Raw genomic sequence first — 57,671 nt, forward strand, 5'->3', positions numbered from 1 at the left:
GGGTTGGCTACGGGTTGATGGCCGAGCAGACTGAAACTTACTTGGATGTGCGTTCCAAAATCGGATTTCAGTTCCTGGGAATGTGCTTGATGGCGTGCGCGTTGATTTGTGTTGTGGTGAAGGTGGGCGACCGAGCGTCAGACAACTTTTCGCGATGGGCCTACGAGTATCGAATGAGCCGCCTGGGATATGAAAAAGTCTATGACGCTCCGACATTGGGTACGAACGGCCAGGTGCTCGCGCGAGGTTATCGGTGGAAGAAGTCGGAGTGAAGGTGTTCCGCGTTGCCGATTCGCTGGAATGCGTCGGCCACGAGTCGTTTACCCGGAAGGTGTTGAAGGATGATCAATCCGTATGCCGTTGCATCGACTGCGAGTGAGCACCATGGCGACGCGAATGAGAGTCGCGTTCACTGGCGTCGGCCTGTAACGCATGTGCATGCCGTTGCGATCGGAGTGGGCGTCGCAATGATTTGTCCGGTGTACCTGTCGTTTTCTTGGTACGCCAGCTTGGGATTTGTGTGGGCCGCGAACAATGCGTATTTGATGTGGGCGTTTGTGGTTCCTGGACTGGTGGCGATCGGGATGGGATGGCTCGCGGCCAGCGTGATTCCAGCGATGCGGTACCGAGCGATCTTGAATTACCCGATGTTGTTGCCGTTTGTCGTGTTGACGGCGTTGTTCTCCACGATGTTCACGTTGCTCGGGTTCGGGTATTTGAATCAGACAATTCAGTTGGGCCCGTACCGGTTGACGATGTTGAGCGTTTTTCACTCGGTGATTGTGGGCACCGCGGTGTTTTTGCATTTGTTCCTCCGACCGGTTCGCCGAGATTCGTTGGGCGAAATGCGTCGGGAACCGTCGGCTTGAGTGCGATTAGAGTGGACGCGGGCGGATGACGGCAGGGTCGGCGGGATTGTCGCGGACCACTCCGTGGTCCTGCGTTTGAGCCGTAGGTCCGGTTCCACCGGACGCTGGTTGGGGTGGTGCGGAAGGTTCGATCTCGTTGCGTTTGTTTGGCTGACGATGCTCACGAGACCTGTCGCATTGGAACCGCGGCTAACGCCGGTCGGCTACTTGGTTGCTCGAGCGATTGGGCGGTTTGGATGTTGGTGAGCCGTAGGTCCGGTTCCACCGGACGCTGGTTGGGGTGGGGTGGAAGGTTTGATCTCGTCGCGTTTGTTCGGCTGACGATGCTCACGAGACCTGTCGCGTGGGAACCGCGGCTAACGCCGATCGGCTGTTTGTTTGCTCGGCGGGGTTGAGTTTGCGGGAACGGTATGTTGGTGAGGGTGTCACCGGGCGGCTTACGCCGCGTCCGCTAAGATTGTTGTGAGCCGTAGGTCCGGTTCCACCGGACGCCGGTTGGGGTGGGGTGGAAGGTTCGATCTCGTCGCGTTTGTCCGGCCAGCGACGCTCACAAAATCTGTCGCATGGAAACCGCGGCTAACGCCGGTCGGCTGTTAGGCTGCTCGAGCGATTGGGCCGTTTGGAGGTTGGTGAGCCGTAGGTCCGGTTCCACCGGACGCTGGTTGGAGTGGCGTGGAAGATTCGATCTCGTCGCGTTTGTTTGTTCCGCGGGCGACGCACACGAAGTCTGTCGCATGGAAACCGCGGCTAACGCCGATCGGCTGCCGGGTTGCTCGAGGGGTTGGGTTTCCGCAGGGGGAATTTGCTGGGTGGTTTTTGGCTCGTTCGTGAGGCTTTCGGCGGCGCACGAAAAAACGCAGCGTTTGTGGTGCAAATGCTGCGTTGAGGATCTCTTTGAGGATCGGATGCGAATCAGTTCAGTTCGCGGATTTGGATGTCACGCCAGCGGACTTCGTAGGGGCCGGTGCCGGCTTTAATGCCGTGGACCTGCAGGCCCAGGAAGCCTTCCGTGGAAGATTCGGGATCTTCGATGTCGGTGATTTTCTGGTCTCCGATCCAAACTTGGAATCGGTTGCCATGGGCGCGAACCAGGTAACGGTTGTATTGGCTGTTCTTGTAGGCGTCTTTCACCGGTTGTTCTTTGGTGATCCATCCGCGACCGGTGGCTTCCGAGTACAAGTAGCCAGCTTCCCCGGGAGCTGATTCAATTTCGACTTGCGGTCCAAAGACTCGTCCGCCTTTTTCGCGAGATTGCGAGCGGATTTGGACGCCACTGTTGAGGCCGTTGTCCACGTTGACTTCGAACGTCAATTCGAAGTTGCCGTAATTCTTGTCGCTGCAGAGAAACGAGTTTGGGCTGCCTTCGGAGGTCTTGCCGACAATCGAACCTTCTTCGACGCGGTATTGAGCCGTGCCATTCTTGCGATTCCATCCGTCCAAGCTCTTGCCGTCGAAAAGCGATACCCAGCCTTCCGCTTTCAGATTAGGAGCGGCGTCGAAGTTGACTCCGGCGGTTGCTTGATCAGCGGAATCGCCTTCCGCTTGTGCCGCCTCAGCGGGTTCGCCTTGTGCCGCGTCGTCGTCGCCCATCTTCTCGCTGGACACCGAGTCCAAGGAAACCTTGCCGGTGGCGGCCCATTCGGTTCCGCGACGCAGCGTGGTTTGGAACGCCAGGCCTTTCATTGCTGCGACGTCGTGACCAAGCGTGGTGTGGAAGACTCGTCCGTTGCCATAGTGAACTGTCATCAAGATCGGTTCGTGTTCACCCGTTCCGCCGGTCGCCGGGTTGCTGTATGCCGTTGCCAAAACATGCATGTTTTCGGCCGGGCCGCGAAGTTTTCCGTACAACTCGTCGGCGACTTGCATGAAAGAGTTGGGCAGACCCGCGGTGATGGGGTGCGAGTCATCACGCACGACCATCATGAAGGGCACGCGTTTGCCGTGTTGGCCACCGCCACCTTTGGACATGTCGCGAGTGAACTTCTTTTGATCTTCTTTCCAACGAACGTAGGGGCCGTCTTTTTCGTTGCGGCCGCCCCATCCGCCCAAGCCGATCATGCGGTTGTAGGCGGTCCATTTTGGGAAGGAGTTGTCCGCGGCGTGAACGCTGACGAATCCACCGCCACCGGAGACGTACGCTTCAAAGGATTCTTCGGTGCTGCGTGACCAGGATTCTCCGTTGTAGTTGCTGACCACCACGTCATAGTCGGTGAATTTTGGGGCGAAGTCTGACTTATCTTCGCCTTTCCCGGGGGCGGTCAAAACGGTGACTTTGGCAAAGCCGCCAGATTCCAAAGTGGCTTGGATCAGCGGGGTGGTCTCTTGCCATTTGTGGTTGTTCTGGCCGTCCACCAGCAGCACATTCAGTGGCTCAGCGGCGACGGAAAGGTTGGCAAATAGCAAGCTAGATGCGGCTGCGATCGCGAGTGCGGCGATGGGAGGGCAAAGTCGAAATTTCATCGGTATGAAGTGTGAAGGAGAAGGTGGGGTGGGGGATTCTCAGCCGCATAGTTTAACAGATCGTTTCGCGGATCGGTCGGGTAGGCTTGATGGGATCTGTGACGCAAAATGGAGGCTGCGTTTTCCCGATCGAAAGCCGCGATGCGTTTGAGCGTCGCTGGATTTCCGTCCGCTCCATCGATTTCGAAGGGCTCGAATTGTCCAGATTTTCCGGTCCCCCCGCCGCCCGTGCTCCCTATCCCGCCACCCGTTTGCGACGAGTGCGTTCGACGGATTGGGCGCGGCGTTTGGTTCGCGAAACGACGTTGTCGGTCGACGATTTGATTTGGCCGTTGTTTGTGATGGATGGCAGTGGGGAGCAGCCGGTTGGTTCGCTGCCGGGGGTGAATCGACTGGGAGAAAAAGAGATTGTTGCGGCGGCCAAACGAGCCGTTGAGTTGGGCATTCCCGCGATTGCGTTGTTTCCCGCGACCGATCCGAAGCTGAAAACCGACGACGCCAAAGAAGCGATCAACCCGGACAATTTGGTTTGTCGAGTGACACGAGCGATCAAGGACGAGGTCGGCGACTCGCTCGGCATCATCCTGGACGTGGCCTTGGATCCGTATAGCAGCCACGGACAAGACGGCTTGGTGCGGGATGGGCAGGTGATCAACGACGAAACGGTCGAGGTGTTGTGTCAGCAGTCAGTGGTGCAGGCCGCGGCAGGGTGCGACATCATCGCGCCGAGCGACATGATGGACGGACGCATCGGAGCCATCCGGTCGGCGCTGGACGCGGCTGGTCACCACGGTGTGCAGATCATGTCTTACGCGGCGAAATACGCCAGCGCGTTCTACGGTCCCTTTCGGGATGCGGTGGGCTCCGCGGCGAACCTGGGGGCGGCGGACAAGAAGACTTATCAGCAATCGCCATCGCAATCCGACGAAGCCATTGCGGAAGTCGCGATGGACATCGCGGAAGGTGCCGACAGCGTGATGGTCAAACCCGGCATGCCGTATCTGGACATTGTCGCTCGCGTCAAAGAAACCTTTGGCGTGCCGACGTTCGCTTATCAAGTCAGCGGCGAGTACGCGATGTTGCGCGGTGCGGCGGATGCTGGATGGCTGGACGGCGAAGCGGTGATGCTAGAAAGTTTGCTGGCATTTAAACGAGCCGGTGCCGATGGCGTGTTGACCTACTTCGCCGCGGACGCCGCGGAATGGTTACGTCGCGGTTGATGTGGTGGCGTTGAGGTTTTTATTTGAGTTTGCTTGATCACCGGCGGAATGCCCGTGCCGCTTTTGAAGTTCATTTTAAATAGACATCACCATGGCTGATTCCATTTCGTTTGCGTGGCACTGGGAAGATACCTTGATCGCCGGGCAAAAACGCCCGCTCGCTGTCGCGTCGGATCCCGATGCGATGCTGATTGAAGCTTGCGAGCGTCAGGATGCTGGCGAGGAAGGCGTGATCGATCCGTTTTGGGCGACCACGTGGCGTGCGGCATCCGGATTGGATCGTTTTTTGGATCGAGTGCCAATTCACAATCAAGACGTTTTGGAAGTTGGTTGCGGGACGGGGCACGCTGGCATTGCAGCGCTGCTGCGTGGTGCTCGCGTGACGTTGACCGATGGTGTGGAAGATCCCTTGCAATTGGTGCGTCTGAGTTTGTCGCGGTTGGGATTGCACGCGGATGTGCGGGTGTTCCGATTGGGGGAAGATTCGCTCGCGCCGAAGAAGTTCCCGTTCATTTTGGGAAGCGATGTGACTTACTTGCGGACGTTGTGGCCGGAGTTGTTGCAGTCGGCATCGGAGCATTTGACCGACGATGGTCAGTTGATTTTGAGTGACCCGCAACGATTGATCGCGACCGAGTTTTCTCGGTGGGTTGCCGACAAGCCGTGGAACTACACCGAGCACACGGTGGAGATGGAAGACGATCCCGAGCACCCGATCCGCATCATGGTTTTGACGCAGAGATAGTTTTCGTTCCCGTAGGTCCGGTTCCACCGGGCGATTGTGTTTCGGGATCGAATTTTGCTGGGTTTGGGCCGTTTGAAGTGGGGCGATGGCTACGCGAGAACGGGCCAACCGCGGCTAACGCCGTTCGGCTATTTGGTTGCTCGAGGTGTTTTGGTCGTTTGCCAGGGCGGTGGGGTTGGGTTTGCTTGATTGGCGTTGACGCGTAGGTCCGGTTCCACCGGACGTTTGTGCACGGCGTGTGGGCAGGAATCGATTTTTGGTGTGCGTGAGTTTTCTGGTGAGAATGAGTGGCCTCTCAGAGCATCGTGGCAACCGCGGCTAACGCCGTTCGGCTACTTGGTTGCTCGAGGTGTTCTGGCCGTCTTTGTGGTGGGAATGCAACGAAACTATGTTGTTGTGTGTTGCTTGACACCGGGCACTTGCGCCACTTCCGCTAACAATGTCGCGGATCACTCCGTGGTCCGCTGGGGGACTGGTTTCGGCAGGACAACCGCGGCTAATGCCGATCGGCCATTTGATTGCTCGAGGTGTTTTGTTCGTTTGCCAGGGTGGTGTGTGTTGGGTTTGCTTGATTGGCGTTGACGCGTAGGTCCGGTTCCACCGGGCGATTGCGCACGGCGTGTAAGTCGCACGGTCTGATTATTGGTGTGCGTGAGTTTTCTATTGAGAATGAGTGGCCTCTCAGAAGAACCTGGCAACCGCGGCTAACGCCGTTCGGCTACTTGGTTTCTCGAAGTGTTTTGTCCGTCTTTGTGATGGGTATGCGACGAAACTATGTTGTTGTGTGTTGCGTGACACCGGGCGGCTTGCGCCGCTTCCGCTAAGAATGTCGCAGATCACTCCGTGGTCCGCTGGGGCTGGTTTCTGCAGGGCAACCGCGGCTAACGCCGTTCGGCTATTTGGTTGCTCAAGGTGTTTTGTCCGTTTGCCAAGCCGGTTTGTTGGGTTTGCTTGAATGGCATTGACGCGTAAGTCCGGTTCCACCGGACGATTGTGCACGGCGTGTGAGTTGCACGGTCTGATTATTGGTGTGCGTGAGTTCTTTTGGTGAGAATGAGTTGCTTCTCAGAGCATCGTGGCAACCGCGGCTAACGCCGGTCGGCTACTTGGTTTCTCGAGGTGTTTTGTCTGTCATTGTGGTGGGTATGCAACGAAACTATGTTGTTGTGTGTTGCTTGAGACTGGGCGGGTTGCGCCGCTTCCGCTAAGAATGTCGCGGATCACTCCGTGGTCCGCTGGGGCCGGTTCTGGCAGGGCAACCGCGGCTAACGCCGATCGGCTATTTGGTTGATGGAGGCGTTTGGTTCACTGGCGATCGCCGCCCGGTCGGCGGTTGGGGGTGATTCGTGGGGAATGGGCTGCCGCGTCGCTCAGGTAGCCTGCCAAAAAACGTTGGGATTTTGCTTGACGCTCTTTTGTGATCGCTGTACCGTGTAACCAGTACACCAGTTAGCCAGTTTGGGACATCGGTGCGAACATGTTTTTTACAGTGGATCCTTCCAATGGCGTGGCGATCTATTCGCAGATCGTTCGTCAGGTGAAGTTTGCGGTGGCGGAGCGGACTCTGCGGCCGGGCCAATTGTTGCCAAGCGTGCGGCAGCTCAGTCAGCAGCTCGCGGTCAATCCAAACACGGTGGCTCGCGCGTTCCAAGAGCTGCAATCGGAAGGCGTGATCGAGACGCTTCGCGGTCGCGGCGTGGTGGTTTGCAAAGGCGCGGTGGAGCGATGTCGCAAACAGCGGCAATCGATGCTGGCCGATCGACTGTCGGCTGTCTTGACCGAGGCTCTGCAAGCGGGCTTGTCGGCGGAGGAGGTTCGAAAGCTCGTCGATGAGCAACTTCAGAGCCTCGAAGGAACCATCGAAGCGATCGCGGAATTGCAGTGATCAATCGCCGGTGTCGCACGCACCGGCGTCGGCCTCTTGGACGTGCACCTCACTCATCTTTTTGAAGCAGGACCGTGACATGAATTCAGTCATCTCGACGAACCAACTCACCATGCGATTCCGTGGTTGCGACGCATTGATGGGAGTGGATTTGAAGATTCAACCTGGGACGGTGTTCGCATTGCTGGGCGAAAACGGAGCCGGCAAAACCACGTTGATTCGAATCCTGACCGGATTTCAGAAACCGACCTCGGGATCCGCCAACGTATGCGGATTTGATCCGCTGAAACAGCCGTTGGAGGTTCGCCGGCGTGTTGGCTATGTGTCCGACAACCCGGCATTGTACGACTGGATGACCGTGGGCCAGATCGGATGGTTCACGGCGTCGTTTTATCCGGACGGTTTTTATGACAGTTATCGCGAACAGATCGCTCGGTACGAGATCCCCGAGGATCGAAAAATTCGCGTGTTAAGCAAGGGGCAGCGGGCGAAGATCGCGTTGTCGCTTGCTCTGGCTCATGACCCGGAATTGTTGATCTTGGACGAGCCAACGTCCGGATTGGATCCGATGGTGCGACGTGAATTTCTGGAGAGCATGATCGGTCGGGCCGCGTCGGGACGGACCGTGTTTCTTTCGAGTCACCAAATCAACGAAGTGGAACGAGTCGCCGACACGATCGGGATTTTGCACGATGGCAAATTGCAAACGTGCGAACCACTGAACGACTTGAAAGGTTCCATGACGGAGCTCACTGTTTCGCTGGATGACTCGTTGGTCGAAGTGCCAACGTTGCCCGAGCCCGCTCAGACGTTGCTGGAAGAAAACCAAGGTCGACAACGCCGCGTCCTGGTTCGGCACTTCGATGCATCGATGATTCCGCACATCGAATCGGCGGAAGGCGTGATTGGTGTTCGTGAACGAGCGATGACGCTGGAGGAGATCTTCATTGCCCACACGCGGAAAGGCTTTTTTCGACCGGCGGATCCGCCAGAGCAATCGCGTGCGTCTCGACCGGCGAGTGAACCCGATGGCGGTGGATCGCAGTCCGACTCGGAGGTGGTCACCACGGGAGAGCGATCATGAACGAGACACGTGTATGGCAAGGCCTGTTTTGGAAGGAGACAAAGCAGATTGTTCCGCTGATCGGGATGTTGTTCGCGGTGTCTGCTTTCCTGATTCTTGTGTGGGCGTCAACGTCTCGGCAGCTCAATATCACGTTGCGGGCGGCGGGGGACATTGTTCCGCTGATCATGCCAGCGTTGTTCGCCGCGGGAGCCGGTGCGATTCTGGTCAGTCATGAAAAGGAGACACGCTCGTTACGTTGGCTGGCTTCGCTGCCGATTCCGACACGACCAATCGTTGCCACCAAATTGGTCGTCGCCTTTGGTGGATTGATCGCAATGTGGATCGGATGCGGCGTGTTGAGCTTGGTCGCTGGATTGGACAGCGGTGGCGTCGGTGAATTGTCAGAGTGGAGACAGATCCATCCGGCGTTTTGGTTTCTGCATTCGGTGTATGTGTTGTTGTGCGGCTTTTACACCTCGTGGCGAAACAAGAATGCGTTTCCGGCGTTGGTGTGGATCATACCGCTGGCACTGCTGCCGTTTTTGTTTGCTGAAATTTGGTTCGCATTGCCGCATTCATCGTCCATTCAGTACACGAATGTGACACAGAAAACTTGGGTGATGAGTCTCGTCACTCTCTTTGCGATTCCCATCGCGGGGTGGTTCGCCTATCGAGCGGGGCTGAACGATTTGCAAGCCGATGAGCCGGAGAAGCTGCTTGGTCGTGAATCGATGTCGTCGCCGGATGCATGGCGACCTCCGGAGGTTTCGGCACCAACGGTCATGCCGTTTCGCGATTCGCTTGCATCGCTGGTGTGGCAGAACGTTCACGGTTCTCCATGGATGTCGATTGGCTTGAGCGTGCCACTACTGGCTGGTGCGGTGGCCTGGTTGATTTTGACGAACCATGTTGGAAGCCCATCGAATTGGGAGTTGGTTTGCATCCAGATCGCCATTGGTTTGGCGATGCTGGCGGTGTCTTGGTTGGGCGTCGCTGTGTTCGCCGGGGACGGTTCGGCAGCAAGGTTGAAGTTCCTTGCTGATCGAGGCGTCTCGCCGTGGCGGGCTTGGGTCGGGCGTCACTGGTTCGCGGTCAGTTTGCTGTCCGCAACTGCCTTGCTGATCGTGGGAGTTCAGTCAATTCTAGGAACGCCGGTGGGCCCCGACGCTTATGAGCAGCCATTGGTGTTCGAGGTGTCCCTGTTCACGTTGTTGTTGGTGTTTGCCGTGGTGTACGGCGTGTCGCAATGGACCAGCCAAGTCGTTCCGATGCTGGCGGCGTCTGCGTTCTTGGCACCGGTGCTTTCGTTGGTTGCCTTGGCATTGCTGGTCAATGCGGGCGTGGGCAACGGTGTTCGCTTGGGTTGGCTGCTTTTGGTCGTGGCTCTTCCTTTCATTGGCACATGGTGGACCATGCGTGACTTCATGGACGGAAGGCGTGGTAGGAACTACTGGTCGGTCGTGGTCGTCTCAGCGTTGTTGTTCTCGATCATGCCGAGTGTTCCCGTTTGGATTGCAAAGTCGCGATTTCCGGCGATGTCAGAAGAGCGAGTTGCGGAACTGTTGCCGGAGGCAAGGCGATTTAGCCAAGGAAATGCTCTTCAGTTCACCTCGATGCGGATGGGCAATCTCGATCTTCGGGAGGATTACTCAAGCGTGTATGGCGACATTGATGGTGAAACCGCGGTGAAGCGTTTCCAACAACGGGACTACATGTCGCCGGAAACGTGGATGGTGATTGGGGATCAAGACGACACCCCGCTGCGGGCTGACACATGGATCATTCAAAGCAGCCTAGAGATGACCTCCCTCGCCAAGTTGCAATGGAAGCGGGACCCTAGCGAGCAGGCAAAGGAAGAGCTGGCCGCGTTTGTTGATCGCCTGACCACTGTCGCCAAACGATTACGACTGAGCGTGCGCTGGTACGACCAAGAGATGGCGGACTATGTGGAGGAGTGGCTGGTCGAAAATCTGTCGGATGAGGCCCTGCAGCCATTGCAATCAGAGCCATTTTTCCGAGGAGCAGTGGAACAAGTGGGGGCGTTCGACGACAGGCAAAAGGCCCGACGAAGAGCTCTCCTGGCGAGTTGGTACATCGATCGAGAGTTACCCGGATCTCGACATCGGTATGGCGTGAGCGCGAATGATGATTGGTTCGACCAAGTTCCGCTGGAATGGCGAGCGAGCATCGTTCAACAAGGTTTCGGCGCAGTGGTGGATCAGTGCTTGTGGATTCTTGAGAAGGGAAAGGAGGGGGGCGATTTGGAATCGGAGTTTCGTTCGCTTCATGAATTGTTGGGGCGTCCAGGCGGCGACTTTGAAACCGGGCCCTACGGCGACAACGTTCCGTCGGCGAAGAACGTGGGGCACTCTCGCCGACATTATGGCTTTCCCGCCGTCAGCTGGTTTGAACCGTGGGAGAACGAAGGTCGGGAGATATGGCAACGAGAGGCGTCGCAGCCACAGATTGAAGAAACGAAGCCGGCTGAAACAAATGCGTCCGTTGAGGAGCCTAATGTAACCGTTGAGGAGATAGAGCAATGAGTCATCAAACATCGGACTTCCGGTATCGTCTTTGGATGTGGTTGCCACCGTTGTTGGCGGTGCTGGCGATCGCGTGGGGTATCGGGCGAGAGTATTGGGCCGAAAGTGAATACCGGTCCGCGGTCAATGAACTGGCGGATCAAGGCTTGCCCGTCACGACCACGCAGATTCGTGACCGCTACACCGTTGCGGAGTTCGACGAACGCTCGGCGGAGTGGACTGAATTGTTCGATGCGGTCGTCGCGTTGCGAGAAGTGTCTCGCGATTCCGTGGAAGGAATTGACGAACTTGTCCCTCCCGGGCAGCCATGGCCCGCAGAACCGTTCGCCGCGCTGATGAGCGAAAAAGCCGCCCCGTTGATGGCAAAGTTTCGGGAATTGTTGGAAGGTGATGTTCCGATTCCATTGGAGATGCACTTCTATTCCCATTGGCACTGGCATTCGTCCAGCAACTATGCGGCGATCCCGGAACTTTTGGAGGATGAGTTTCAGTTTGCCTATCACTCCGGCGAGTCCGAACTGGCTTTTTCGTTGCTCGAGCAGTGGCGGATGTTCCTCAAGACGTTGAACGCGTCGAATCGTTTTCAGGTGTGGGCCCAGTCGAGTTTGATGGACGCTTGGTTTCGCACGGTACGGACGTCGGTCACCCATGAATTTTGGAACGAAGAGCAACTCCAAAGGCTCGTGTCGCTATCCAATGGTTTTCAGGCCATCGATTCCGCTGAGTGGAACGATTCTCGGTTGGCGAGCTTTGTGGCGTGGGACCCGTTGCAGGACAGTGGCGTTTGGGTGCGATACTCGGAGCCTAACCTGAGATCGACGCAGCCCTTCGGCGCATCCGCGGTTCATGCACTGGCAGCGTTGCAGTGGATGCAGCGGCGCGATGATGTTGAAGGCATTCGTGATAGACGCCGCGATCGCAAGGAGTGGCAAGCCAAGGAGCAGGCGCTCACTGATGAATCGCGAAGTTTGGTTTCCGTACCTTCAGCGACTCTCAATCGCAACGTGCGCGACAGTTGGGGCGTTGCCACCGCGTACGGACAACGGCAAGAAGATTCGTTCCGTGATCGTTTGGCGTGGACATTGACCGCTATCAATTTGCGTAAATACCAGGTTGAGGATGGGCAGTTCCCGCGTTCGTTGGATGCGTTGCGAACGGTCGGGGCAAATGACGATGATTGGACGCTCACTACAGGAGAGCGTCTTGGCTATCGTGTGGGCGACGGATCAAAAGACGGTGATCAGGCGGTCGCGGTTTTGTGGACCGATGACGGGACGAATCAAGGTGAGGAGGAGCCCGGCGTTGGTCGCATTCCCTACAGCGAGCGGAAGTGGGGCGCGGGACGCGCGAAGAGATTTGAGATCTGGTTTGATTGAATGGTTTCGGATGGTGAATGAACGAGGGTATCGCGATGCGTTCGATCCATGGTGCGACTGCGGTTCAGTGGCACCGGGCGGCTCGCGCCGCGTCCGCTAAGGGTGTCGCGGACCACTCCGTGGTCCGCTGGGGTTGGGTTTCGGCAAGGTTTGAGCGGCCGCGGTGGTTTGAATTGCTCGTGATGGAGTGTGGCAACCGCGGCTCATGCCGGTCGGCTACTTGGTTGCTCGGGGTGTTGGGGCATTTGCGGAAAAAGCATGTGCGCCAGCGTTGGTGGACACCGGGCGGCTCGCGCCGCGACCGCTAAGAGTGTCGCGGACCACTCCGTGGTCCGCTGGGGGGGGATTTCGGCGAGGTTTGAGCGGCCGCGGTGGTTTGAATTGCTCGTGATGAGGTGGCAACCGCGGCCAATGCCGTTCGGCTACTTGGTTGCTTGGGGTGTTGGCCGCGTTTGCTAGGGCGGTGTTTTTTGGGGTGTCCAATTGGAGTTGTCGCGTAGGTCCGGTTCCACCGGACGTTTGTGCTAACGAGCTTCGGGTGGAACCTGCGACGAACGGCGTGGCTGGCTGAGAGGCTTCCTTCAGGAGGAAGCGGTTTCTTGAAAAGGCTCGTGACCCCAGCCAGCGAGTTTGGCGTTTTTGAAACTCTCGAATTGGCCAGCTTCGATGGCGTCTCGTGTTTGTTGCATCAATCGACCGTAGTACATCAGGTTGTGATGGGACAACAAAATTGGGCCGAGCATTTCGCCGGCAACAAACAAATGACGCAGGTAACCTCGACTGTGTCTGCACGCCAAGCACGGGCAGTCTTCCATCAGCGGTCGCGTATCGAGTTTGTGGACCGCGTTGCGTAGTTTGATGGCGCCTTCATCGGTGAACGCGAGTGCGTTGCGACCGTTCCGGGTTGGCATCACGCAATCGAACAGGTCGATCCCGCGAGCGATGTTTTCGAGCAGGTCACGCGGTGTTCCGACGCCCATCAGGTAGCGAGGTTTATCGGCGGGCAAGTGCGGCGTGGTGAAACCAGTCGTGGTGTACATGTCCTCGGGCGGTTCGCCAACGGACAGTCCGCCAACCGCGTAACCTTCAAAGGGCATCGCCGCCAATTCGGTCGCACACTGCTGGCGAAGTGTTCTGTCCAGACCACCTTGGACGATGGCGAAAAGCGCTTGGTCCTCGCGGTCAGCGGCTTCGCGGCAGCGGGCTGCCCAGCGGATGGATCGAGCCAGTGCGTCTTCGACTTGCGTCATCGGCGCGGGCAAAGCGATCACGTGATCCAGCACCATCGCCACGTCGCTACCGAGAGCTTGTTGAATCTCGATCGAGTGTTCGGGCGTAAGCTCGATCTTCGCACCATCGATGTGCGAACGGAACGTCGCCGCGTGTTCGGTGACTTTGTTGATCGCGCCCAGCGAGAACACTTGGAAGCCACCGGAGTCGGTCAGGATCGGCCCGTCCCAGCCACACATCTTGTGCAAGCCACCGAGGGCCGCGACGGTTTCGTGTCCCGGGCGAAGCCGCAGGTGATACGTGTTGCCCAAAATCATGTCCGCGCCCGTGGCGGCGACTTGATCGATCGTCAGGCCTTTGACCGTTCCAAGCGTACCCACCGGCATGAAGCCGGGGGTGCGAACAGGTCCTTGGGGCGTGTGGAAAACGCCACGTCGGGCACCGCCATCGGTGCCGATCAATTCATAGCGGAACAAGCGGGTCAGTCGCCCCGCATCTTCAGTCCAAGGTCAGCCAGCTTTTCGCGGACTTCGTTCAAACTGGTCACACCGAAGTTTTTGCACTCCAGCATGTCGTCGCCGGTTTTGCGAATCAGTTCGCCGATCGAGTTGATCTGCAAACGAGTCATGCACTTGCGGGCACGAACCGACAGGTTCAGGTCGCTGATCGGGCGTTCCAGCAACGCTTGCTCGTCCGGTGACATGTGCGACGTGTCGACTGGTGGGTCGTTTGATTTCTTTTCGCCAGCGAATTGGCCAAGCGAGAGGCCTTTTTGCGACAGCATCTCGCGAATTTCGATGAGGCTGGTCTCGCCGAAGTTCTTGCTGGACAGCAACTCTTGCTCGCTGTGGCGAGTCAGGTCGCCGATCGTTTCGATGCCCATCTTTTGCAAGCAGTTGCGGCTTCGAACACTGAGTTCAAAGTTCGAAACGGGCATGTTCAGCGTTTGTGCCAAGCGATCGTTGCGACGTTGAGCTTCCTCGTCGTACAGCATGTTGCCGGTCGCCGAGGCGTCCTTCATGTACAACTGCGTACGAGGGTGGTCGGGATGGCAGTCCAGAATTCGTTTGTAACAGGCTTGAGCCTTGTCGTACTGGCCGTTGTCCTCGTACATCACGCCCAAGTTGATCAGGGCACCGATGCCGGTCGGGAATGCCTTGGCCGCACGTTCGTAAAGCTTCAACGCTTCGTCATCGTTGCCCAAACGGTCGTTTTCCAATGCCAACCCGAACAGGGCACCCGCGTGGTTTTCGTCGGTCGAAACCGCACGTTGGTACAAGTTGATGGCTTCTTCCATGCGACCACCGATTTGAGCGGCTGTGGCGGCACGTTGGTACATGTAGTCCGCGGTTTGTTCAGCGGGGCCGAAGATGTCGTCGAGGATGGCCATCGCCTCCTCGATTTTGCCTTGGTAGCGTTTGGCTTCCGCGATGCCAATCTTGCACTGGTCTTCGTTGTAGCCAGAAGTCTTGGCTTTGTCGTAGCCCTCGATGGCACCGTCGAAGTTCGACAATTCGAATTGGCAACGAGCGTGATAGAACAACGCCATCGCGCTGCCGTCGGCTGCCGAAAGGGTTTCCGAGGCGTCTTTGAAACGTCCCAACAGGAACTGGCAAACGCCCATTTTGGTTTTGCCGGCGGGCGTCAACGCGTCGTCTTGTTCCATTTCGTTGACGGCGTCACGAAGCTCACCAAAGTGACCGTAGTTTTCGGTGATGGCTTTGCGGATCTCGGCCACGTCGCTGGGGCCGAACGAGTTGCTCGCCAGAACCATTTGCTTCAGGTCGAGAACTTCGAGTTCGACTTCGCTCATCTTCGATTCGTCCGGGGTAGATTCGGTTCGCTCGCCCAGCGGTCCGAAATGGTGGGAAAAGAGTCAGGTGGCGTGTGGTCTGCGTTGCGGCTGTCGCAGAGGATTGATGCTCGCCCATTCGCGGATTCGAGCATCGTGGGCAAAAAAAATTTTTCTGCCTTTCAAAGCCAGCGGCCGGATTTGAACCGGCAACCCTCGCATTACGAATGCGATGCTCTGCCAATTGAAGCTACGCTGGCGACTTTTCCAGAGAATACGTGTCTTTGTGCCAAAACGTCAAGGGCCGTCGCGGCCCGGCAATTCCCGGTGCAAACGAGTTCCCGCGGGACGCCAGCGACGGGAGGCACGAAAAAATTCCTCAAAAAATTTGGTTCGGTCGGAAAAATTTTTGATTGCTTCAGAAAGAATTCAAAAGAATTCTGCCCGGCTGATTTTGCGAATGGCCGTTGGCGTCAGAATTGCTGACACCACAATCGAGCCTGTGGGGGCGCATTCCGGCTTTTCGGGGGCATGCAACCGCGATGGGGGGTGTTAGAATGATGACACTCGTCGAGTTGAAGTTCGACGAAAGGGCGGAGCCGGACCCGGTGGACGGACCAGTGAGCGTCCAGCCAATGCGATTTCGGCTGGAAATCGGAGTGTCGTTTGCATCGAGGGGTGCCGGACGGGGCCTCGCTGGGTTCACCAACACATGAGAGTGACGCTCGCTGATGTGGCGAGCCTGAATGGTCTCTCAAATTCGCTCGGAACACATTGTTGCAATGGAAGGACGTTCGACATGAAGATGACGAATAGCTCGAACGATTGTCCACAAGCTTGTCTTGTGAAGGACTCGCCAGGGACGCCAGTCGATCATCAAGGCGAACCTGCGAAGTTCGATTCTGCCGCACCGCAATCCGGTGGGGCATCTTCCACGCCGCTCGATTTGGAGCGTTTGTCAGCATTGACGCGTTTGTCAGCTTTGATTGGGGAAGACGCGAAAACGGATGCCGCGATTTACATCCATCGAGCCAACACACATCACGACGGCGAATGAGCTCACCGGCCGCGAGATTGGCGATTCGACAGCGTTTGTGCCGTCGATTGATGGGCATGGAAACGGAATTCGCGACGTTCGTTGAACCGTTGGACGGCGGTGTTCAATCTCAGGTGTCGGCTCGCGAGGTATACGTTGCGTTGCGAGACGCTATTTGTCGCCAGATGCCAGCGGTGGAAGGATTGGATGGTGGGGACCGCCGGTTCTTTGCCAACGGGTCGGCATTGAATCTGGAAACGCATCTGTCGTTTCGCGATGAACCCGGCGGATTGGTCGAAATGGCCACGCCGGAGGTGCTGCGTCCGAGCGACTTGGTGGCGTGTCAACGCGCGATCGATGAGATCATGCGAGAAGCGAGCGGCGAAGTCCATTTTGAACGTGGACAAAGTGTTCACCGCTTGAGAGTGCTGAAGAACAGTTGCGATGCGGCCGGGCATTTGTACGGCTGTCAAGAAAACTATGAAACGGACGTCGCCAGCGGGCTGGGACTGGTGGCGTACCGATTGGCCATCGTTTGTTTGTGGGCGATGCAGGTCATCTGCGTTTTGTTGTCGATCCCGGTGGTCGCCAGCATCGTGGTGGCGTCGATGTTGCAACGCGGGCTGAGCAACCTTCGTTTGCGACGTGGCATCAACGAGCAAACAAATCCAGCCGTTGAATCGGATGAGGATCAACGCGTTGATTCGTTCACGGATGACGATGAATGGTTGGACGAATGCGAGAGCGATTCAGAAGAAAGCTTTGTGGCTTTGCCGCGTTGGTTTCAATGGTTGTCGATCACGTTGATGCGGATCTTGCATTTGCCGCTCGTGTTTGGTTTGCGTGTGGTGGGATCGCATTTCGCCTTTCGTGCCCAACGTCGATACCTGACGGGATTGTTAGTTTCGCGAATCGCCATCATGGGTACCGGGCACTTGGACCACGATGGATGTTTTTTCCTGTCGGGCAAAGCTTTCGGTGTGGATCGAGTGACGGACATTGGTGGCTTCAGCGGTGAACGTCCGATCTTTGTTTATGGTCATTGGTTGACCAAGCTGTGCGGTCGATCGTGGCGTTCGATTGCTGAGACTCGTCATCTTCTGAAGCAACGACAACGTCTGCAAATTGGTTTGTCGGATTCCAACCTGAGTGATCTGGCGCAGTGGGCCAAGATTGGCAGCGTGGCGTTGGTGTTGGACATGATCGAGTCGAAGGAAACTCGGGATCTGCCGCGATTGCGACGTCCCATTCGAGCGTTGCATGTTTTCAACCGCGATTGGAATCTGTTGCGGCGCGTCCCCACCACTCATGGTGAGATGACATCGCTGGAGTTGCAGACCAAGTACTATCGCGCCGCGGAGGCGTTCGTTCGCAAGCAACAGTCCACGACCAAACGTGCATCGGAATGGGACGAGGCTGAGCGTGCGTTGCAACACTGGGCCGAGTCGATTCGTTTGGTTCGGCAATTCCGAAAAGATGGTCATCAGACCTCGCAGGGGCTGGGCCGAATCGATTGGTTGGGCAAGCGTTGGATGATCGATCAAGCGGTTGGCGAAACGCCTGGCGAGTCGGCGTCATGGACCATTCGGAAGAAGATTGATTTGCGTTATCACGAGTTGTCGGAAGAAGGTTACTTCGCTCGGTTCATGGAAGATCATCAAGAGCGAGAGTTGATCCATCGGGGCGACGTGACTCTGCGGCGAAGAAACGCACCGGCGGATTCGCCCGCGGCACATCGAGGTTGGATGATTCGCGAGTTCTCGGGAGAGGCGTCTGCCGAGGGACGTCCGGTGATGCGAACGGATTGGGACCGAGCGTTGGTGAATCAGGATCAAGCCGTCCGGACGGTGGTGTTCCGAGAGGCAGACAAACGCGGACCCGCAAACGCGTGATTGAAGTCTCGTGTGAATAGAGAATGTCGCGGACCATTCCGTGGTCGAGCGCGGGCCGGCGTGTTTCGAGCTGATGCAGATTGGGGTGGCGTGCGATGTTTTGGTTGGGGGGCTTTGGTGGGGCGAGCGTTGTTGGAGATTGGTGGTTGCTCGAGAGATTGTGTGGCAACCGCGGCTAACGCCGATCGGCTACTTGGTCGCTCGGGGCGTTTGGTTGGTTTGCCAGGGGGATGTGTTTTGGTTTGTTTGCTTGATGTTGGCGTGTAGGTCCGGTTCCACCGGACGTTTGTGTTGGCGGAGTGGTGTTCGATTTTTGGTGTGCGTGTGTCTTTCGGTGAGAATGAGTCGCCTTCAGGGCAACCTGGCAACCGCGGCTAACGCCGATCGGCTACTTCGTTGGTTGGGAAATTGGATTGGCTTGCGAGGGCGGTGCGTTTTGCGGTGTCGAAATGCCGTGGGCGTGTAGGTCCGGTTCCACCGGACGTTTGTGTTGGCGGGGTGGTGTTCGGTTTTTGGTGTGCGTGTGTCTTTCGGAGAAAATGAGTCGCCTTCAAGGCAACCTGGCAACCGCGGCTAACGCCGATCGGCTACTTGGTTGGTTGGGAGTTCAATTAATTTGCTTGGAGATGAGTTGCCATGCGGGGGGACATTGCTTGCGATTAGACATTGCTTGCGGGCTGGTTGGCCAAAACCACGTGGTGGCACCTTCGCTGAGGCGAATCAGATAGGCTGGGGTGCGGTTCGTTGGTAGGATGGCGTGACGGACACACGCTTGTATCGAATTGGAAATCGGATGGGTCGTTCTGAATCGTTGGATCCGGGGCTTCGCGAATTGTTGTCGCGATTGCGAGACCGGGTGCGGCGCTACATTGTTTGGGATTCACTGCTCGCGATCGCGGCGCTGGTGCTGGTGGTCTTTTGGATCGCACTGGCCGTGGACTATTTGCCCGTCCGGATCGGCGGCAGCGAGATGCCTCGTTCGGCGCGAGCCGTCGTGTTGGTCGTGGTCGCGATCTTGGTCGCCGCGATTCTTTCCAAATGGTTGTTTGGCCGGTTGCGACGTGAGTTGCCGGATGACTCATTGGCATTGCTAATCGAACGGCATCATCCAAATTTGGGCGGTCGTTTGGTGACCGCGGTGCAACTGACCGAGCAAAACCGACAACACGATTCGCACAGTCCTGTGTTGTTGCGTCGTGTTCACGAAGAAGCCGCTGCGGCGGTGGATCAAGTCGAGTTCGGACGCGTGTTCCGGTGGGAACCGATTCGTCGGAAGTTGATGTTGGTCGTGCCGTTGTTGTTGGCGGCGTTGGTGATGGCGGTCGCCAGTCCGCAAACGTTTGCTCGTGCCATTGGGCGATTGTCGCTGTTGTCGGATTCGCCTTGGCCTCGCAAAGCCGCGCTCGAAATGGTCGGCATTGAGTCACCGATCATCACCGCCGATGAAACAGAAGAAGTGACAACCGAGCTTCTCACCTTTGAAGACAAGACGTTGCGATTGGCTCGCGGCAGCAGCACGACTTTGCGAATCCGTGCGGCCACGGAAGAACTCGGCCACATCGTTCCCGATGTTTGCACGGTGTCTTACGTGGACGACGCTGGCAATCGAGGTCAAAGCAATTTGCGTCGCGTGGGACGAGTCCAAGACGGTTATCAGTCGTTTGTCTTGGATGGTCCGCCACTGACATCGCTGGCGGAATCCGTGACGATGACCATTCGCGGTTTGGACGATCGTTTGCTGGATTATCGAATCGAAGCGGTGGATCCCCCGGCGATCGCGGAAATGGAATTGGCAATCCGCTATCCGAATTACCTGCGGATCTTTGACGCCGGTGGGGCCGATCCGAATTCGGAGGATCAAGTGCTGGCTTATCAAGCCGGATTCCGAATTCGCGAAGGCAGTTCGTTGACCCTGCGTGGCACCAGCAGCAAGCCGCTGGGGGCGGTGGACGTTTCCACCAGTTCTGATCAAACCGCCGCGAATTTGCCGAGCAGCGAAGTCGTTGGTGATGGAACCGATCGTGAGGATCAATCGGAACCGGCGATGCCTTCGGTGCGCATTTCAGATGATCGCATGTCGTTCGAATGGTCGGTGAACGATCTGAGAGAACCCACGTCGGTCCGCTTGGTGCCGCGTGATGAGACCGGGATCTCCGCCCAAGCTTCGTACCGCTATTTCATTGGCGTCGTTCGCGACCAAGTTCCCGAGACGACCATGTCGATGAAAGGCATCGGTTCGTCCATCACTCCAATTGCGATTTTGCCCATCCAAGCCACCGCGAAGGATGACTACGGCGTGGAATCGTTGAGCCTGACGATGGCGTTGCGTGCAGCCAGCGACGGAAGCGATTCAGATACGACCGGCGATGAGGAGGCCGCGATGAAGCAACACACCGTTGCACCGGAGCTCGATCGCGATGGGAATTCGGAATGGACGTTTGACCTGAGAGACTTGGCCGACGACGGGACCATTCCGGCACCCGAGCCCGGGGCGAGTTTGCAGATCTTCACTACAGCGAAGGACCGATTCGACTTGGCCGAACCCCATGTTGTTCGTGGGGAAGTGGTACGGTTGGAAGTCGTGACGCCAGAGACTTTGTTGGCCACGTTGGAACGTCGGGAACTGGAGTTCCGTTCGCGGTTGGAACAAGCCATCGATGAGACGCGACGGTTGCGTCAGAGTTTGGTGGCTGTGCAGAGCGATGCACTGAATGTGTTGAAAGAAGACGCGGATGCCGGCGATGGTGGTGAGTCGGACGACGCTTCGGAAAATGAATCGTCGAATGGCGACGAAGACGAATTGCGGGCTCGGCAACGCGTGCAGTTGCGGATTCGCCAAGCCGAATTGCAGGCCAGCAAATCAACCGAGGAGTTGGCCGGCATCGTGGTTGGGCTCGAAGATCTGCTGTTGGAGATGATTCAAAACCGAGTGGATTCCGTCGACCGACGCGAGCGGTTGGAAACGGGCGTGCGAGATCCCTTGTCGGCGGTGGTGACGGAACCCTTGCCGAGGTTGAAGCGTCAAATCACTTCGATGGAACGGATTTTGATGTCCGAAGGCGAGTCGGGGGATTCCGCGGGAAGCAACGGTGACTCGGTGGCTGACATGACGACCGCAGCGAATGACGCGATTGCGACGACCGATGAAGTGTTGCTTTCGCTGTCCGCTGTCTTGGAAAAAATGCTTGACCTAGAAAGTTTCAACGAAATTCTGGATTTGGTCCGTGGCTTGATCAGCGATCAGGAAGAATTGATCGAGGAAACGGAGGAGACGCGAAACCAGCAGGTCCAGGATTTGTTCAAGTAGGAAGGTTCGACGTTTGTCAGCCGGGCGGGCGGCTGGAGTGAATTGACACCGCGAGTGATCTGTCCACGCGAAGTGAGAGAGCGATGAGAAAGTCAACCGAATGCAAAACCATCCTCCGCACGTTGGCGGCGATGTTCGTTGCGTTGGGTTGTTTGTTCTCGATGTCCAGTCGATTGCCGGCTCAGTCTTCAAACGATGATCAAGTTGCCACGCTCGCGTCGAGACAGGCCGGTGTCGCCAAACGTTACGAGCGGTTGGAAGAATTGCTGCTGCGATTGGCGGACATGGAGGCTCGCGAGAATCCAGAGCGATCGGCGTTGCTGCGCCGCGTCGCCAAACAGTCACGCGAGCGATTCGTGTTGGAGAAGCTTCGTGACGCCGGATCGATGATCGAAGACGGTCAATTGTCCAAAGCGATGACCGACCAGAAATCCGCGACGAAGGAATTGCAGTCGATCCTTCAGTTACTGATGAGCGAAGACCGCAGCACTCGCATTCGCGACGAGAAGAAACGGATCTCGGAGTTGATCAAACAACTTCGCCTGACGGAACGCAACGAACGCAGCGTTCGGGCTCGTACCGAAAATGGTGTCGAGATGAGCGAAGTCCAGAAGGAACAGGAAGCGATTGCCGAACGAGCGGAAGAGTTGCGAAAGGAACTCGAGGACGAGAACAGCGACGGCGAAGAGTCCGAGTCGGGCGAGAGTGAATCGCAGCAGGAATCGTCCGAGGGGCAGGCTTCCAAAGGCGAGCCTTCCGAAAAGGAATCATCCAAGCCGGAATCTTCTGGCGATCAAAAATCGGAATCGTCCGACGAGTCGATGAAGGATACTAGCTCGAACGAAGAAGGGATGCCCAACGGCAGCAAGTCAGAATCAGAGAACGAATCGCAGTCGTCGGATCAGCAGTCGGGTGAGCAGAGCGAATCGGAATCGGAGTCTGAGTCGTCGGAGTCACAATCATCCGAATCGCAACAGGGTGAGTCGCAGCAGAGTGAATCTCAGCAAAGCGAGTCGCAGCAGGGCGAATCCCAACAAAGCGAGTCGCAACAAAGCAGCCAATCGCAGTCTGGTGAACAGTCGCAGTCGCAACCGCCGCAAACTCCTCCTTCGCCTCAGCAGCAGGCGGAAGAGCAATTGCAACGCGCGATTGAGCGAATGAAACAAGCTCAGCAGAAGTTGGCACAGAACGAACGCCAAGAAGCCACCGAGCAACAGCGGCAAGCCGAAGAAGAGCTTCGACAAGCGATCGATCGTTTAGAAAAAATCCTTCGCCAACTTCGCGAAGAAGAGATGGAGCGTGAACTGGCCAAGTTGGAGGCTCGGTTGCGAAAGATGGCAACCATGCAGGCGGCGGTGTTGGATCAAACGGTCCAGCTCGCGAAGACTCCCGCCGTGCAACGCAACCGTGCGACCGATTTGAAAGCGGGCGATTTGGCTTTTGAAGAACAAAAAATCACGTTGGAAGCGGACCGAGCCATGTTGCTGCTCCGCGAAGAAGGCTCAAGTGTCGCGTTCCCCGAAGTCGTTTCGCAGTTGCGTGAGGACACCGTGCGAGTGGCGACGCGTTTGGGGCAGAGCAAAATCGATTTGGTCACGCAGGGCATTCAAAACGACATCTTGGCGGCTTTGGAGGAGATGATTGCGGCGTTAGCCAAGGCTCAGCGTGACCTGGAAAAAAAGAAACAACAGGAACAACAGGGCGATGGTGGGGGGCAACCGTCGGGTTCTGGCGAGGAACCGCTTGTCCAGAAGCTCGCGGAGCTAAAATTGATTCGAACGATGCAAACTCGCATCCAAGGCTCCACGGACCGCTATGCTAGTTTGATCGAAGAGCAAGAGTCTTCTGCAGAAGACGTCTTGCCACTGCTCCGCGATTTGTCGCAAAGACAAGATAGGCTCTATCAGATCACACGTGATTTGGTGACCGAGCGGAACAAATGAGGGACATCCTCCCGCGACCTTTTGGGGATCATTGCTGATGAGAATTCGTTTCGCTGCTGCGCGAGGGCGGTTTGCCGCCACGCTGGGAACGTTCGGTTTTGCCGCCGGTTTGGCGACCGCAAGCCTCGGGACCGTTTCATCGGTTCACGCGGATGCCGCCGGATCCATGAGCGAAACCATTCGATTGGGCAGCAACGAATCGGTCCAAGTGATTCCTGAATCGGAGGCCCAGCCGTTGGGACCCAACACGGGGCTCGATGGGGAAGGATCCGATGCACTGAAAAGCAATGCGGATTGGCCGCTGCGTGATTCGGAAGCGATGGCGAAACAACTCCGCGCCGCACTGGATCGTTTGGGCGTCGCCCCGGATTCGATGGATGTCGCGGCTGAACAGTTTTTGATCGGTGTCCAGCGAGATGACTTGGAACCTCTCAATGCGTGGGTCGAATCGGCGTCGCAACAGTTCGATGTGTTGGCTGATCTAGTCAAACGATTGGATGCCGATTTGTTGACCACCGCCCAGGCGATGGATCCAACGGGACCGGATTACGCGATCGTGGAATCGATGCCAGCGGAAATGCGTTCGGCGTTGCGGACATGGATCGGTCGTGAATTGGTGCGGGCTCGGTACTACGACGAAGCACTGCCGATTTTCGCGGAGGTGGATCCGGCGGTGTGCCCGGATGCAGCCACACTGCTTTTCTATCGCGGTGCGTGCTATCACGCTCAGTTGAAAATTAAAGATGCCTTGGCGGACTTGCGACGTTTGTTGCAACGCAAGGATGAGATCCCGGCCCGGTACGCTCGTACCGCCGAGATGATGGTTGCGGACATCAAGCCGTTGAAGAAGGATTCATTGGACGAAATCTCGCGGTTGATGACGGACGTCACACGACGTTTGGATTTGGGGCGAGCCGACGAGACGACTCAGGAACGTGAGCAAGAAATTGTCGACAAGTTGACAAAGTTGATCGACAAGATCGAAGAGGAACAGCAGAAGCAGCAACAACAACAGCAGCAACAACAAAGTGCCAGCGGAAACGGTGGCCGAAGCGATGGCCAAGCATCACCGATGGACGACAGTCGGATCGCGGGTGCCAATGGTCAAGGCGATGTGGATCGCAAAAAGATCGACGACCAAAATGGATGGGGCAATTTGCCTCCCGCCGAACGTCAAGAGTCGCTGCAACAAATCAGTCGTGACCTGCCGACGCACTATCGGGAAGCCATCGAGGCCTATTTCCGAAAATTGGCAACGCAAAAATAACGATCCGTCGTCACGTTAGTTGGGTCGCACCATCACCGTAGGTCCGGTTCCACCGGACTGGTGAGCCGTAGGTCCGGTTCCACCGGACGTTGGTTGGGATGGTGCGGGAGGTTTTTCCGGTGGTGAGTTTCTTAGCTGGCGACGCTCTCGAGATCTCCCGCGTGGGAACCGCAGCTAACGCTGTTCGGCTGCTTGGTTGCTCGAGCGATTAAGCGGTTTGGATGTAGGTGAGCTGTAGGTCCGGTTCCACCGGACGTTGGTTGGGTTGGTGCGGGAGGTTTTTCCGCTGGTGAGTTTTTTTAACCGGCGACGCCCACGAGATCTTCCGCGTGGGAACCGCAGCTAACGCTGTTCGGCTGTTTGGTTGCTCGAGCGGTTGGGCGGTTTGGACGTTGGTGAGCTGTAGGTCCGGTTCCACCGGACGCTGGTTGGGTTGGTGCGGGAGGTTTCTCCGGTGGTGCGTTTGTTAAACCGGCGACGCTCACGAGATCGGCCGCCTGGGAACCGCAGCTAACGCTGTTCGGCTGCTTGGTTGCTCGAGCGATTGGGCGGTTGGGCGTTGGTGAGCCGTAGGTCCGGTTCCACCGGACGCTGGTTGCGTTGGTGCGGAAGGTTTTTCCGGTGGTGAGTTTTTGTAGCTGGCGACGTTCGCGAGATCGGCCGCGTGGGAACCGCAGCTAACGCTGATCGGCTACTGGGTTGCTCGAGCGATTAAGCGGTTTGGATGTAGGTGAGCTGTAGGTCCGGTTCCACCGGACGTTGGTTGCGTTGGTGCGGAAGGTTTCTCCGCTGGTGAGTTGTTTTAACTGGCGACGCTCACTAGATCTCCCGCGTGGGAACCGCAGCTAACGCTGATCGGCTGTTGGGTTGCTCGAGCGATTGGAGGGTTTTGACGTTGGCGAGCTGTAGGTCCGGTTCCACCGGACGCTGGTTGGATTGGTGCGGGAGGTTTTTCCGCTGGTGAGTTTTTGTAGCTGGCGACGTTCGCGAGATCGGTCGCGTGGGAACCGCAGCTAACGCTGTTCGGCTGCTGGGTTGCTCGAGCGATTGGAGGGTTTGGACGTTGGTGCGTTTGCAACGTCAAAACGTCTCGGAAAACGTGCCCGGCGGTCGGCTTCAAACTCTCGCTACCAATCGCTGGAATCAAATTTTGATTTTGGGTGGGGCGGGAAGTTCTTCGATCGAGCCTTCATCTGCCGGCGCGACTTGGCTGGCGGGTTGCACACCGTCGGTAGTCATTTCTTTCGGTTCTAATCGATCGTCTGCGTCGCTGGCTTCATCCGGTGAAGGTGCCAACGTCGGTTCGTTGGGAGTCGCGCTCGGTGCAACTTCGTTCGCGGGGTCGACGGATTCCTCAACGATGGAGGCTTCCTCAACAATGGACTGCGATTGCGAGACGACGACCAATGCGTCGTGGGTCTGCGAGAAACCATCCAGGCGACGGATGCGTCCCAATTGGCCGTGGGCCATCACACCTCGATAGGCATTGGAAGCTGCGTCCACGGTGGCGGATGCGGCGGGAGTCATCGAACCGTCGACGCGAATCAGTTGGTTGTCGTTGACGTTCCGCAACGCATCAATCTGCAGGTAATCCCACCAGATGTCTCCGTCGTCGATGGTGTTCAACGACGCGGCCAAACGCTCGACGCCTTCCGCCAGTTGGCTGGCGACATCAAACGCAGGGCCGGGCGGTGGTGGATAGGACGAGATCACGGGCTCGGAAGGATAAGCTTCCACCGCAGGAATGTTCAGCTGAAATCCAGGCGTGTTGATCTGGATGCCAGGGCTCAAAACTGGGGCTGGAATGGCGGGCCGAGCAACCACGACGGGAGGAACCGGTGGCACGGCAGCGACGGGCGGCACGGGCCAAAATGGAACGGGAGGCCCCACCGGAACAACGCCGCGGTAGCGATACAACGGATCGCGGTAATGACCGGGCCGAACGGGTGGCCCGACCGGAACCACCGCAACGGGGGCCGGGACGAATGCGGGAGCCAGGTAAGCCGACGAACGATAGGCGGGGCCATAAAAGCCAAATCCCGCGCCATCAACGCTGCGATAGCGTGCGACGACTCGTTGGGCGTCGGCTGTCGGCGCGAAGACACCAAAAATGAAGGCCGAAGCGATCAGAAAGCGGCGCATTTCAGTGCTCAGTTCTCGTTGGAAGGAAAGATCCGTTTGTCTTCAGTTTAGTCCATAAATCCCGGTGCCCGAGGTCCAAACTCGGCCATTGCGTGAACAGGTGGGCGTCATCTCGGGTATAATCCAGTTCACCAATGACGCAGCTTGCCCGACCCTCGTCTTTTGACTGGCGTCCGGGCGAAGAGGAGTCTGCCTGGTCGAGAACCATTTCGCGGGCGGCAAGCGTCGTGGTTCCCACCTTGTTTCCAACCTCATGCGGTTGTCCTGACCCCATCGGGACCCGTCCAACACGTTTTGCTACAGGAAGTTTCTAATGCCACAGTCGAAGCCACCCGTATCCAACGAAGCCTCGCGCACCATCGACGCAAGCCGGCGTTCGTTCCTCAAGGATTCTGGCTTGATCGCCGGCACCACTTTGGCTGGCACCTCGCTGGCTGGCGTTTCGATTCCGACCGCCCACGCTGCTGGCGACGACGTGATCAAATTCGTCGTCATCGGTTGCGGTGGCCGCGGAACGGGTGCTGCCAGCAACATCATGCAAACCAAAGGCAACGTGAAGTTGGTCGCGGTTGCGGACGCGTTTGGTAACAAGGCCGAAGGTTCACTGCGAGGTTTGTCTCGCAAGTACGGTGACAAAGTCGCCGTGCCACCAGAGAACGTCTTCACCGGACTGGACGGTTACAAAGCTGCGATCGACGTCGATTGCGATTTGGTTGTGATCGCGACGCCACCCGGATTCAAACCGCAACAGTTCGAGTACGCGGTCAACAAAGGTCGCCACATCTTCATGGAGAAGCCGGTTGCAACCGACGCGCCGGGTGTCAAACGCGTCTTGAAAGCGGTGGAAGAATCGAAGAAGAAGAACTTGATGGTCGGCATCGGGTTGCAACGTCGTCACGAGCCACACTACATGCAGTGCGTGGAACGCATCCACGACGGTGCGATCGGCGACGTGATCTCGCAACAGGTTTACTGGAACGGCGGAGGCATCTGGTATCGCAACAAAGGCGACGATCAAAACGAGATGCAATTCCAGTGCAACAACTGGTACCACTTCAACTGGATCTGTGGCGACCAAATTTGTGAGCAACACATCCACAACCTGGATGTTGGTTGCTGGGTCAAAGGCGAATATCCCGTCGAGTGCAACGGCATGGGCGGTCGCGAACAACGCATGGGCGGTGACGCAACCAAATCGCAGATCTTCGATCACACGTTCTGTGAGTTCACCTTTGCTGACGGCACCAAGATGCACAGCCAAGGCCGTCACTTGGCCGGCGGTTGGAACCACGTTGCCGAGTACGCTCTGGGCACCAAAGGTTCGGCCAACCCATCGGGCCAGATCAAAGGTGAAAACGCTTGGTCGTTCGAAGGCAAACGTTTGAACGGTCACCAGCAAGAGCAACACGATTTGATCGAAGCTCTGATGCGTGGCGAGATCTACAACGAGGGCGAGTACGGTGCGAAGTCAACCTTCTGCGCCATCCTTGGTCGCGAAGCTTGCTACTCCGGCAAAGTCGTCAAATGGGACGAGCTGATGGAAAAGGGCAAGGACCTCTGCCCCGGCATCGACGAGTACACGCTCGAGTCGACTCCTCCAACCGTGCCAGGCGAAGACGGAAAGTACCCAACGCCAACGCCAGGCAAATACTCGCCATTCGCGTGAGTTTGAACGTGGCGGCATGAACGCTGCCATCATTGGATTTAGAGAAGAAAGCCCGAGGGACCACTCTCGGGCTTTTTTCATGGTTGCATCAAGGCCGACGATCGATTCAAGATCGTCGGCCTTTCGCGAATCCGCCGGGGACACCGGAACAGTCAGGGACAACCGTTCGGCACTAGCTAGTCGTCTTCTTTGAGTTGATCCACCAACGACGTGATCTCGTCTTCGGTCATCGTCAGTTTGGTTTGCATTAACATGCGTTTCAGGTGCCGCTGACCAGATTCGCTGGACGGGAAGCCAATGTTGCGGCCGCCTTCGCCTTGGTTTGATGTCACCAAACGATTGCCATCCGCATCGACAATCGCGAACCACGGGATTCCGCCGTCCGCCCCGTCACGCAGTTCCTTCATCAACTCATACGCACCGGTGTAGCGATGGTCCATCTTCACCCACAGGTAGTCTTTTTCCCAGGCACGGTGCTCGCTTAAGAAATCGGAAAGCATGTGACAGGGGCCACACCAAGTGGCGGTTTCTTGGACGATGACACGCTTGTTCTGTTTCTTGGCCTTTGCCAACGTCGCGGCGAACAATTCGTTTGCGTCGATGGGATCGGGGCGGAAAGAATCGAGCCACTCAATCACATGCGATTTGGAGAGCTTTCCATCAACGATGAAATCGTCGCCGGAGGCATGTTCGATCAGCTTGGCTTCCACATCGACGAGGACCAATGAAAACTCGATGGAAGGTTCGATGTTCTTGATTCCAATTTCATCTAGCAATTCGCGTGCTTGTTCCTTCTGGGCATCGCTCGCGGTGTTGATCGCCATCACCAAGTAGTCGTCGCGAACTTTGCGGTAGTCGCTGTCTTCGTACCGCCACTGCATGAAGTCATGCAATCGAGGCTCGTCGACTGTTCCCACTGCGATCAGCAGCATCTGTTTGGAACGTTGAATCCGGTGCACCGCCCGGCCGAATCGTTGCAAAGGCGTTCCGTCCACCGCCATTGCTCGCTCGATGCGTTCGTCCAACGTGGGTGGGACGTACGGCTTTGGTGGAGACGGTATCTTCAGCGTGCCAAGGTCGACCGCTTCGCCAGGTTCCACGAATGCCGTGCCAACTCGCATGCTGCGACCTTGCGAATCACGCTCCAAACTCAGCGAATATTCCTGGTTCGCGGTGAGGCTGTCCAGTAAGAACTTGCCTTCGTCGTCCGTGGTCACCTTGCCGCCGAAGCGAGGGCTGAAGGAACGGTTGTTCTTTCCGGGAACATTAACGGCATAGTTGATCACCGTGTTCGTCGCTGGTTCGTCGGAGTCTCTCTGGTAAAGCACGCCTCTTGCGGAGCCGACCGGGTGAAGTTCGATCTCAACCGATTTTGTTTGGTCATCAATTTTGGTGATGGATGCGAGCTGTCCGTCTTCGTTGGTGACGTGGATGTAGGCAGCGGCTCCATCCGTTTCGACCGAGAACTTGCCTGCCGGATCCGTTGAGGCTTTCCAGTCGGTGCGAATGAATTCTCGTGCGACGCCCTCCAGTTTCGCCCCGGGAACGGGAGTACCGTCCAGTGCATTTCGGACGATGCCTTGCAGCACGACCTTTTGAATCGTTTCGATGCTCGCGTCAACTTGTTTTTCTGATTCACCCGCGACCTTGAATTCGACCGCCTTGCCGCGCTGTGGTGGACGCAGGCTGTACGTTCCATCGCCGAGCTTGAGTTCGTATCGTCCGTCTTCGTCCGTTTCGGCCGCGAAGTAGATCATTGGCCGGACATAACGGTTCGAGTCGTCGGGGTTTGCGATGCTGACGCCATCCAGTTCATTCAACGGCGTGCCGTAGAGGTAGCAGCTCATTCGTTCGTTGCCGACCGGTTCGCCGGTGACTTCGTCCGTGATGTGTCCCGATACCAAAGTGGGTTTGCGAAGTGTTAGCTCCAATCCTTCGACTGGCTGATTGTCGTTGACGACAAAGGTCGGAACGCCGTCGCTGACCCAGGTTTCGTTGTCGACGGTGAGCAAGTAAAGCTGCTCACCTGGCACCTGCATCTCAAACGTTCCATCGTGCTTGGTCGTGTCGATGCCACGTCCGCCGTCCATGGCATATCCTCGGCCCTGCGCTCTTACCATGATGTTGGCAGCGGGCTTTCCTTCGGCATCGACAACTCGGCCGCGAATCGGAACGGTGCGAGTCATAACGACCGATAGATTGGTTTCCGGCCCGAATCGCATTTGGTTCGCTCTCGTTTGGACGAAGCCGTCACGTGAGAGCCAATATGTGATTGGCCTTTTCTGCCATCGCGGAATCCATTCGAATGTCACTCGTCCATCGGCATCCGTCACCTCCGAAAAAGCCGAGTTGCTGAAGCTGAGATTGATCGTGTCGTTTTCAGAATCCTTAAAGAGTAACCAGGGATAGATATCCACGTCCGGTAGCGGGTTTCCTTCGCTGTCAGTGACGTTGATCGTGACGGACGATGCACCGTCCAGTTCGAGCGTCGCACCGTTATCGGGAAACTCGGGGGCTTTGGCGTTTTGATCATTTCGCCGATCACGGGGCACCGCATACAGTTCATAGTCCGCGCCCAGGCCGTTCTTCCATGCCAGGACCGAATGAATTCGATCTGAGGGTGGATAAGAAAACGTGTACTGGCCGGGGGAAACCGAGTTGAATGCATTGATATTGAAACCCGAGTTAATCCGCACCGACAATTTGGCTTCTTCCACCGGTTGATTTTCGCGATCGACGACCCGAATCGTTCCGGTCTTCGCCTCTTCAAGCTGCAGTTGAATGGGCACGGGACGCTGGTTGGACACGTCTTTCTCCATTCGGTCGAAACTCAGCTGAGAACCGTCTGGGCTTCGTGCGTGAAAGGAAGTCCGTTCAAACCCGATCTTTCCAACCAGCACACGGAAATGGAATTGCCCTTCGGAGTCAGCCTGTGTCTCTTGCGTCTGAAGCGGATTCTTTCCGTCGTAGTAGTGAATCTCGACCTTCGCGTTGGGAACTGGTTCGCCCGCTTGGTCGACCACCGTGCCGGCGAATTCGGTGGGCTGGTCAAAGTCGGGGTCCGGTAACTCATCCGTGCGTGCCTGACTCGGGAAGAGGAACGACACAAAAAGGAGTGGAAGGACGAACGGCAGCTTCAAGACTGGATTCCATCGCATCGCGAATTCCTTTGACAGAGACGGCCTGAAAAGTAGTTTCAATATGCTCCCGTTGATTGTAGGGGGTGCTGGCCGGCTCCGTGGCGGTTTTCGCGAAGGCAGATGCTGCTCCATCAAAAGAAAAACGCCAGCGAAGACGAGCTTCACTGGCGTTGGTAACGTTCGGCAAAAGTATGACGTTTACGACATCAGACGCAGTTTGCCTTGGTCGAGCGACAATGATTCGAGCAAGTCTTCCAGCTCTTCGCGGTCGTTGTCGGATTCCAATTTGGCTTGGCTGATCGCCGAGTAGTCCAACGAAGCTTGAGGTGCCACGTTCAGCAACTTGCGTGCTTCCCGTTCGAATTGACCGAGAACTGCATCGAGCACTTCCGCGTTGGGGTCGAGCACATCCACGTTGGGAGCGCTGACTGGTTCGGATGCGGGAGCGGTATCTCCGGAATCATCGTTGTCGCTGAGTGCATTGATGACTCGCAACGCATCGACGGCGGTTGTGGTTCCGTCTTCGTTGACGTCCAAGAAAGCGCGTGACATGGACGTGTCGGATATGTTCAACGCGTTGATCACCAGCAAGGCATCGAGGGCACTTGTTTGACCGTCGTTGTTGACGTCGGTCAGAGTGCGCTGATTGCTAAACGGACCAAAGCTGGCCAACCGTTGCTGGCCCGCGGCCGATGCCGACGCGATGGCGACGGGAGGACCGGCCAATTCCGGTGACGGATAACCGCTGCTGAATTGCACCGAGTCACCGTCGGCCGACGTCAGCCCATGATTGGCATCGAATAGATCGAGGTCTTCGAAGTCGACCATCCCCGAACCATTGAAGTCGGCCCAAGCAGCCAGTTCGTTCGGGCTGCCGACCACCGATCCAAACACGCTCGCGAACATGGAGAAATCCGCGAAGTCGATTTGGTCGCTGTCATCGGCGTCGTAGGGAACCGCCCACATGCCGGTCGCAGGCGTTTGTCCGAGTCCGACGCTGCCGACGATATTGCCCGTCGTCACCGTTGCGTTTTCGATGAGCAACCCCAGGTCGTAAGCACCAATCACGTTGTTGGTCTCGTCCACCGGTGCATCGTCACCTGCCGTCGGTGTGAATCGAACTCGACCGAGCAGAATCGGCCCGCCATCGGCGATTGGCGAGTTCGCCATCAACGAAATGTTGCTGACGGATCCATTGGCGTTATCCAGATCGACCGTTCCGTTGAGGCTGAACGCTTCGGCTGGTTCAAAGGTCCAGGCACTGGTCAGTGCGGTGTTGTAGGACAGATCGAAGGACACCGCATCGACGGTCTGCGTGTTGGCTTCCGGAGTCAAATAGATCTCGGTGGTGAAGCTTTCCCACTCGTGAACGTAGCCGACGGAAGCTGGAACTTCACTGACTCGACCGTCACCGTCCAAGATGCTGTCTTCGCGAACCACGGCCAAGTCGAGCATGGCGGATTGAACATGTTGGACCAATTCCACATCGGTCAGGTCCACCGAACCGGCGTCCAAGTTACCTCCGCCGAAGCGTGCGAACGGAAGAGCTCCCGGTGCGAGCGTGTACGTCGCGGTTCCCTCGGCCGTGGCGACCACTTCGAAGTAACCCAAGCGGACCCAGGTTGGTGCCAACCCTTGTCCGGCTTGCAAGGTTCCGCCACCGAGATCGTCAACCAACCCGGCCGAATCATCGATCGTACCGGAGGGCAGCAAATTGTAGTCGTCGTTGGAAATTCCCACCGCGTCGGCGACATCGGTGTTGTAGCGGATATCGATTTGACCGCCCGCCAACCCGTTGAACTGGTTGTCAAAATCTTGCACCCAGGCTTCGACGTAGTACGTCCCGCCGATCGGACTGCTGGAGATCGCATCGGGAAGCTCGGTCGAGCCCGCCAAGCTTGGTGTCGCGACGGCCCGCAACTCCACGTCCAACACGGATTGTCCGAGCTGGAAGATCGTGACGCTGCCGCTGACTTCATTGGACGCGATCAACAGCGGCTGCCCATTGGGGCTGTCCGCTGGGGATACGAACTTCAGGTCTTCCACGCCCAGGTCGCCGGCGTTTTCAATGTCCGCCGCGTTGGCGTCTCGGTTGTTGATGTACTGAACGAAGGTGGCTTCGGCTGGCGATGTGATGTCGTAGACAAAGACTCCGCCGGTACGTTCCAAGCCAATGAACGCGTACATGCGATCGCCGATGACTCCGGTCGTGATCGCCTCGGGCTCAGGACCCTTTGCATCGCTGCGTGAGTCGAATTCGTTCTCGTCGTTGTTGCTGTTGAACAGATCCGGTACCAACTGAGCGGTCAGTTGTTCGAACTGGTCCCCCGAATCAAAGACGACGTCGCCTGCCGAATTGAAGATCGTGAACGAGCGACCACCGAAGGCGAAGAGTTGATCGAAGTTACCGTCACCATCGGTGTCACCGTCGATGTTCGAAATGGTCAAGCGACCAAGAACATCGTCTTCTTGCAGGTCAGCCGCGTTGGGGAAAGCGGTGGGATCGAGCACGATGTCTTTGATGCGATCCTCATCAAAGTTGCGCGAGTCGCCTTCGTTGGCGGTGGCATAATAGGTTTGACCACCGACTTCGAACGTTGTGATCGCGTCGGGCATGTACAGACCGAACACGGGATGTGGAGCGATTGCAATGGAGTCGTCACGGTCGCTCGGATCGATTCCGTTGCCGGGCAAGGAGTGGTCTTTGACGCCCAGTGGTTGGATTTCCAAAATCGCGGGATTGACCAAATCAACCACAGCGACTGAGTTGGCTTCCTGCAGTGTCACGTAGGCTCGCGTGCCATCGGGCGAAACAGAAGCGAATTCAGGCTCCAAGTCACGGGATGCGGAACGTCCGGGGAAGATCCGCACGCCCTGGGCGCGAAGCGAGTCTTCTTGGCCGTCGAATGCGGTGAAGTCGAGCGTTGTGACATCGAACGAAGTGATGAAGCCATCCTGACGCAGTCGAGCCAGGTCGATGACGCTGATGGTTCCCAAAGGATCGATGGCCGGCGTTGGATTCTCCAGATCGTCTGGTTCTCCTTCGCCCGCCACGACGACTTTCATCCCGTCCGGAGAGAACGTCAAGGAATCGGGCAGTGCCCCCACGGTGACGCTGCCGAGCAACACGCCATCCGTGTTGTAAAACAGAACGCCGCCAGGATTGGTGTGAATCGGAGCGGCCACCGCGACCGCGACAATGCCGCCGGAAATCGCAACGCTATTCACGCCGCCGGTGCCGGTCGGGAACGTGATGGGCGATAGCTCCACCGGATTGGTTGGATCCGCGATGTCCAAAACACCAATTTGGTTGGCGTCGGAATTGGTGAAGAAGACGCGTTGAGTCGCGGGATCATGAGCGACGATCTCAGCGGCTGACTCGTCGAAGACACCCGTTTCGAAAGTGCCCGCGACGGAAATCTTGAAGCTGTCGATCGACGAAGGCGTCAGAATCGTGTCGTTGGTAACGGCCAAGTTCTGGATGCGTTGATCCTGAAGAGGCGAGGTTTCGCTGTCGCGGTAGGGTGCGTTGCCTCCGGCAGGATTGTGATTGGCCAACAGGTACTCGGCGAGAGCATCTTGTTCTTTGCCGGGAGTGAACGTGCTCGATGCTCCGTCTGGTAGACCAGCGGACGACAGGTGCGTCAGATCTTCACCGTAGGCGGGGAAGGGATAGCCATCACCACCGATGGGCGAGCCGCTGGCGAAGATGCCTGCGAGAAAGTCCAGCGTGACAATACGAATTTCACGATTGGGATTGCCAATCAATTGGCCGTCCTGGACCAAGACATCGATGACTTCGCCGTTGTCGTCGACCAATGCGAAACTGCGAACTCGTTGGCCTTCCTGGAGGACGTTGGCCGAAGCGTCCAACATCGAAGCGGGTTCATTCGGATCGAAGCTGAATCGCGCACCACCGATTTGAGGAAACTGACCGGGAGTGTTGTTGCCCGCCGCATCTGTCGCGGCGACACCGTGTTCGATCAATCGTTTCAGTTCCAACGCGGTCACGGTCATGACGGTCAAACCGTTGTCGAACCGAAGAGCGTTTTCGATATCGAGTCGCGAGATCTCTCCGGACTCTTTTCCGGCTTCCGGATTCGCGGCCGTTGGCAATTCTTCGCCGCTCAAGCCATCGATCGCACCAATCGCCGCGCGGATGCCACCACCGTTCTTGATCGAAACAGCAACGGTCGAGTCAAACGCACGTGCCGCGGCGAGGTTAGCGTCGGCGGTCAAGTTTCCAAGGTTGGTTTCCTGTGTGCGAACTTCGGCCCGACGTCCTTCCAAGTAGACATCGGTCGCTCCGAAGATCTCGCCGTCCTTCGCCGTGACAATTCCGCGAACGGCTTGCACCAACTTGTTGACTTCAGTGGCCTTGGTGCTGCCCGCCACCGCGGTTGCAATGTCGGCGGCACCGGTGACGGCCAGGGTTCCCGCTTCGTCCGTCGCGAACACACCACTGACGTTCGTGTCCAGCATTGCTGGGATCAACACACCGTTGGCATCGAAGTCGACAACCAAACGTCCGACGTAGCTGTACTCGCCATCGGTGCTGACAATCAACGTGGGATCGTTGTCCGCGTTGGTGGTTTGCAGTGGATAGGTGCCCTCGGCGACGTCGCCAGCACGCAATGTGTCTTGAGCATCCGCCAACAACGTGTCGGATCCACCGGCGACGATGATGTCGACTCCGTTGAGCAGTCCCGCCAATTCTTCTTCCAGCGAGATTTGTTGCAGGTGGCTAACCAAGATGACTTTGTTCACGTCATCGGCGTTGCCGGCAATGTCATCGTCGCCGTCGGCGATGTCAGCGATCAGGGGATTCAACACGTCGGCCAAGGCTTGCATGTCGTTCGTGCCACCGGCGGTGGAAACGGTACCGCCGGGTGACGAAATTTGGCTGAGAAGCTGAGTGGTTGCACCCACGATCGCGACTGATTCACCGTTGACGTCGGCGATCGTTGCGGGAGCGATTTTGGGAGCCGCGCCGGTGGCCGCCAAGTCGCCCAAATCGGCTTGATAGTCCGTCGTTGCCAACACGTCGGATGTGAACAACCCAGCCAGATTGGGATCACCGGAAAAATCGAGGTTGGCACTTAGGTAAGGGAATTGAGCGCCAAGCCATCGCACGTCACCCAATGTATTGCCGCGGATGTCGGTGCCCATCAAGCCACCGAGTGTGTCGGTGCCGAAGTCAAATTCGTGGTTGCCGAGTGCGGAAGCGTCGAACTCGAGCAAATTCATGATCGAGATATCAACGCGACCACCATCTTCACGGATGTTGTCCAGGCCGGCTTCGCCAAACAGTCCTTGGTAGGCTGCTTGCAAAGGAGCACGGAGGTCGCCATCGCCGGAGGCACTGAAAAATGGGCCACCGATGAAGTTGTCACCCGCCGAAACCAACAGCGATCCACGGCCGTCGTTTTCCGCTTCGGTTTCGAGAGATTCAACGATTGCCGCGAAGTGGGGTGCGTCGGAGATAGCGTTGACGCCACCTTCCAAGTCGCTGGCGTGAAGCAGTTGCAACGAGAAATCCGACGCCATCAACTGGCGTGACTCGAGTACTTGCAGACTAGCTCGCAGTTGTTGGCGGCGCTGGGGTGAACGTCGGGAACGAAATCGCTTTGCCACGTGTAACTTCCAATTTCGATAGGTAGAAAGGTGGGATGGTGTAAGTCCCGCGGATTCTGACGATCAAAAATGAAGTTGCTGCAAACGTTGCTCGCGGAGTTCCATGCGAATTCAATGAAGATTCGCGGAAGGCAGATTCGCACCCAACGCGAATTTTCATTTCAACGAGGTGCGGACAATGTGGATGAACACGTGTGGCACTACACGACTCGAATGCCTGCGTCGCTTCGGCTATAAAATTGTTTATGTCGGCGAACAACGAAGCCAGCTACGCCTACGAACGACAACAATGCTAGGCTACAAGGCTCTGGTACGGCCGTTACGTTAATCGTCGATGAAACACTTGCCGGCACAAACGTATTGAAGGGGTCTGGGCCAAGAGAATTGAAAGACGGAGTAGGCGCACGCATTTCGATCGAAAACGGTCCTGACGCAACTGCAGAAATGTCAAGTGATATTGTCCCCAGTCTTATAAAGTCTATGCCTAATGGGGCTACTAAGGGGGCAACGGTCAATCCAGATACAATGCCATTACCCGATAGCTCAGCATTTTGGGCGTCGATGCGAGTTGCTTGGCTTCCTGACGCATCAAGGCCAGACGCGAACGTATACAGAATCGGATCTGGTACGGATATCCCCCCGGATCCACCGACTGAAAACTCAATGTCATATCCGCCAATCCCTTCGGTGTTTAAACGTACATCTGGCAAACCTGAGTTCAGTCCTTCTTGCACGATAAATAGATCTAGATCAATGCTTGAGCCGGCGTTCGCGTCTACGGGGCTGAGAGTTGGCGCACCGCTTTGACCGAATCTCAAAACCAGGTCAGCATTGGCTCTTGTACTACACTGGAAAATACAGGCGACAAAGGTTATCGCAAAGTAAACTGTCGTGGGTTTAAACATCAAAGATTTCCAATAGGTCAATAATTACGGGCCGATCCATAGTTGTTTCGGAATGCGAAGAAGTCACTAGCACCAATGATCCCGTCTGAATCAAAATCCAACGAACGCTCATGCCCCGGATCAGAATCAGATGTTCCATACGAATTCCGGAGAGCAATGTAGTCGGCTGCGCCAACTAGACCGTCCCCGTTGGTGTCTCCATACAGACGGAAGAAGACATCGCTCTCATTATCACCGAACAAAATATTGTCATCGGCTAGACCATCTCGATCAGCGTCGATTCCGTAGGCTCTGGACGTTGCGATCTTAGTTCCAACGATCGTGAGTTGGTAATTCCCGTCGACTAGCGAACCATATTCGACGAAACTTCCGCTGAAGGTCAGGTCGGCGATGGTGTGGCCGTTCTGATCCAGACGGGTGGTGTAGGCCACGTCGACGTTGCCGCCGTCGGTGCCTCGTTTGATGACGGTGAATGCTTCGGGATCAATCGTGACTTCGGCATCGAATTGGATGGTCAGTGATTCGACGCGTGAACGTTGAGCGGTGCCGTCACCGACGGTGATGTCTTCTTTAGTGACCTCAACCAGATTGTTGACGTCCAGCGTGACTGACTTCTCGAAAACCAGTCCAGCGCCGTCGGTGACACGCATACGGACGGAGTAGCTTGCTTGAGTCTCATAGTCGAGGACTTCGCCCTGTCGGAGAAACAGTTGGTCCTCTGTGATCTGGAAGCGAGCGTTGTCGCTGTCACCTTCTCCGGACACCAGTTCATAGCTGTGCGCGTCATCGATGTCTGGGTCCACGGCAGACAAGTTCGCAAATAGCAGGTCTGCTGCCGAGGTATCCAGATTCTCATTGATCGAGTCAGTATCGAGAAGAATGTCCTCGGGAGCTTGAGGCGGCCGCTCCAGTACGACGGTATCTGAACCGCCAGTACCAAAGTTGCCTGCGGCATCCGTGAAGCTACCCACCGAGACGGCGGCCGTTCCGATCCCGTCCACCGTTGGATCGGCCGTGAAGGTTGCGGTGTAATTCATGCCGCTTCCTGAGAAATCCGACAGCGTTCCATTGGAGACAACCACGTCTGCTCCAATGAAATCGTTGACGTTCTCGCTGAAGGTGAACGTGACGACGGAACTGTTGTCACTTTCGTCGAGTAACGTATCGACGATTTCCACAACCACCTCGGGGTTGAGCGTGTCGATGGCCACCGAATCCGAACCAGCTAGTCCTGCATTGCCAAACGCATCCGAATAGCTGCCTGCGTTGACGGACACGGTGCCTATTCCATCGAATCCATCCGCCGCAGTGAATGTTGCCGAATACGTCGTGCCCGTACCGTCAAAATTTGAAATCGTTCCGTTGGTCACGACCACATCGCTGGCGTCAAAATCAGTCGTCGCTGCACTGAAAGTGAATGTGACATTGCTTGCGTCGTCGCCATCAAAAAGCAGCGTGTCAACGAGATCAATCAGAACCGTTGGTGACGTGTCATCGTCCGTCACATCGACGGTTCCGTCGGTGCCCGAGTGACCGGATGCGGTCGCCGTAATCGTGACCGTTTGGGTTCCGTCGACAATCTGATCGTCCACACCGGTGATCGTGAATGGATCAGACACACTTTGACCGGCGGGGATCGTCACCGACAGCGGAACACGCGCTTCGCCGTTGTCGCTGGTAGCAATGGTCACCGTGAGCGGATTTGTCGTATCTGTGTTGCGACTGACCGTCGCAGTGGTTTGGCCACCATTTTCCGCAATTTCGGTGTCGACGATCGAAAGGCTCAATTCTGCAACGTCGTCATCCGTCACATCAATGTTTGCGCTGCCTGCGGCAATGGTTTGACCGTAGCTGAATTGAAAGTTATCGAACTCGATCGTCGATGGCCCGAGACCTTCGGAATCTCTGTCTTTCATATTAAGAATGACAACGGCGTGATCCAGGTTCACCGAATCGCTGTTGACTTCTACTCCGTCAACAAAAGACGTGGCAGTCATTGTTTCCGCGTTGTACTGCAGTTTCAGTTGATGCCATTGGGTCCGCTCGTCACCGAATCCGCTGCGTGCAGACATACTTCCTGTGAAAGAGTCATTTGCCAACCATGTGAAGTAGTTTGCTGCCCGGTATAGATAAAGGCCATACGTTTGCGGTGTCCCCTGACCCTGCGGACGACGTCCCAGGGTGAGCCAAGCCATTGCGTTTCCGTCGGGGACACGGAAGTCAACGCTGGCTTCGAAGTCCGAACCTGAAAAAATGGTCGCGCTTTCGACTTTGCTGTCCGTGAAGGTGCTCGGCGCCGTGGGGCTGTGAATTCGCAGCACACCGTCGACCTGCGTGATCGTCGAATCAGGAATCGCAGCACTCACGTTCCAAAACGAGTCGATGGTTGGACCGGAAAAATCGTCAACGTACTGCTGGGCGAGGCTGCTGGCAGTGGAAGTGGATGCGGTGATCGTGACCGTCTGCGTACCATCAACAACGGCATCGTCAATTCCGTCGATTACGAACGGAGCCGAAGTTGTTTGACCGGCGGGAATGATCACTGTTTGTGGCAGCGTGACCTCGCTGGCGTCGGATGCGGCAAGGCTCACGATCAGTTCGTCGGTCGTGTCCGTATTGCGGGTGACAGTTGCCGTCGTCGAGCCTCCGTTCTCGGGAATGGAAGTGGCACTGATATCGACGGTTAGTTCTGGCGTTTCGTCGGTCAGAATTGTCCCGTCCGCAGTTGCGACGTCGATCAATGTCGAAGCACTCGCGTTGCTTAGCGTGACGCGGAAATCTTCGTCGGCTTCAGCCAGCACGTCACCTGTGACGTCAATGTTGATGAGTATGGATTCCTGTCCATCGTCAAACGCGAGCGTTCCTCCCGGCAATACTCCGGTGAAGTCATTCGCGTCTGCCGCGTAAGCTCCGTCGCCAGAAACCTGATAGTCGACACTCGCCGAACCGCTTGTGTCACCGCTCCGGGTCACCGTGAAGGTGAACGTTGTCAGGCCGGTGTCTCCTTCCAGCTTCGTGGCATCGGTCGCCCGAATTGAGAATCGTGGCAACGTTGTCGCGTCTCTTTCAAAAGCACCAACGTCGACATTCGATCCAGAAAGTCGCGGGAAACCTGTTCCACGCTGGTCTAGGTTTTCGGTGGATGTCATCTCGCCAGCGTCCAGTGCCGGACTACTCGCCTGCAAGGCGTGCGTCAGCGTCGGGCCACCGTTATTAGCCAGGGGATTCAAACCTGGATTGGCGATCAAGGTTTGGTCGGATGGCCCGGTAAAACGGTCGGGCACGGCGGTACCATTGCCGACGACATTGAACCCGTCACTGAAGACGGAATCCAACGGTGCGGCAGGACCGGCGAAGACAATTTGATCCACATCGCTGCTGCTATTGCCCGAGATGATGCTGGAGTAGATCGTTGTCACGATTGCAGAAGCTTGAGACGAGGTGAAACTGGCCACGCCTCCGCCGTTATCTGCTGGTGCAGAATTGTTCGTTACGGTGCTGTGATTGATATCGAACGAACCGGCGAAGTTGGCGATGCCGCCTCCGTAAACGCCCGCACTATTGCCCGAAACCGTTGAGTTTGTCACGGTCGCCGTGAAGCCGAGTCCGTCAAACGCAACGCCCCCGCCTGAGCCGGTGACGGAGTTACCAGAGATCGTACTCGCGAGAATCGTCAAGTTGCCGCCACCAACGGTCACACCGCCGCCGGTCACGGTGTCGGCCGACGAAGTGTTGTTTGAGATCGTACTCTGTGTCAGAGTCAAGTTTCCATTGATCACCACAACACCGGCACCAACGCTGGAATCGCCTGTCATGGTGTTGCCATCGACCACGCTGTTTTGAATCAAGACAGTGGACCCTAGCGAGTGGATGCCCCCTCCCAACGCCGACGACGTAGTTGTCGTGTTGTTGGAGATGACTGAGTCGGTGATGGTCACGTCACCGTTGCTATGCATGATCCCGCCGCCATCGCCGAGCGATCCGCCGGCAACGTTGCCGGTGATGACGACATCGGTGAGCATAAGATCGCCCGATGAAAAGATCGCACCGCCACTGTTCGAGCTGCTCGTGTAGCTTGGACGTCCGCCGGTGATCGTCAGTCCCTGAAGTTCAAACGCGCCGACGTTGAGCGATTGAAACACTCGAAAAGCATCGCCGCCATCGATCGTCATGTTCGACGATCCCGGACCAGTGATCGTTAAATCATCGGTCACTTCCAACTGATCGACAGTCAGCGTGATGGTGCCACCGGAGAGGGCGGGCGCAAACTCAATCGTATCGGCACCGGCTTTGAAGTTGGCTAGTTCGATTGCCTCTCGCAACGACAGGTCACCGGGCGAGAAATCTCCATCACTTTCGTCGGTGAGCGTATCGACGATCAAAGGGGCGGCCGAAACGATCGTTAGTTGATGATCTTCGACTTCTCCGTCGGCCGCAGTCCCGGTGACGCCAAGTCCACCGAGGGTACTCACCCTAAACCTGGCGTACGTGTTCCCGCTGATGACGTTGTCACCGGTGTCTTGCGGAACTGCAAAGCTAAGAACGTGTCCGCCGTCACTCGTTCCCAAATCAAAACTGGCAAAAATTTGTTCGCCGGGATCTGCCCAGTCACCGTCGCGATTGAAATCGATCCAAGCATCGAGTCGGTTCGACAACGGGTCGGCGTTTTGCAGCTCCACGACGACTGTCCCGGTCAAAGACGCGTCTGCAGCGGCGAAGACGACGCCGCTGGTGAAGAACACGCCGTCTTCGTCGTCCGAACCATTTTCGTCGTCAAACTTGGCTCCCGCAGAATTCACTCCGTCGATTTCCGCGTCCGCCAGGAAACCGAGGAAAGGACCACCAGCCGTTACATCGTGACTGGCTCCTGAGTCACTAATTGATACCGGGTAGCCGATCGGCGCGTCCCCGAAATCAAGGTTCGAAGCATCGTCGTCGGTCACATAGACACCGGATGATCCAGAAAATGGAACGACTCCAGAAGAAATTTTTGCGATTTGAATGTCCGAGAGATTTCCACCAAGTACGAGCAGACTCGCGTCCGGCGTCATCGCAGAACCAAGCGTCTGTTGTGACGAATTACTCCCGAGTGTGGTCACCAACCGTCCGTCGCCATCAAACGTATTGTCGGGCGATCCGTCGCTATTGAGTCGAACGACAGCGGCTTGATTTCCTCCGGCGGGCGTCGTGTATCCGACGACAAACAATTTTCCATCGATTCCGATTTCCAGCGACGTCGCAATGTCATCCGCGCCTGCAACGTCAAGGGTGACCAATCCGTCTGAGTCGAACGACGGATCGAGCAGTCCATCAGAACTAAATCGAGCCAAGGTAAAATCGTCCGCAAAGCTCTCCGTCGCTGTTCCGGCGATGACGATGTTGCCTGCACCGTCGACCAATAGGTCAGTGAAAACTTTGGTTGCCGAGCTAAAGGGTACGAATGCCTCGCCCTCATTTCCGAACATCGGATCGACGTTGCCAAATTGGTCACCGCGAATCATTCTTCCGTCCTCACCCAACAACAGAAACTTGCCATTGGGAAGGGTGGCTACATCAATCGCTTCGGAAAACACATTCGGAAAACCGGCGACGCCGGAAATTCCGAATGAAGCATCGAGTTGACCATCGGGGTTGATTCGCATGGCTCGAAACAGGCTTGAGTTGTTCGAGCTCAGAGCAACGAGCAGTTTTCCATCGTCGGTTAAGTCCATTCCTTCGATGGATACCAATCCAACGCTCGTCAGGTCTGCGATGCCGCCAATCCCGAATGACGAATCAAGCGAACCGTCGGAATTGAATCTCGCTAGAAATGGCGTCTCTGCCCCATTGGCCAATACACCACCGATGTAAAATTTGCCATCGGGGGCGACTTCAATTGATTTCGGAAATGGCTCAGTTGGATCAAAAGACCCGACTCCTGATGCAACCGTTGGAACAACGACGCCGCCTGTCCCAAACGTAGTATCGCTGGAGCCGTCTGCGTTAAAACGCTGAATCGTGAGTTCAAATTCCGTGCTGGCCTCGCTGGCTGCGAGTATCTTGCCATCGGGTAACGAGGCAATGACTCCGTGCGGCGGTTGGTACTGAGAGTCAAGCTGGGTGTTGGCTTTGCCGAACGTTCCGAAGGAGTCGTCCAGACCCGACATTCCGTCCGCGATCCCGCCGGCGACTGATGCGGTGATCGTGACTGTCTGTGTGCCATCCACGGCAGTGTCGTTGAGCGCGTTTAAAGTCACATCAACCGAGGACTGTCCAGCCGGAATCGTTGCTGTCAGTGGCACGGAGGCTTCCGACGGATCGCTGTTGGTGATCACAACGTCCAACGAGTTGGTCGTGTCCGTACCTCGAGTGATCGTGACAGTGGCGCTGCCGCCGTTTTCAGAGATCGACGCGGGAGCAATCGTAACACTCAGTGGATCCGTTGCACCTGAGATCTGTTGGATCGCGAGCGCGGCTACGTGAATATTGTCCCCCGCGTTCGGAGTGATGTTGACCGAGATGTCTCCGGTGGAACTTGCAGTGACGACCTCGGCATACGATTCCAATGTCTCAAGGCTCGACCCCTTGCTGCCATTCACGTAGACGTTTTGCGATGTCAAGGTTTGAGTAAACGAAACCTCACTGCCGCTTTCACCGCTGATCGTGACGTTCTGCGTATTTCCGTTTCCGGACGTACCGGTATAGGCTAGGACGTATACCCGGTACGAAGCTCCGGCTTCCAAACCGCTAAAGGTCGCAGAGTACGGAACGCCTGCATTGCCGACCGAGACTTCATCGATTTTTACGAGCGACTGTGTGTGAGCAGGAAGTGTCAGCGGATTCGGGATGAAGTTGCTTATACCTCCACCGCTGCTGAACTGCGAAACGAGATCGATGCCGGTAGGCTGACCGTCTTCCGCCAGTAAGTCAGTGAGACTGAAGTTGAGGAAGAAAGCTTGGTTCCAGTTGGTCGGCGAATGTTCCAGTGTGCTATTCGTTCCCAGGTCAATCCCGACCAGTTGACCGACACCAGGCTCGTCATTATCGAGAATTGTGCCGGTCGCCGAACCAGCCGAACCAACGACGTAGGCACTGTTCGGATCGATGGTCAGAATGACCGTTTCGTTGCCCTCCGGCGTCGAATCGGATGTCGCGGAGACCGTTACCGTAGCGGTCGAGCTCCCCGCAGAAAAATTCACCGTCCCGGCGTGACTGATCGTAAAGTCCGAAGTGGAATTCGCGGTGCCGCTAATCGTGAAGTTTACTGCCAACGATGTCGAGGTATCTCCCGTTCGCGAAAGCGTGTAGACCATATCCTCGACCCCGTCTTCTGCAATCAGCATCGGAGCGACATCCATCGAAACCACTGTCGGAATCTCGTCGTCGATCGTTGTCACGGAGACGACTTGGTCGGGCAAGGAGCCAAATGAATCGTCTGACGCCTGATCGTTGACCGAAATGGTGATCGACGTGGTTTGGTCATCATCGACTAGGGCGTCGTCGATTCCAGTGACGGTCACCGTTTGGGCAACAAACCAGTTTTGATTGGTGAACGTCAGTGTTGGTTGATCGACTGTCGCTTCGCCAATGTCTCCGCTGGTCACGTCAATGACGACATCTGATTCCGGTTCAGCCGTCAACGCAACGGTGAAAGTGTCCGATGCTCCTGTTTCACTGACAACCGTTCCGACCGGATTCGTGCTGTCGAGGTATTCGACGTCAAACTGCAACAGAGATGGGTCCAAATCTCCTGTAAAGATCACGCTGACAAACATCCTGTCACCCTGATCGAGCCGCTTTGTCGCCGGATCGGGCGAAGTGAACAAGATGCTGTTTCCGGTCACTTCCTTGTTCCAACGGTCATCGACAGAGAACGGATCAACATTGAGCCCCGTGTTCCCGTGTGACTCATTAATTGTGACGTCGCTCGGTAGCCCCGAAAAGCTGACGCGGAAGCCATCAAACGACCCGGGTGCCTGGAAGGTGGTCACCCCAGTGCCGAATCCGGGCATTCCCCAACTCGGAAAAGTCGTTGTATCGGACGAAACAAAGGGCACACCGAATGGATCCGCACCTGTTTCGCCAGAGCCTGACCACGCAATGATTTCACCTGGCTCGACAATCTCGAATCCAGCAACATCGTCGTTGAGTATTGTTCCTTCAGCGGTCTCGGTAGTTATCGTCGCCGGGACACTAGGATTGCTAATCGTTACGGTGAAGACTTCGTCAGTTTCGACAATCGAATCAGCGCTGACATCGACCGTGATAAGCTGCTGCGTCTCGCCGTCGGCAAACTCGACTGTGCCGCTGGGAAAGTTACCACCGAAGTCACTCGCGTTCGCTTGGTTGGCCCCGGATCCCGTGACGAAGTAGTCGATACTCGCTGGCCCTTCAGTATCAACCGACCGTGTTACCGTGAATGTGAACCGACTACTGCCAGATTCACCTTCGTTCTTGCTCGCGTCAGTTGCTGTGATCGCAAACTCGGAATCGATTGCAATAACATTGACTGTCTGGTTAGCGGGTAGGCCGACAACATCCAAGCCTAAGAAAAAGCTCCCGTCCGAAGATGCTGGAATGAGGAACGTGCCGCCACCGGGATCGAAATCCGTTCCTCCAGAAAAATGGCCTGCGGCAAGCAGGTAGTCATTCTGATCGATCGTCAAAGCCGCCAGCCCGTTGTACGCACTGGATGATTCCGGAGCCAAATGCGATGCGAACCGGAAATCACCATCAGGCGACAGCCCCCAGAATCCGGAAGCCGAACCCACTGGATCGATCTCAAACACATTCACTGAAGGATCAAAATCGATCGCTCGGTAGAACGAAACTCCGGCAACGATATTGCCCAGCGAATCGGTCGCAATCGTTCCCGCTGATTCGTTGGCCGTGCTGCCAGCGGTACGAGCCCATTGGAACGTGCCATCGCTGTCGAACTTGGAAACGAACATGTCGTACACACCAACGCTAGTCTGGATGTCGGTGCCTGGGCCGGGATCGAAGTCTGCCGACGCAGTGGTTCCGCCTACGTTCGTACCGCCAAACACTCCAGCGACGACAATGTTGTCGTTGTTGTCGACTGCCAAAGCATGCCCAACGTCAAATTCGGTGCTTCCCCAACTCTTCGCCCAAACAAAGTCGCCCATCGACGTCAACTTCAGCAAGTAAATGTCGGGGTTGGTGTCACTGGACGTGCTGAGCTGAAAAGTGCCTGGGCCGAAGTCGAAGTCAAAATTGGCTCGGTATTCTCCCAACGCATACACGTTGCCGGATGAATCAGTCGCAATGGCAGTACCCCGATCGCCGACTTGAAAAGTGCCGCCAACCTGCTCGATGGATTTCGCCCAAACGAACTCAAGATTGGGATTCAGCTTCAGATAGAAGCTATTGCCATTGCCCGTCGAACCGGCATCCGGCAGAAAGAAGGTCCCCGGACTGGGATCGATGTCAACCGTCCGGGCGTAGCTGCCGGTCAGCAACAGGTTGCCATCGGGATCGAGGGCAATGTCCGACGTGTCGCCACCGAAGGAACCCGAGGCGACCAGACCACCGTCGCTGTCGAATTTCAGCAAGTAATTGTCTCTGGGCCCATCAGCTACGAAAGTTGCATTGCCCGCGCCTGAGTCAAAAACGACGGTTCCGGCGAAGGCACCCACGGCGAAAACGTTCCCGGACGCGGTCACCTCGATATCAAGCACATCGTCACTTCCGGTATCGCCAAACTGCTGGACCCAACGCAATACTCCGGCAGACGTATAACTGGCAATGTAGGCGTCCTGCGAACCGCCTGTGCTGGTCAACAGCACTTCCGATGGTCCTGGATCCACGTCTGCGGTCCCGGTAAAGCGACCTCCCACGTACAGGTTTCCCGCCGCGTCTCGACCCACTCCTTGAATGGAGCTGAATTCGGTCGAACTCACAGCAAACGCAAAATCGAAGGCGACTTCAGTTGAAGTCGCGGCACTTTGATTTCCATCACCATCAACGAGCGTCGCCGTGATCAAACGCGGTAAAGTTGATGGAGTGTCAGAGGCATTGGCGTACTGCGCGTTTCGCAGAATTGCCTGTGCCGCGTCCGGCGTGCTTCCCGATGCGAATGTGATTACCAGTGGCGTCGTCCCCGCACCCCCACTAAATGTTGCTATCGCGGCGCCTTCGTAACTGATCACGTTTGCCGAAACACCGACCTGTCCAGGACCGGTTCCTTGGTTATTGATCAGAAGTTGATCATCGACCGATGCGTTATTTGTGATCTCCAGCGTCAACACAGCCCCATCAAAATCAGGCGAATCCGTATCGACAACCGTCGCGCTGGGATCGACGAGCAGGGGGCCATCGCCTTCAACGAAAGTCACCGCCGACGATGGCAGCGTCACGACGGGAGCAAACGTTTGAACAAGATCATCGTTGACAATGTTCCCGTCAGCGGTTCCGGACGAAATGACCGCGGGCGAACTCGGGTTACTAAGCGTGACCGAGAATCCTTCATCGGGCTCCACGTTTGAATCGCCGAGGACGTCGATCGTGATGACTTTCGTTGCTTCTCCGTCAGCAAAGGTAACCGTGCCGCTCGGGAAAGCCCCTCCAAAATCACCCGCATCCGCTGCATCGGTGCCCGAACCGCTGACCGTGTAGTCCACCGATGCGGTTCCCGTCGTGTCGTCCGATCTTGTCACCGTGAAGGTAAACGGTGTCGGTTCTGAGTTGCCTTCGTTCTTGGCTGCATCGGCTGCGGCGATACTGAAGGATGCTGTTGCAATGGTGTAAACTTCACCTGTCGTAAACCCGCCGTTGACGAGATTACCCGCGGCGTCGTTGACGGAACTGGCCGCTTTGTAGTTCAGCCCCAGCGTTCCGTTGCCACCCGTGTGCGTCACGGTGACGACGTAGGAAGCACCCGTGCCCGAAACCGAGTTGATCATCGCGTCGGTGACGCCGTTCACTGCCAATTCAAAGTCGCCTGGATCAACATTCAAAACCGATTCGTTAAACAGAACGTTGAACTCAAGCGATTGACTGGACGTCGGTGACACCGAGGCCCTCGTGATGGATTCGACTTCCGGAGCAATCAAGTCGACGACGTAGTTGACTCCGGCCCCTTGGATGTAAGAGATCGAATTGCCCGCCAAATCCCTGATCAAGCCGGACGGGTTATCGATTCCTAACAACAGCGGTCCTTGGCCTCCACCGATATTGATCGTGACCGTGTAGGTGTCACCGCTGCCGATGACACTGGAAACCGTCAGGTCTCTGAGGTTGCCGGTTTGATTCGTGTGCGGATAGAACACAGACGGCGTGATCCCTGTGACCGGTTCGGGAAAAACAACTTCGTATTGAACGGTAGTTGCGTTCGTGAGCGTCACATCCGCTGGCGATAGACGACCGATCGACATCGTTGTTGGTGTTGTCTTGTCGATCGTGACCAGTTCCGACTGAGTTGCCGATGCCGGGAGCGGATTGCCTGCGAGATCCGAAATCGTTGGAGTGTTCGCGAGCGCCAACCGTGCCGTTCCATCGCCCGTTCCTGTCGCCACGCGAACGCTGTAGTCAGTTCCGCTGCCACTGATTTGAGCGATGGAAGCACCGACGAGACCCGTCGTCGTGAGCGTCAAGTCGTTCACGTCAAATGAAGTGATGGGCTCGGAGAACACGACGTCGAACAGAAGGTTGTCGGTGTTCGTTAGCAGTGATGTTGCGGAGGCAAATGTTGTGATGGCGGGCGCCGTTTTGTCGATCGACACCACATCACCGATCAACCCAGCGGCGAGCGAAGTTCCGGCTGCATCCACGATCGATGCCGAAGCATTGACATCCAGACCAATCGTGCCGTCGCCGCTGCCGGTGTTCACCGTCACGGTATAAGTGTCGCCACTTCCTGACACCGGATTGATCGACGCGGAAGTGATCGCGCCGCCGCTCACGAGTGTCAGGTCACTCGCGGTGAATCCGGTGACCGTTTCGCTGAACTGGACCGTGTAGTCGATTGTCGACGAGTTCGTGATGGATACCGGTGCCGAAACGGAAAGCACCGATGGTGCGGTTCGATCGATCGTTGCAACAGGACCCGTGAAACCAGAACCCAACGGATTGCTCAGGTCATCAATCGCTGTTCCTCCTGTGACAGCATTCAGTCCGATCGTTCCATCGAACGTGCCTGCACTGACCGTCACCGTGTACTCGGCTCCGCTTCCCACAATGTTCGCAATTGACGCTCCACTGATTCCAGTGCCCACCATGCCAAAGTCAGAAGCCGTGACGTTGCCTACGGGCTCGTTGAAGACAACGTCAAAGTCGATACTCGATGCGGAAGTCGTCGACGGACCGACCAACGTGATTGAATCGACCTCCGGAGCCAACGTGTCGACAACATAGGCGTCAAAGTTGTTTGCCGGTGTAGCTAGTTGGTTGCCCGCGTAATCGGTCGCGGAGGTTCGGGGCGTGACATCAATCGAAAGTGTGCCGTCGCCAACGCCGGGAGTCACAAAGACTCGCTTCTGCGTCCCTGAAATGGTCTGCAGCGAAGCAAGCAGCGCATTGGGAAGCCCCGTCTGATCGAGAGTTACATCTCCCAGGCCAAACGATGTCACACTTTCGCTGAGCGTGATCAGGAAGCTCAGCGGTGATTCGTTGGTCGGCGATGCATCTTCGAGGACAACGGACTCAACGGTTGGGGCGATGCGGTCGATTTGGTAAACGCGACCACTGCCACCAACAACATTTGGGCTGTTGCCAGCAAGGTCACTGAAATTACCGTCATTCACTAGTCTCAGTGCAACAGCACCGGAGCCCGTGCCGGTGTTCAGCAAGACGTCGTAGGTGTCGCCTGACCCCGTCACCTCGGCGACGAACACACCTGAAATCGGGTCCGCTGGTTCGGAGTCAAGAATGAATGGTTGCAGATTGTCGGTGGAAACACCGATCACCGGCTCATCGAACTTGATTCTGTAACGAACCTGCTGGAGATTGGTCGGTGATAAATCGAGAGCGGAGGCACCGAAGCTGGCTGGCGCAGTCTTGTCGATGGTGATCACCGACGATGTCAAGCTCGTTGTTGGCAGCGCGTTCCCAGACAGATCAGTGATCGTCGGTGGGTCCGCTATGCCGAGCTGAATGGTTCCATCACCGTCACCGGTAGATACCGTGACCGTATAGGTGTCGGTGCTGCCGACTACATTGGTCAGCATCGCGTTCGTGATATCGCCACCGATCGTCAGTGTGAAATCGTTGAGGCCGACGTTCTGAACCGATTTGTCAAAGACCACCGTGAAATCAATCAGATCCGCATTCGTAGGAGTTGATTGTTCGGAGGTGATCGAAACGACCGATGGAGGTGAGTTCTCGACTTGGTGCACGGGACCCGTCTGCTGCGTCCCCACGCCGACACCACCGAGCGGATTGGAAGCGAGGTCAGCAATCGTGTCGTTGTCATTCAGTGCCAACTGGACGGTCCCTTGACCGCCGCCTGTGGAAACTTCCACCACATACGAGGTTCCGCTGCCATCGACCGACGCAATACCAGCTCCCACGACACCGCTAGTGATGAGCGTGAAATCAGTCAAATCAACGCCTTCGACGGCTTCGCTGAAAGTCACGTTGTATTCGATCGTTGCCGCCGATGCGGTTGGCGTACCGATCAAAGTGATGCTGTCGACGATCGGTGCCGTCTTGTCGATGGTGTAGATCTCACCAGTGGTGAACGATCCATCCTGGTTGCCAGTCGTGCCGTTGCCGCCGAGAGGTTTGCCATTGCCACTGACGCGAACGATTGAATCGTTGTCGATCAAATCGATGCTTAAAGAACCATCCCCTGATCCGGTGAACACGTTGATTGTGTAGACCGCTCCGGTACCGGAGACCGAATCGACACTGGCTAGTGTCGGGCCGTTTGCATCAACGACGAAGTCTGATGTGTCGACACCGTTTACGTCTTCGTCAAATGTGACTGTGAAAGCGACGCTAGAAGCGTTGGTCGGATTTGCATCGGCCCGAATGATCGAAGAGACTTCGGGGCCAGGGCCAGCTAACACTCGCCGGTCTTCGAGCATCTCGATGCGAAGCTGTTGACGCCGTAATTTTCGCGAGCTCCCGCGACGACGGGGCACTCTTCCACGACGGGGACGTCCCGATTCGTTGATCAGCCACGATCTCATCTGCCTTCACTCCAACGCTTGGATGCAGTTTTTGCATTTGCCCCGGGGCCTAAAATAGCGAAGCCGAGACGTTAATTGAGACTTCCAGGACCGCTACGGCCAAATAATGGCGGACAATTTCCCTGAGGAGGGGGCGGCGGTTTATCTGTAGGACTGCGGGATTTGAGCGTTTTGCGTTGTTTCTAGCTGTCAGATTTTCATGATTGCTGCTTCAGAACCTTCTTTTTCTTCGCCAGCGACTGCAGATTTGCACCACCGCAAGCGAGGATATTTTCTGGGTAGACGGTAGAACACGCCAACGGTGAACGATCCACCGAACCACCCACGCTGTCTCCGCGAAAGAATACTATCCTGCGAACTGTCACTTGTGTCATTTCTCTCGGGCCGATGTGCTCACTCAATGGCGGTCAAGTTCGGGCACACAATCTGGTCCTGCCCGCAAGGCAACTCGGGAATCGACAAATCACTCTGAGGCGAACCGGCGGGTATCTGTGGGATCAAGACGCTTTCCTGCGATGAATTTCGAAGCCGTTTCCATCCACCGGAACGAACTAGCATGAAGTCGGGGGAGCCATGCGTTCTTTGCGAGGTGGAAGCGGCGTTCAATCAACACCATTTGATTCCGCGGCATTGTCATCGGAAGTCTTGGTGGAAGAAGCGTTTCTCAAAAGAAGAAATGCAGCGAACGATATCGGTGTGCAAGATGTGTCATCGCACGATTCACAATCTGATCCCGGATGAAAAGGAAATCGGCCGCGACTACTACACGATCGAACGTCTCAAAACGCACCCAGCCTTTGCCAACTACTTGGCATGGAAGCGAAGGAGATTGGAGAGCGGGAAAAGCTGATGGGGCCGTGGGGCATTGCGCTAGAAATTGAATGCGCAAAAAGAAAGCCGCGGCAGGAGATGCCGCGGCGTGATGAATCGGATGCAGTGCAATCCGTGAATGGCGTGAAAACTAAGCGGCCGCGGCTTTGCCGCTGAGCATGGCTCCGGAAAGAGTGGTGTAGGTAAGTGTCCACGCTTCTTTGACTTCGTCGGTGAAGTCATCGCCCAGTCCCTGCCCGAGTGTCCAAAGCAAAGCTTCGCCCACCGTCGCGTAGCTGCTGTCGGGAACGGCGTACTCCACCGCATGCTTTCGCCCCAGTTCCTGAACCGTTGGAAGAATGGTCTCCAACCGATCCAAGGAAGCGACCGCCAAGGAGATTGTGCTCATGAGTTTCTTGCCCTGTTCGGACATGTCGCCTTTGAACAGTGATCGAAGACTCGGATCGAGTGTGAACAGACGGCCATAAAACAACTCCGCGGCTTGCTCGGAGATCGGTTTGACCTTTTCCCAGCTGTCTTTGACCATTGCGACTTGTTCGGGTGTCATCAGAAAGGTTTCCCTGTGGAAAGAAGGAAGATAAACGGGTGAAATGAATCGGTCTTCAAGAACGGTGTTGGTCAATCAATGGGAACTCGAACGATGACGCCACCCATCACGTCGTCTTTGGCGAACTCCGGATAGTCATCACCACGGTTCGGGTGATCGTTGTGGCAACTCCAGCAAGCTTCCGCGACGGCTTTGTCCGAGTAGGCTGCGACGAAGTACTTTTGGCCGCCAAGTTCTTCTTCACCGTAGAAGTTCTCCGTCGGGTTCTCCGCCAAGAAGTCGAGGGCGGTGACTTCGAGTTCGCTTTTGGGTTTGTTCTGTTCGTTCAGAGGCCACTTGCTTTTCAACGCGTAGGTGAAGCCGGCTTCGGGGTTTTCGAACACCAGTTCGGATCCCATGCGGAACATCTGTGCGGGCAAGGGAATGGTGTGCTCTTCTTCTTCCCAGTATTCGCTGGGTTCGACGGGGGCGTCTTGCTTCTTCAGACGCGTCACCACCTTGGAGGCGTAAACCGTGCGGTCGGCCATCATCACGGCATGCACCGCGTTGGAAAATTTCTTGTAGGGAACGCCCGGTTCCGCGTCGGGAGCCGATGTCGCAGAGGCGTTCGCTCCGCCACCACATCCGGTGCAGGCGATGGTCAACAGTCCGAGAATGCCGATCCAAGAATGGCTTTTGAAAGAAAAGGTCATGGTTGAGTCCTAAAATCGAGAAGTGGTCAATGGATGCACCGCGATCCTGATTTCGCCTTCAATCGAGAGAACGGGCAGAGTGTTCAGGCAACTCCATGCGGCACATGAAGTTCGCCGACTGTTCATTTTTTCTTGCGGCGAGCCTCCCTCTTTCTTTGCTGTTCGTCGAACCTGGCCTTGGCAAGGTCGACACTGTCGATGTGGATGGTTGGTGGTGCGTCAAAGCATTTCTGAATCAACTGTTCGTCGGCGAGTGCGTCGATGGAAAACCCGGGCCCGTGACAGTTCATGCAGACATCACGCAACATCTTTTCGTTGGGGCGTAGATTGTCGTTTTGGTTGTGCTGAACCCAGACTTCGCCGTCGCTGTCTTCCAACCGAGGCATGTGACAGGTCGCACAGGACACACCACTGCCGGCATCGGCTTCGCCACGCATCTCCGATTGCCAAGCGACGTGATGCCCGCTGCCCAAGTAAGATCGGCTGTGGTCGTCGTTGTGACAGCCAACACAGGCATCAACGGAAGCCGTTTGTGTGTCGAAGCGATGGCCGGGATGGCACGCATTGCAAGTGAGTTCGCGGTGTGCGGCATCCACATGCATCGGCAGTCGAGCCATCGCAGGCGTCATGGGCGACAGGTCTTGTGCCAAACGCATCCCGTGATGCCCTTGCACGAATGTTTCGACCTGTTTGGAATGGCAGACTTCGCAGCTCTGCATGGATACCATGTCGGACCAGGCGGTGACCGCGTCGGATGATTCGCCTGGTTGAGTTTGGTGGCAACCGCTGCAATTGACTCCCGCCGCCGCGTGAGCGGTCTCGCTCCAATCCGCCAAGAGTTCTTCGTTCAGCTCCCAGTCCGCCGGTGCATCCGCATCGTCAATGGTTAGCGGTGACGATGTCGCGTCGGAAGAGTCGACCTCGAGTCCGAGAACGATCATTTGATCCAAGAAATCTGGCTCGCCGGCATGCTTGACCAAAAAGTTCTCGTAGAGGGCCCGGTTGTCGTGGTAGTTATGGCAACCCGCGGTGGCACAAGAATCAAACGCGAAATTCGCGTGACTGGGGCGCGTTTCCAGCGTTTCTTGGTGGCAGTGGTAGCAATAGTCTGCTGGCATCGTCAGTCCCATCTCCAGCGTTTGCTCGGGCAGGTGTTCTCGATGGCAGGTGATGCAGCTTTGTGCGTCCAGGACTGACAAAAGCTCCGCGTTGGAGGGGTCGTTGAATTTGCTGGCGGGGTGAGTGTCCTTTGCTAACTTCAACTCGTCAGCGTGACAATTCAGACAAGCGTCTTCGCGAAGGCCGCTTCCTTCCGTGTGGCAAACATCACATCGGAGTTCGATTTGGTAGTGCCCGTGTGATGTGTCGCCCGGAAGGAACATGGTTTTGGTGCTGGCCGAAGACGCGAACGCGGAGTAAGCGATCACACCTCCGATCAAAAGGTTGATGCCAACCAACGCGAGCCATGCTTTTTGAACGCCACTCATATCAATACCAGTAGACGCTCAAGATGTGACCCGCCAACAAGGCCGGCATGGGCACGAACAACACGATGTGCATCCACGTCAATTTCGGACGCCAAGCTCGGACAAACATCGCTGAGTCGCCGGTCAACCGGTTTTCAAACGCGGAGGTGATCCCCGCTAGTCCGCCGACGATGGTTAGCAGGACAAAGGTCAGGCTCAATGCGAAGTTCAGGTGGTCGCCCATGCGGATACCGGTGTGCGCGATCAGACCCATTGCCATCAGGGTGCCGATCGAGGCATGGGCCGCACGCCACCAGCCGTAGTTTCCCCACTGCAGAAACCGCAGACGTTTCCTCATTGAAAAGGTCAATGCCAACACAAAGCAAGCCAGGAGCGAATAACCACTGACCTGTTTCAGGAAGTCATCTCGCCAAAGGATGTCGATCTCACGCCAGGGATCTTGGACGCTGGTTGCCAGAGGGATCGGTGGTGCCAGCAACACGATCAAACCAACCAGCACCGACAAAATCGAGCTGACCAAAACCATGGTGGCACCGCTGACTCGCGTTGGCGTCGCGGTTTCTCCCGCGAGTTCACACAGCAAGTTGCGACATGTACCGCAGGCGGTTCCCGCACCGGTGGCCAGCGACATTGCGGGGGCGGATTGGTGACCTTCGGAGATCGCGGTGCCCAATTGTTGCCGTGTGATGCCCATGCAGGAGCAAACCGTCGCGTGCCCGGGCCACTGGGCAATGGGCAGTCCCGTCCCGCCGACATACGGTGTGCCGGTACGGACGAAACGAACACGTTGGGTGGGCCACAAACGTTTGTGCTGGGCGACCGACATGCGGATTAGATCCACATCCTCCCAATGACCGACCGAGGCCGCGCCGACCATGCGGCCTTGTTCCAGCAAAAGTTTGCGGTGTCCTTCGTCACCGTCATGAGTGACAACGACACCGGAAGTGGATTCGCCGATCGCTTTGCCCAAGGTGATGACGGGAACACCCAAAAGTTTCAACTCGACCGATTCTTCGGTGTCGTTGAAAACGGCGGGTTCACCGAACAAGCGAGCCGCCAAGACATCCGCCATTCGGTAGCACGGTGCGACCAGTCCGTGAATGTGGCCTTCGACAGCAGCACATTCGCCAATCGCATAAACGTTTGGAACGCTGGTTTCCAATTGACGATTGACGGCGATGCCGCCTCGCGGACCGAGCTTCAACCCGGCATCGCGGGCCAGTTCGTCTCGCGGGCGAATCCCGGCGGCGACCAAAACAATGTCGACGTCGAGAGGTTCCGCGTTTTGGAAGTTCAGCGAGAGTTGGCTGCCTTTGGCAACGATGCTTTCGGTTCGACGTGTCACATGAACGTCGACGCCCAACTCTTGCACCTTTTCTCGTAATACTTTGGCGCCTTGCGCATCGAGTTGACGAGGCATCAAGCCAGGTGCAACTTCCAAAATGGTTGTCCGCAAGCCAAGGTTTTGAATGACTTTCGCGGCTTCGAGGCCGAGCAAACCACCACCGATGACGGCCGACGTTTTGGCGGAGGTCTGTTGAACGTATTGCTGGATCGCTTGAAGGTCGTCGATCGTCCGGTAAACAAACACACCCCGTTGTTTGGTACCTTCGATCGGTGGCACCCAAGGATACGAACCGGTCGCCAGCACCAATTGATCGTAAGTGTGTTTCGCTCCCGTGTCGTCCGTCACGACCTGTTGTTCGGGATCCAAAGCGGTGATGCGACGCCCGACTTGCAATCGGATCTTGTGTTGTTGGTACCACTCCTTCGGTGACAACAACAAATCGTCTTCGGTGCTGCCGGACATCAACGATGACAGATTCACTCGATCGTAAGCCGGTCTTGGTTCTTCGCCGAACAGCGT

Annotated in this window: 28 protein-coding genes and 1 tRNA gene (2 of these 29 cut by a window edge); 15 read left to right on the top strand and 14 right to left on the bottom strand. The window is 56.6% G+C overall.

What is annotated here, in order from left to right; all coding sequences use genetic code 11:
- A protein-coding gene (locus LOC70_RS06640) for a hypothetical protein (protein WP_230252701.1) crosses the window boundary here: on the top strand, positions 1–272 show its 3' portion. Its footprint begins 118 nt before the window's first position; the window shows 272 of its 390 coding nt (coding positions 119–390); the start codon falls outside the window, past its left edge; it ends in the stop codon at positions 270–272.
- 69 nt (positions 273–341) lie between these two features.
- On the top strand, positions 342–869 hold the full coding sequence (locus tag LOC70_RS06645) for a hypothetical protein (RefSeq protein ID WP_230252703.1): 528 nt from the start codon (positions 342–344) through the stop codon (positions 867–869).
- A 912-nt stretch (positions 870–1,781) separates the two neighbouring features.
- Here the strand turns inward: LOC70_RS06645 and LOC70_RS06650 are convergent.
- A complete protein-coding gene (locus LOC70_RS06650; protein WP_230252705.1) occupies positions 1,782–3,329 on the bottom strand; it encodes a family 16 glycoside hydrolase in 1,548 nt (515 codons plus the stop codon).
- A 251-nt stretch (positions 3,330–3,580) separates the two neighbouring features.
- On the opposite strand from LOC70_RS06650, the gene hemB reads away from it, so the two are divergent.
- The 6 genes from hemB to LOC70_RS06680 all read left to right on the top strand — a co-directional run bounded on the left by hemB (position 3,581) and on the right by LOC70_RS06680 (position 12,164).
- Positions 3,581–4,549 carry a porphobilinogen synthase gene (gene hemB, locus LOC70_RS06655; RefSeq protein ID WP_230252981.1) on the top strand — a complete coding sequence of 323 codons (969 nt, stop codon included), beginning with the start codon at positions 3,581–3,583 and terminating at the stop codon, positions 4,547–4,549.
- 91 nt (positions 4,550–4,640) lie between these two features.
- On the top strand, positions 4,641–5,294 hold the full coding sequence (locus tag LOC70_RS06660; protein ID WP_230252707.1) for a class I SAM-dependent methyltransferase: 654 nt from the start codon (positions 4,641–4,643) through the stop codon (positions 5,292–5,294).
- 1,477 nt (positions 5,295–6,771) lie between these two features.
- Positions 6,772–7,179: a GntR family transcriptional regulator gene (locus LOC70_RS06665; RefSeq protein ID WP_230252708.1), complete on the top strand. Its 408-nt coding sequence runs from the start codon at positions 6,772–6,774 to the stop codon at positions 7,177–7,179.
- A gap of 79 nt (positions 7,180–7,258) precedes the next feature.
- Positions 7,259–8,263: an ABC transporter ATP-binding protein gene (locus LOC70_RS06670; protein WP_230252710.1), complete on the top strand. Its 1,005-nt coding sequence runs from the start codon at positions 7,259–7,261 to the stop codon at positions 8,261–8,263.
- On the top strand, positions 8,260–10,788 hold the full coding sequence (locus LOC70_RS06675; RefSeq protein WP_230252712.1) for an ABC-2 transporter permease: 2,529 nt from the start codon (positions 8,260–8,262) through the stop codon (positions 10,786–10,788). The genes LOC70_RS06670 and LOC70_RS06675 overlap by 4 nt, the downstream gene beginning before the upstream one ends.
- Positions 10,785–12,164 carry a hypothetical protein gene (locus tag LOC70_RS06680; protein WP_230252713.1) on the top strand — a complete coding sequence of 460 codons (1,380 nt, stop codon included), beginning with the start codon at positions 10,785–10,787 and terminating at the stop codon, positions 12,162–12,164. The genes LOC70_RS06675 and LOC70_RS06680 overlap by 4 nt, the downstream gene beginning before the upstream one ends.
- Positions 12,165–12,745: 581 nt before the next feature.
- Here the strand turns inward: LOC70_RS06680 and tgt are convergent.
- The 3 genes from tgt to LOC70_RS06695 all read right to left on the bottom strand — a co-directional run bounded on the left by tgt (position 12,746) and on the right by LOC70_RS06695 (position 15,446).
- A complete protein-coding gene (tgt, locus tag LOC70_RS06685; RefSeq protein ID WP_449314294.1) occupies positions 12,746–13,870 on the bottom strand; it encodes a tRNA guanosine(34) transglycosylase Tgt in 1,125 nt (374 codons plus the stop codon).
- A 5-nt stretch (positions 13,871–13,875) separates the two neighbouring features.
- Positions 13,876–15,207 carry a DNA-directed RNA polymerase subunit alpha C-terminal domain-containing protein gene (locus LOC70_RS06690; RefSeq protein ID WP_230252715.1) on the bottom strand — a complete coding sequence of 444 codons (1,332 nt, stop codon included), beginning with the start codon at positions 15,205–15,207 and terminating at the stop codon, positions 13,876–13,878.
- 165 nt (positions 15,208–15,372) lie between these two features.
- Positions 15,373–15,446: transfer RNA gene (locus LOC70_RS06695), tRNA-Thr, on the bottom strand.
- 539 nt (positions 15,447–15,985) lie between these two features.
- On the opposite strand from LOC70_RS06695, the gene LOC70_RS06700 reads away from it, so the two are divergent.
- From LOC70_RS06700 to LOC70_RS06720, 5 genes are all read left to right on the top strand, one after another.
- Positions 15,986–16,243, top strand: coding sequence for a hypothetical protein (locus tag LOC70_RS06700; RefSeq protein WP_230252717.1), 258 nt, complete (start codon positions 15,986–15,988; stop codon positions 16,241–16,243).
- Positions 16,240–18,114, top strand: coding sequence for a proteasome accessory factor PafA2 family protein (locus LOC70_RS06705; RefSeq protein ID WP_230252719.1), 1,875 nt, complete (start codon positions 16,240–16,242; stop codon positions 18,112–18,114). The genes LOC70_RS06700 and LOC70_RS06705 overlap by 4 nt, the downstream gene beginning before the upstream one ends.
- Positions 18,115–18,907: 793 nt before the next feature.
- Positions 18,908–21,421: a polyketide synthase gene (locus LOC70_RS06710; RefSeq protein ID WP_230252720.1), complete on the top strand. Its 2,514-nt coding sequence runs from the start codon at positions 18,908–18,910 to the stop codon at positions 21,419–21,421.
- A gap of 131 nt (positions 21,422–21,552) precedes the next feature.
- Positions 21,553–23,364, top strand: a complete 1,812-nt coding sequence (locus LOC70_RS06715; RefSeq protein WP_230252986.1) for a hypothetical protein — start codon at positions 21,553–21,555, stop codon at positions 23,362–23,364.
- A 166-nt stretch (positions 23,365–23,530) separates the two neighbouring features.
- Positions 23,531–24,631 (top strand): hypothetical protein, encoded by a 1,101-nt coding sequence (locus LOC70_RS06720; protein WP_230252987.1) that lies wholly within the window; start codon positions 23,531–23,533, stop codon positions 24,629–24,631.
- 1,143 nt (positions 24,632–25,774) lie between these two features.
- On the opposite strand, the gene LOC70_RS06725 is transcribed toward LOC70_RS06720, so the two are convergent.
- On the bottom strand, positions 25,775–26,773 hold the full coding sequence (locus LOC70_RS06725; protein WP_230252721.1) for a hypothetical protein: 999 nt from the start codon (positions 26,771–26,773) through the stop codon (positions 25,775–25,777).
- Positions 26,774–27,086: 313 nt separating this feature from the next.
- Between LOC70_RS06725 and LOC70_RS06730 the strand changes: the two genes are divergently transcribed.
- The gene (locus LOC70_RS06730) at positions 27,087–28,439 is read left to right on the top strand and encodes a Gfo/Idh/MocA family protein (RefSeq protein WP_230252722.1); all 1,353 of its coding nucleotides are present in this window, start codon (positions 27,087–27,089) and stop codon (positions 28,437–28,439) included.
- 176 nt (positions 28,440–28,615) lie between these two features.
- On the opposite strand, the gene LOC70_RS06735 is transcribed toward LOC70_RS06730, so the two are convergent.
- Together LOC70_RS06735 and LOC70_RS06740 are read right to left on the bottom strand one after the other, a co-directional pair.
- Positions 28,616–31,597, bottom strand: a complete 2,982-nt coding sequence (locus LOC70_RS06735) for a thioredoxin family protein (RefSeq protein ID WP_230252723.1) — start codon at positions 31,595–31,597, stop codon at positions 28,616–28,618.
- Positions 31,598–31,777: 180 nt separating this feature from the next.
- Entirely contained in the window at positions 31,778–37,213 is a 5,436-nt protein-coding gene (locus LOC70_RS06740; RefSeq protein WP_390889007.1) for a choice-of-anchor I family protein, read from the bottom strand.
- 69 nt (positions 37,214–37,282) lie between these two features.
- Between LOC70_RS06740 and LOC70_RS06745 the strand changes: the two genes are divergently transcribed.
- Positions 37,283–37,450: a hypothetical protein gene (locus LOC70_RS06745; protein ID WP_230252725.1), complete on the top strand. Its 168-nt coding sequence runs from the start codon at positions 37,283–37,285 to the stop codon at positions 37,448–37,450.
- Here LOC70_RS06745 and LOC70_RS24600 read toward each other — a convergent pair.
- The 7 genes from LOC70_RS24600 to LOC70_RS06775 form a co-directional block, all read right to left on the bottom strand.
- Positions 37,414–37,623: a PEP-CTERM sorting domain-containing protein gene (locus tag LOC70_RS24600; protein WP_390889012.1), complete on the bottom strand. Its 210-nt coding sequence runs from the start codon at positions 37,621–37,623 to the stop codon at positions 37,414–37,416. The genes LOC70_RS06745 and LOC70_RS24600 overlap by 37 nt on opposite strands.
- A gap of 101 nt (positions 37,624–37,724) precedes the next feature.
- Positions 37,725–37,883, bottom strand: coding sequence for a hypothetical protein (locus LOC70_RS06750; RefSeq protein WP_230252726.1), 159 nt, complete (start codon positions 37,881–37,883; stop codon positions 37,725–37,727).
- 252 nt (positions 37,884–38,135) lie between these two features.
- Positions 38,136–52,124, bottom strand: a complete 13,989-nt coding sequence (locus LOC70_RS06755) for an Ig-like domain-containing protein (RefSeq protein WP_230252727.1) — start codon at positions 52,122–52,124, stop codon at positions 38,136–38,138.
- A gap of 1,084 nt (positions 52,125–53,208) precedes the next feature.
- Positions 53,209–53,625, bottom strand: coding sequence for a globin family protein (locus tag LOC70_RS06760; RefSeq protein WP_230252729.1), 417 nt, complete (start codon positions 53,623–53,625; stop codon positions 53,209–53,211).
- Between the two features lie 71 nt (positions 53,626–53,696).
- A complete protein-coding gene (locus LOC70_RS06765; protein ID WP_230252730.1) occupies positions 53,697–54,317 on the bottom strand; it encodes a Tll0287-like domain-containing protein in 621 nt (206 codons plus the stop codon).
- Positions 54,318–54,439: 122 nt separating this feature from the next.
- The gene (locus tag LOC70_RS06770; protein ID WP_230252731.1) at positions 54,440–55,804 is read right to left on the bottom strand and encodes a cytochrome c3 family protein; all 1,365 of its coding nucleotides are present in this window, start codon (positions 55,802–55,804) and stop codon (positions 54,440–54,442) included.
- Position 55,805: 1 nt separating this feature from the next.
- On the bottom strand, positions 55,806–57,671 hold the 3' portion of the coding sequence (locus LOC70_RS06775) for an FAD-dependent oxidoreductase (RefSeq protein ID WP_230252732.1). Its footprint extends 144 nt past the window's final position; only the last 1,866 of its 2,010 coding nucleotides appear in the window; its start codon lies off the right edge, out of view; its stop codon occupies positions 55,806–55,808.

Origin of the sequence: Rhodopirellula halodulae (assembly GCF_020966775.1) — a bacterium.
Lineage (GTDB): Bacteria > Planctomycetota > Planctomycetia > Pirellulales > Pirellulaceae > Rhodopirellula > Rhodopirellula halodulae.

What these genes read in the sequence shown, in the direction of transcription:
- LOC70_RS06645 (WP_230252703.1), top strand. Translation starts at nt 342, where the DNA reads ATGATCAATCCGTATGCCGTTGCATCGACTGCGAGTGAGCACCATGGC.
- LOC70_RS06650 (WP_230252705.1), bottom strand. Translation starts at nt 3,329, where the DNA reads ATGAAATTTCGACTTTGCCCTCCCATCGCCGCACTCGCGATCGCAGCC.
- LOC70_RS06660 (WP_230252707.1), top strand. Translation starts at nt 4,641, where the DNA reads ATGGCTGATTCCATTTCGTTTGCGTGGCACTGGGAAGATACCTTGATC.
- LOC70_RS06665 (WP_230252708.1), top strand. Translation starts at nt 6,772, where the DNA reads ATGTTTTTTACAGTGGATCCTTCCAATGGCGTGGCGATCTATTCGCAG.
- LOC70_RS06670 (WP_230252710.1), top strand. Translation starts at nt 7,259, where the DNA reads ATGAATTCAGTCATCTCGACGAACCAACTCACCATGCGATTCCGTGGT.
- LOC70_RS06675 (WP_230252712.1), top strand. Translation starts at nt 8,260, where the DNA reads ATGAACGAGACACGTGTATGGCAAGGCCTGTTTTGGAAGGAGACAAAG.
- LOC70_RS06680 (WP_230252713.1), top strand. Translation starts at nt 10,785, where the DNA reads ATGAGTCATCAAACATCGGACTTCCGGTATCGTCTTTGGATGTGGTTG.
- LOC70_RS06690 (WP_230252715.1), bottom strand. Translation starts at nt 15,207, where the DNA reads ATGAGCGAAGTCGAACTCGAAGTTCTCGACCTGAAGCAAATGGTTCTG.
- LOC70_RS06700 (WP_230252717.1), top strand. Translation starts at nt 15,986, where the DNA reads ATGAAGATGACGAATAGCTCGAACGATTGTCCACAAGCTTGTCTTGTG.
- LOC70_RS06705 (WP_230252719.1), top strand. Translation starts at nt 16,240, where the DNA reads ATGAGCTCACCGGCCGCGAGATTGGCGATTCGACAGCGTTTGTGCCGT.
- LOC70_RS06710 (WP_230252720.1), top strand. Translation starts at nt 18,908, where the DNA reads ATGGGTCGTTCTGAATCGTTGGATCCGGGGCTTCGCGAATTGTTGTCG.
- LOC70_RS06715 (WP_230252986.1), top strand. Translation starts at nt 21,553, where the DNA reads ATGTTCGTTGCGTTGGGTTGTTTGTTCTCGATGTCCAGTCGATTGCCG.
- LOC70_RS06720 (WP_230252987.1), top strand. Translation starts at nt 23,531, where the DNA reads ATGAGCGAAACCATTCGATTGGGCAGCAACGAATCGGTCCAAGTGATT.
- LOC70_RS06725 (WP_230252721.1), bottom strand. Translation starts at nt 26,773, where the DNA reads ATGCGCCGCTTTCTGATCGCTTCGGCCTTCATTTTTGGTGTCTTCGCG.
- LOC70_RS06730 (WP_230252722.1), top strand. Translation starts at nt 27,087, where the DNA reads ATGCCACAGTCGAAGCCACCCGTATCCAACGAAGCCTCGCGCACCATC.
- LOC70_RS06735 (WP_230252723.1), bottom strand. Translation starts at nt 31,597, where the DNA reads ATGCGATGGAATCCAGTCTTGAAGCTGCCGTTCGTCCTTCCACTCCTT.
- LOC70_RS06745 (WP_230252725.1), top strand. Translation starts at nt 37,283, where the DNA reads ATGAAGTTGCTGCAAACGTTGCTCGCGGAGTTCCATGCGAATTCAATG.
- LOC70_RS24600 (WP_390889012.1), bottom strand. Translation starts at nt 37,623, where the DNA reads ATGCGTGCGCCTACTCCGTCTTTCAATTCTCTTGGCCCAGACCCCTTC.
- LOC70_RS06750 (WP_230252726.1), bottom strand. Translation starts at nt 37,883, where the DNA reads ATGACATTGAGTTTTCAGTCGGTGGATCCGGGGGGATATCCGTACCAG.
- LOC70_RS06760 (WP_230252729.1), bottom strand. Translation starts at nt 53,625, where the DNA reads ATGACACCCGAACAAGTCGCAATGGTCAAAGACAGCTGGGAAAAGGTC.
- LOC70_RS06765 (WP_230252730.1), bottom strand. Translation starts at nt 54,317, where the DNA reads ATGACCTTTTCTTTCAAAAGCCATTCTTGGATCGGCATTCTCGGACTG.
- LOC70_RS06770 (WP_230252731.1), bottom strand. Translation starts at nt 55,804, where the DNA reads ATGAGTGGCGTTCAAAAAGCATGGCTCGCGTTGGTTGGCATCAACCTT.